This window comes from uncultured Pseudophaeobacter sp. (assembly GCA_905479575.1).
Taxonomy (GTDB): Bacteria; Pseudomonadota; Alphaproteobacteria; order Rhodobacterales; family Rhodobacteraceae; genus Pseudophaeobacter.
This window is the reverse complement of the sequence record CAJQNB010000059.1, coordinates 1-55,837: the sequence shown is the minus strand read 5'-3', so window position 1 is coordinate 55,837 and position 55,837 is coordinate 1. Positions and strand designations below refer to the sequence as shown.

Here is a 55,837-nt window from a genome sequence, read left to right as displayed (position 1 = left end):
AAACCGGGTGCAAACCCCCGGTGGATCGGTCGCCAATACCATCGCTGGCGCCGGGGCTCTGGGTCTGGACGCCGCCTTTATCGGGCGGGTGCATGACGATGCGTTGGGGCATTTTTATGCCAATGCCATGAACGAAGACGGCGTTGATTTTGTAAACCCACCCGTTGCGGGTGGCGAGTTGCCGACCTCGCGGTCGATGATCTTTGTATCGCCGGATGGCGAACGCTCGATGAACACCTATCTTGGTATCTCCTCCGAGCTGAGCAGCGCCGATGTGCCAAACGCCGTGGCCGGCAGCGCCCAAATCATGTTCCTGGAAGGCTATCTGTTTGACAAGGACAAGGGCAAGTCAGCCTTCATGGAAGCCGCGCGGGACTGCCGCAAGGGCGGTGGCAAATCTGGTATCGCCATCTCGGATCCCTTCTGTGTCGAACGGCACCGGGCAGATTTTCTGTCCTTGATCGAACATGATCTGGATTTTGTGATCGGCAACGAGGACGAGATCAAATCGCTGTTTGAGACCGATGACCTGGAAGTGGGCCTGGCCAACACCGCAGCGATTTGCCCGCTGGTGGTCTGCACCCGCTCTGGCGATGGCGTCACCGTGATCAGCGGTAACATCCGGCTGGACGTGCCCGTCACCAGGGTGGTGCCGGTAGATGCAACCGGGGCCGGCGATCAGTTTGCCGCCGGCTTCCTGTTTGGTCTTGCCACCGGCCGTGATCTGGAAACATGTGCCAAGATTGGCAACATCTGCGCGGCTGAGGTCATTAGCCATATCGGTCCACGCCCCGAGAGCAATATGCTGGAGCTGATCCGCGAGGCTGGCCTGCTGTAAGCACAGCGCCTGGTTTCAATCACAAAGCGGGCTCTCCCGCCCGTCGCCCCTCTCGCCTCCGGCGGGAGGGCTCCCGTTGGGCCCAGCGCGGGGAGGCTTTGCCACCCCGCGCTCCGGCGCTCTTTTCTACCAGTGTTCTGGCACATGTGGCTAAGCCAAGCGCCCCTAGCCTGATGATTTTTCAACCGCTGCCTGTGCCCGCGACAACAGGGTCTTGAGAGCAGTGCGCTCTTGCTTGGGCATCGGGGCAAGCAGGCGTTCCTGCGTTGCGACATGATCTTCCACCACCCGGTCAATCAAAGCCAGACCATCGGCGCTGAGTTCGATCAGAAAGCTGCGGCTGTCGTCAGGATTGATCAGACGCAGCACCAGGCCCTCTGCTTCGAGACGGGAAATCCGGTTGGTCATAGTGCCAGAGGCCACCATGGTTGCTTTGAGCAAGTCCCCCGGTGACAGCCGATAGGGCGCGCCAGAGCGGCGCAGAGTTGCCAGCACGTCGAATTTTGCAGCATTCAAACCGTAGCGGGAGAACGTGACCTGCATCGCTTCCTGATAAGCAAGATAAAGCCGGGCCACCCGGCCAATGACCCCCATGGCGCTGACATCCAGATCGGGCCGTTCACGCGCCCATTGGTCAGTGATAAAGTCTACATGATCCATGCACATAGCCTGTTCAAAATTTATCTTGATGTCAAGACAAACCTAATTATCTTGACATCAAGATAAAAGTCAGGAGACTCAAGATATGGCCCGTTTGGATCTATTTCTCACCGCGCTTGCCCCGACCATCTGGGGCAGCAGCTATATTGTTACTACCAGCCTGCTACCGGGGCAATCGCCGCTTCTGGTGGCGCTATTGCGCGCCCTGCCCGCTGGGCTGATCCTGCTGCTGATCGTCCGCCAATTGCCGCCGATTGCCTGGATTCCAAAGCTATTGGTGCTGGCGACGCTCAACTTTTCGCTGTTTTGGACCCTGCTTTTTGTCGCTGCATACCGGCTCCCTGGTGGCGTCGCGGCAACGCTGGGCGCGGCGCAGCCGCTGTTGGTGGTGTTTTTCTCAGCCTATGCGCTGCAAACGCCCATCCGCCCCACCGCGCTGCTGGCTGCGGCGCTTAGTATTCTTGGTGTGGCACTGCTGGTGCTGACCCCAGCGGCCGCCCTTGATTTCTGGGGTGTTATGGCTGGCTTGGGCGGCGCCGCTTCCATGGCCGCAGGCGTGGTTTTGACACGCAAATGGCAACCACCAGTCCCCCCACTCACCTTCACCGCCTGGCAATTGACCGCCGGTGGATTGCTGCTGATCCCCTTTGCGGCCCCAAGCCTGGCCGACATCCCCCTACTGACAGGCAACAACCTCATTGGCCTGGCCTACATGAGCCTGATCGGTGGCGCCCTGACCTATATTCTGTGGTTTCGCGGCTTGGCCCGGATCGAGCCTGCCAAAGTCTCGCTTTTGGGGGTTTTAAGCCCGCTCTCAGCCGTGTTTTTGGGATGGACCTTGCTGGGCGAGAGCCTGACCCCGATGCAAATTTCGGGCGCTGCCCTGGCCCTGTTCAGTCTCTGGTTGGGGCAATCTAACCTGGGCTTTCGCCACCCCAAAGCAAAGCTCCCCTCGTAGGTTACAAAACCCAGGGGCCGGGCCAGGCCCCAAGGGATCTCGGCATGGGCAGGAAAACTCAGTTCTCGCTCACTGAAACGCGGCTCGAAACAGCCTACCCAGGCCGCCCCTTCCCCCCGCATGCCCTGAACTCAGAAATGGGCAGAAAATTCAACCACCACGCGGGCGTAAACCTCACGCTTGAAGGGGACAATCTTTTCCACCAGCTGGTCCACCGGCTGCCAGCACCAGTCCGAAAACTCAGGATGGTCAGTTTCGATATTGATCTGATCATCGCGGCCAAGAAACCGCATCAGGTACCATTTCTGTTCCTGACCGCGATATTTTCCGCCCCAGAACTTTGGCACCACGTCATGCGGCAGGTCATAGGGCAGCCATCCGTCACTTTCGGCAATGACCTCTACCAGATCCTGGGTCACGCCGGTTTCTTCTTCCAGCTCACGTAGGGCTGCCAAACGGGCGTCCTCGCCGCGGTCGATCCCCCCCTGCGGCATTTGCCAGGCATCCTGAAACCGGTCCTTGCGCTGTGCCACAAAGACATGGTTGGCCCGGTTTACCAACATGATGCCCACATTGGGGCGATAGGGCAGCTTTGCAATTTCTTCGGGCGTCATTTTAGTCTCCTTGGGCCACTGGGGCAGATGCAGACAAAGGCCGCAGCGCGGCAATATCGGCGCTGTGGCTCTGCTGTTTCTCCTTAGACCCGGTGTCGTCAGGGCAGGCAAGGGGATGACGCCGCGTTGAGGCGTGACAAGCCCGTCTGCGCAGGGCATTTTTGTCGACAACGACAAGGGAGAGTGTCATGACTGCGTACCCAAATCTTCTGGCGCCGCTGGATCTCGGATTTACCACATTGAAAAACCGGGTGCTGATGGGCTCGATGCACACTGGTCTGGAAGAAACCAAAGACTGGAATCGGGTTGCGGAGTTCTATGCCGAACGGGCGCGCGGCAATGTTGGCCTGATGGTCACCGGCGGCATTGGCCCCAATCTCGAAGGCTCAGTACTGCCTGGGGCGTCGATGATGACCACGGATGAAGAGGTCGCCAGCCATTCCATTGTCACCAAGCGCGTGCATGAGGCCGGTGGCAAGATCGCCATGCAGATCCTACATGCGGGCCGCTATTCCTACGGCCCCAAATGCGTCGCCCCCAGCCCGGTAAAATCGCCGATTTCCCCCTTCCCGCCCAATGAGCTGGACGAAGAAGGCATCGAGAAGCAGATCGCGGATATCGTCAATGCTGCCGTATTGGCCCAGAAAGCGGGCTATGACGGGGTGGAGATCATGGGCTCTGAGGGCTATTTCCTCAACCAGTTCCTGGTCACCCATACAAACAAGCGCACCGACCGCTGGGGCGGATCCTATGAAAACCGCATGCGCCTGCCCATCGAAGTGGTCCGCCGCACCCGCGAAGCCGTGGGCCGTGATTTCATCATCATCTATCGCCTGTCGATGATCGATCTGGTGCCCAATGGCTCGACCCATGATGAGGTGGTGCAGTTGGCGCAAGAGGTCGAAAAGGCCGGCGCCACCATCATCAATACCGGCATCGGCTGGCACGAGGCCCGCATTCCCACAATCGCCACCTCGGTCCCGCGCGCGGCCTTTGCCTGGGTCACCAAGAAACTGATGGGCAAGGTCTCGATCCCGGTGATCACCTCAAACCGGATCAACACGCCGGAAGTGGGCGAAGAGGTGCTGGCCACGGGCTGTGCCGATATGGTGTCGATGGCGCGACCGATGTTGGCAGATGCGCATTTTGTCGCCAAGGCCGAAGCCGGTAAGGGTGCACAGATTGCCCCCTGCATCGGCTGCAATCAGGCCTGCCTGGATCACACCTTTGGCGGCAAGCTGACCTCTTGTCTGGTCAACCCCATGGCCTGCCATGAGACCGAGCTGGTCCTGGGCACGGCGGATGTGCTCAAATCCGTGGCGATTGTGGGTGCGGGTCCCGCAGGTCTATCGACCGCTCTGGCTGCGGCGCAGCGGGGCCATAAGGTCACCGTCTTTGACAGGTCGGATGAGATCGGTGGCCAGCTCAACATGGCGAAACAGGTGCCCGGCAAGGAAGAGTTCTGGGGCCTTGTCGATTGGTATCGCACCATGGTTGCCGAGGCCGGGATCACTCTGGAACTGGGGCGCGAGGCCTCTGCAGAGGATCTCACCACCTATGACGAGGTGATCATTGCCACCGGGGTCATGCCCCGCGATCCCGGCATTCCCGGTCAGGACCGCCCCGAGGTGCTGAGCTATATCGACGTGCTGCGCCACAAGAAACCCGTCGGCAAGACGGTTGCGGTTATCGGCGCCGGCGGCATTGGCTTTGATGTCAGCGAATACCTGCTGCACGAGGGCAAAAGCCCAACGGAAGACCTGCCTCTCTGGATGAAGGAATGGGGGGTCACCGACCCGGCCGAGCACCGCTCCGGTCTTGCCCCCGAGGGGCCACAACCCGAAGCTCCGGCCCGTGAAGTCACACTGTTGCAACGCAAAAAACAGGCCCATGGCAAAGGCCTAGGCAAGACCACTGGCTGGATCCACCGGGCCACGCTCAAGATGAAGGGCGTGAACTTTGTTGGCGGCGTGAACTATGAACGCATCGACGACGAGGGGCTGCATGTCAGCTTTGGCGAGGCGCGTGAGACCCCCACCGTTATCGCAGCGGATAGCTTTGTGCTTTGCGCCGGGCAGGTCTCGGACCGCAGTCTCGCGGAGGCGCTCGCGGCTAAAGGCGTGCCCTGCCATGTCATCGGGGGTGCCGATGTTGCCGCAGAACTGGATGCAAAGCGCGCGATCAACCAGGGAACCACGCTTGCTGCCACACTCTAGGCACTGAAGGTTACGGCCAAATCCTCCCGCGCCCACAGATGTCCTGGCAAAGCCAGGCCACCATCCCGTGCGACCTTGGGGTAGCGCCGCGCGCATTGCGCGCGGCGCTACCCCCAACGGGAGGCGGCTTTGGCAAAAGCCAACGACGGGCGGGAGCCCCCCCTGTCTGAGGCGTCAAATCGATTTGTTTGCTACCTGGCTATCCTCGGGGGCCTCTTGACGGTCCCGCATGCCATAGTCGCGCTGAACCTCTGCCACTTTCAGCCGATAGTCCGCAAAAATCCCATCCCGTCCTTTGCTTTGGGCTGTGCGATGCTGTGTCAACTGCCGCCACTGCTGCACCGCCTGTTCATCGCGAAAGAAGGAAAGAGACAGCAGCTTGTTCGGCTGGCTGAGGCTTTGGAACCGCTCCACCGAAATAAAGCCGTCAATCTGCTCCAGCAGTGGCTTCAGCTCTGCCGCCACCTCAAGATAGCTTGGCTTTTGCCCCTCGGCGATCTGCACTTCAAAAATCACGGCTATCACTTGCGCGCTCCTGTGGTGGGGACATCTGGTGTTGAGGCCAGCTTGAGGAAGCTGCGCTCCTCCCGCAAGATAAACCGCTCCCGCTGGGCAAAGGCATAGTTCTCCTGCCCCAGCGGATCAGCGGCCAGCCGGGCCCGATAGCGCTCATAGCTGGCAAGGTCGGCAATGTTATAGATCCCATAGGCCTGGGTCGCAGATCCTTCATGCGGGGCAAAATAACCAATCAAGTCGGCGCCATTGCGGGGAATGGCCTCCCCCCAATTGCGCGCGTACTGGCGGAAGGCCTCGGTTTTTGTTGGGTCGATCTGGTAGCGGATAATACATGTAAGCATGGCAGGTTTCCTGTTCTTGGGATCCCAAGCCTAGCCAATTCCACAGCATAAAGGCTTCGCTCTGGAGCGAAGCCTTTATGCTGTGGAATCCTGTCCCCTGGTGAAACCGGGTTATCAGGCCACGTCTTGCTGCGCATCACCAGAGCCGGCAAACCTTTGCAGCAGGTTTGACAACCGCGATGCTTCGTCTTTCATCTTCTGGCTGGCGCTGTTGGTTTCTTGCACCATGGCAGCATTCTCCTGGGTGACCTTGTCCAGCTGGGAGACACCAATGTTGATCTCGCGCAGGCCAGAGGCCTGTTCGGTCGCTGAAGCGGCAATCGAAGAGACACGTTCAGAAACGCTCGTTACGCTTTCAACAATCTGCGCCAAAGTCTCGCTGGTGGCCTGCACCAGGCGCTCGCCATCTTCGACCTGTTTTGAACTATTTGTCACCAGCCCCTTGATGTCATTGGCCGATTTGGCTGCCAGATGGGCAAGGCTACGCACCTCCGAAGCCACAACCGCAAATCCACGACCGGCCTCACCGGCGCGGGCTGCTTCTACCCCCGCATTCAGGGCCAAAAGACTGGTCTGAAAGGCGATGTCATCAATCACCGTAATGATTTTGCTGATGTTTTCAGAAGACTCCGCAATGGAGGTCATCGCCTGCATCGCCTCCTGCATAACACCGCCGCCCTGTTCCGCCCGTCTGCGGCCCTCGGCAGCTTGTTCATCCGCCGCCTGCGCTTGTTCCGCTGCGGATTGCACACTCGCTGACAATTGTTCCAATGCTGCGGCAGATTCTTCCAGTGTTGCAGCCTGGGTTTCCGCTCGACGGGACATTTCATCGGACATCGTGGACAGCCCCTGCGCATTCTGGCCCACCGCGCTCGAACTCACGCTGAGCTCTTGCACCAGTTCTCCCAAGGCGCCCGCGAGATCATTAAAGTCGATGCAGAGCATTTCATAGCTCTCGCCGAGGTCGGTCCAGTCCCCCGCAGGAATCCGCTGGTTCATATCGCCAGATTTCAGATCCGCCATGGAGGCGCTGAGAACATGGAACAATTCAACCCTGCGTTCATTTTCCTGCTGGTTTTTCAGCTCAATTGATTTGGCCTGGTCCAACCGTTGCCGCAGATCCGCAAGGTTGCGGGCAATGGCCCCGACCTCATCCCGGCGATGGGTATCTTCAATCTCGCTTTGGTAGTCGTCTTCCACCAATCTATTCACAGAACGCGCTGCAGCAACAATTGGCCGGCTCAGAAGCTGGCCAAACACCAACGCCATGACCAGTGCGCCCACCATTGCCGCAATGTTAGTGCCCAGCTGCACAATCTCGCTGCGCGCAATCAGACTGGTAATTTGATCCTCAACCGCCTGTTTTCGCGCGCCCATGATGTCCTGCATGGAATTAACCGAATCACGAAGATGGGCAATCGCGGGAACAACTTGATCATAGGCAAAAGCCCGGCGGTCTGCACCCGCTTCGGTCTTTTCAAGTGCAGCAAGCATAGCGGTGAAGCCATCGACAGTTGGCGTCAGAGCGATGACAGATTCATAAACATCGTTTTGAACAGCATTTGCAGAAGAGACCTTAACAAAGCGATCCTCGGCACCCGCAATTTCTGTGGCGACCTCGTCTATGTTGCCGCGCAGCCCCGTTATTCCTTCGTTGTCGCCACCAGTATAGGCCAATAGATCCGCCAAACCCTGTTCGATATCTTCTTTCATATCATCCAGGCTCTTCAGCTGTGCCACAACCAAGCGCGATTGATAGATGCTTTCTGTCAATCGATTGCTGACGAGCCAGGAGATTCCAGCGACCAGCGCCAGCATCGCAACAAAAGCGCCCCCTAAAATAAATACCTGCGTACGCAGTGAAAAACGATGCATGAGTTATCAGCCTTTACAAACATTATACGTTCTGGCTCCCAGTTATATTCAAAAGTAGTGTACATCCCGTTATCTTGGTCCAAGGAAGCCTATAGGCTGGGCAAAGGGGGCAAAATCTCATGGACCTCTTTGCACCCTCTTTCATAGAGTGCGCCTTGCGCAGCGCATGTTTTTGACCTTGGACTTTGGCGCACCTCTTCTTCTGGAGCTCAGCCTGCTTGCTCAACTGCCGCTGCTGCTGGCCCCATCCCTGCGGCTGCCGGTAGCTGGTCTGTTTTTCTGAACGAAACGGTCAAAATCGCCACATTGTGCGACCGTTTCCAGGGCCTGAACGGTTTTGGGAAAACCCTGCAATTATCCCACCATTGCCCCGTTCTTGCCCGAATTCGACACCAAACACAGGTTGAGCAAACGAAACAAAAGGACCCTGCGAATGGATCGACTGACCGAAATGGAGGCCTTTGCCAATGTCGTGGACCAGGGCGGGTTCACCGACGCGGCAAAGAAGATGGGGATTTCAAAATCCGCCGTATCTAAACATGTATCCAGCCTGGAGACCCGCCTCGGCGCTCGGCTGCTGAACCGCACAACGCGCCGCGTGTCGCCGACAGAAATCGGCCTCGCCTATTATGACCGCGCCAGACGCGTGCTGAACGATGCCGGCGAAGCTGACGCGCTTGTCTCCTCCATGCAATCCGCGCCTTCGGGGCTGCTCAGGATTTCGGTGGCGACGGATTTTGGCGTCAACCATCTGTCACCGGTGCTGTCGGATTTCCTACGTGATTTTCCCGATATCACTGTCAACATGGTTCTGAACAACCGCTATGTGGAGCTGATTTCAGAAGGTTTTGACATGGCTCTGCGCATTGGCGAACTGGAAGACAGCTCGCTCAAGGCCCGCAAGCTCACCGAGACCACCAAACGGATGATCGCCTCACCGGGCTATCTGGAACAATTTGGCCGACCGCAAAAAATCGACGATCTGAACACCCACAAGCTTTTGCACTATTCCAACCAGTCCAGCGGCAATGTCTGGAAGATCACCGCCCCCTCTGGTGAAAAGCGCCAGGTGCGCACCACGGGCTGGCTGTCGGTGAACGATGGGCAATCCCTGCTCAATGCTGCGATCTCGGGTCTGGGCATCGCCTATCTGCCCAGCTATCTCTACTCTGAAGCGATGGCAGAGGGGCTGGTCGAAGACGTCATGCCAAACCTGCCCGTAGAGACCCAGGGCATCTATGCGGTCTATCCTCCGGGCAAGTTCACCCAGCCCAAGGTCCGTGCCTTTATCGACTTTCTGGCCCATTCTTTTGCCGGCAAAGATAGCGAAGAGTGGCAACAGTCTGCCTGATTGGCGGCACAGCCCCATGACTCCTCTCTTTTCAAAGCTGCTCCTGCTCAGGCGGGGGCAGTTTTCTGCTGCGCCACCCGCAGAAAGGACAGCGCTTTCCTCGGTTTGGCGCCCGGAGTCCTGACCCTAGATTATCTGGAGAGCAGAACCACCTCCACCCGGCGATTTTTCTCGCGCCCAGCGGCCGTAAGATTACTGGCAATCGGCGCCATATAGCTGGCTCCGGCAACCTCGATACGCCCGTCAGAAACACCATAGGTCTGCACCAGTGTTTCCTTGACCACCGAGGCCCGCCGCAGTGAAAGGGACTTGTTGTCCTCAAGCCCGCCAACGCTGTCAGTGTGTCCAACAACCAGAATCTGAGCCTGGGGCTGCTCTTCCAAAAAGCCTGCGAGCTGCTCCAGACTGGCAATAGCGTCCTGGCTCAGTGCTTCCCCTCCGGTGCCAAACACCACTCCGGCAAGCACGACATGGCCCTGTTGTTCGAGCAGGCTTGCCAGCCCCAAAGCGGTTTGTGTTTGAGCTTGTAACGGAAGGGCGGAGGCGGGTGTTTCTGCTGGCACAAGAGCCAAAGGCGCCTGTTTTTCCGGTGAGACCTCGATCAGCTGAATGTAGGTTACTGTTCCGCTTCGTGACACCAATAACGAAACCACCTGCCTGGCCGCAGCAGGCTCAGCTGTTGCCTGCCCCGCCGTGGCCAGATCCGCCGTCGCCGCCACGGTCTGTTTCTGCGCCGCCAGAAAGTGGTAATCCGACAGGCTGACAACCATGTCGGGTGCGGGGACGACTTCGATGCCAAAGCGAAAATCAAAGCCACCGCATTGGCGGGTTTCGCATTGGAACAGGATTTCATAGCCCTGTTCTACCAGCTGGCTGCGCAGCACATCCAAAACCTGCAAAACAGTTGTATCGCCTTGCAGATGCCAGGTTCGCCGCAGGATATGGCCTTCTTGCAGGCGCAGGGGGATACCCGCCGCGCTAAAGGCGCCAACCGGTAGCGCATAGGTGCCCAACGCGGTTTCCCGCTCGGAGCGGGCTGTGGCGCCCGCAGGCAGCTGCAAGGCCGCCTCCCCCCCTGATTGAGCCGGAGCCGCAACAGCGGAGAAAGCCAGGGTCAGACAGCTGCCAAGAGCCAGAACAGCAGGGCTAAGCCTCATCTGGTCTGCCTCACCGGAACTGCGCGTGGTATTCGTCGTTTGGCACCATGCCAGTGGCCGAGGCAACACGGTTGGACATGTTGTAAAACGCGGTAACATTGGCAATGTCCCAGATATCGCGATCGCTAAAGCCAACCTGGCGCAGCATTTCGCGATCGGCCTCTTCGATCTCGGTGCTGGCCTTGGTGACCTTGACCGCAAAATCCAGCATGGCCCGTTGGCGCGCATCCAACGGGGCAACCCGGTAATTCATCACCAGCATCTCGCCCAGTTTTGGATCGCCCGAAAGCTGGCGAACCGCAGCGCCATGGGCCGCAAGACAATAAAAGCAGCCGTTGACCGCCGAAACCGCCACCGCGATCATCTCGCGTTCCAGTTTGCTCAGGCCGCTGTCGCCTAGCATCAGCTCATTGTAGAGCGCACTAAAGGTGTTAAGTTTATTCTCATCAAACGCATGGGCGCGCAGCACGTTAGGCACCATGCCCAGCTTGTCCTGGCAGATGCCGAAATACTTCTGCATGCCCGCAGGCAGCGGGTCCAAAGGCGGCAGATCCAGGGCGGTTGGCGCTGTTTGATCGGTCATGGTGAATTAAGCTCCTGAAGGTAAATGTCGGTAATGGTATTGTCCGCAATTGGTCATGCCCAATGAGGCATAAAGTCCGTTGGCTCCGGCGTTTTTCTTGGTGCAAAGCACTGCCAGCTCGCACGCGCCATTTTCAGCCGCCCACAAGGCGGCCTGACGCATCATCCAAACCCCCATGCCACGGCGGCGTTGGTGCGGCAGGATCTCCAGCGCATGCACCATGGCCACGCCATCATGCACCGCCACAAAACCTGCCCCAGCTGGTTTATCATCGTTGCGCGCCAACAGGGCCGCCTTGGGATCAGCAGCCCGGTCCATGATCGTCTGACGTTCCGGGCCAATGCCCCCAGCGATCCAGATTTCACGCTGGATTTCTAGCGGCGACCACAGGGCAAAGGTAGTGACACGGGGGATCTCTTGGTCTGTCAGCTGTTCAATCGGACAAAGCCACAGATTGACCGGGTCTTTCACCAGATAGCCGCGCGCGGCCAGCTGTGCATCCAGCTCGTCCTGGCCATCGCGAACCATAAAGAGGCAATCTTGCCCCATGGCGCGCATCGCCTGTTCGGCGGCCTCGATCTCAGCCTCCGAGGCGGGACCCTCAACGCTGGCGGCCGAAACGCGGCTGCCGCCGCCCTGTCCCTCGCGCAGAGTGACAGGCCCAAGTCTGCGTTTTCCAGCCGCAGGCCAGGTGGCCTCAACCACATCATAATACTTTGGATCTGTCAGCGTGGCGCCCATGCTCATAGCCCCATCTCCTGTGCCAACTCCCGCATTGCCGCGTCAACCCCGGGGCCATTGTGGCCACGGATCACCACATTGGCCCCGTAGGCGCCGTTGTGCTGAAACGGATAGCACCCGATCGACAAATCCCCGTGCCGCGCGGCCAGATCCGACAGGAAAGCCGCGATATCGCCTTCGCCGCGCATCACCCGCAGGCTTTGCGATAGCAAGGGCTCGCCGCCGGTCAGCCCCGGCAGAACGCTAGCCACCATGGCCTGAAAAACCGTTGGCACCCCAGCCATTACATGCACATTGCCTAAGCTGAATCCCGGCGCCGAAGACACCGGATTGTCGATCAAGGTCGCGCCGTCGGGGATTCGCGCCATGCGCAGGCGCGCCGCGTTCAGCTCTTGCCCCGAATTGGCATAATGCGCCGCCAGAATGGCCCGGGCATCGTCGCGCACATCAAGATGGGCGCCAAAGGCCTCTGCGATGCAATCTGCAGTGATATCATCATGGGTCGGGCCAATGCCGCCACTGGTAAAGACATGGTCAAACCTTTTGCTCAGCGCTTGCACGGCGGCAATAATAACCGGTGCATCATCGCTGATCACCCGCACTTCCTTCAGGTCGATGCCATGTTTGGTCAGCTCACCTGCCAGAAAATGCGTATTGGTGTCCTGGGTCCGTCCTGACAGGATTTCATCACCGATGACCAACATTGCGGCACTTGGGTTGGGCATCTTCTCTCTCCTATGATGACACTCTGCGCGATCTTTGCTGCAAGATAGCCACTCCTGCATCAAGGGCAAGCGGGCATCCCGTCTCAGGCAAGCTCTGACGCGCGGTTTCTGGCCAAGATTGGCACAAACACTTTCCTCACCATGGCTTTCTCAGACCTGCTGACGATTTCGCCCCCTGCGTGCGCCCCTTTTGCCCCATCCCAAACCTCTATGGGCACCGCCCAGCATCAAGGTATTGCGTGCAGGTCAGCCAATCCCACACTGCAATCGTTGTGCCAACCCATGGGGTGTTCTACTCAGAGGCTATGAAACTTCTCGCAATCTCTGGCAGTGGCCGCGCCACATCCACCAACACCGCTTTGCTCAAATCTGTGTCTGAAATCGCAGGTTCTGATCATCGCGTAACGGTTTTCGCAGGCGTCGCTGATTTGCCGGTCTTCTCTCCTGACGCAGAACAGGATCCCTTGCCGCTGCCGGTTCGGAGTTTCATTGACCTGATCCGCGAAAATGATGCACTGATCATCTCAAGCCCCGAATACATAAGGGCAATTCCCGGTGGCTTGAAAAACGCGATTGATTGGCTGGTGTCCCGAGACGAGATTATTGGCAAGCCTATAGCCTTACTGCACGCCTCACACCGAGGGGATGACATGCTTGCTCAGTTGCGGCTGGTTTTGGCCACAGTCAGCGATGGGTTCACCCCAGAAGCCTTCGCCAGGTTTGACCTAATGAAACTGTCACCAGAGCAAATTCATCAGACCATGTTGGAGCCGCAGAACCGATCACAGGTGGTTGATTTTCTTGCACAGCTTACCCGTCAGGTCGCGCAGATCCGAGCCTAGAACTGGCCATTTGGCAAAATGGCCAGTCACACCCCAACGACAGGTGCCGCCACAGTTATCTCATGCGGGCTGATCTGAGTGCTGTAAACAAGCCGCTCAACGCCACAGATTTGCGCATGATCAAAGGCCCGCGCATAGGCCGGGTCGATATCATCAGCGAGCTGAAAGCGGTCGCAATCTGTGCGTTGCACAAGATAGAGCATCACCGCCCGGTGCCCTTGCTCTACCATACGGGCCAGTTCTTCCAGGTGTTTTGTGCCCCGTTTAGTCACACTATCGGGAAACTCCGCCACGCCCGGTTGCCGCATCAGCGTGACGCTCTTGACCTCGACATAGCAGGCCGGAAAACCGGGCTGAGTCAGAAGAAAATCAATGCGGCTGTTTTCACCATATTTCACTTCGGGCTGTACGGTTTTGTAGTCAGCCAGCTCGGTGATTTTCTGAGCCTCAAGGGCGGAACGCAAAACCCGGTTGGGAACCGCAGTATCAATGCCTGAGAAATGTCCGTTCCCATGCTCAACCAATCGCCAGCCGTATTTCAGCTTTTTGCGCGGATCATTGTTGGGCTCCAGCCAGATCCGCATGCCCGGCTCTGCCAGCCCGGTCATCGAACCGGGGTTGGGGCAGTGGGCGGTGATTTCCTGGCCATCTGGCAGCAGACAATCGGCCAAAAATCGCTTGTAGCGCCGGATCAAGGTGGCCGGGATGAGAGGCGTAGAAAATTTCATTTTATCTTCCTATCGCAGCCGCAAAGGGTGTCAAAGCAACATTCTCGATCAATCAGGACAATCTGCATCCGCGCCCACAGACAGGGATACGCGGTCGTTTTAGACGGCGTACTATATTGCGGACGCGGGGGCTGATCTAACGCAGATGCAATTCTGTGCAAAAGATCGCCCTGGGCCAAGGCTGCCAGCAGCCTGACCTGCACCAGCCCCCAGCCCCGGTTTTACAACGGCGGCTCTGGTTCTTTTAACCAAATCCCCTTACATAGTCCCCAAGAGACACGCCTACGGAGCCCAGCTTGATGAGATCGAAAGACGGCCGCACCACCAAAGACGGCATTCGCATTTACCAGGAAGCCGATTTTTCCGGCATGCATGTGGCCGGGAAGCTGGCCGCGCAGATTCTGGATGACATCGCACAGCATGTTTTTCCAGGGCAGACCACCGGAGAGATCGACCGGCTCATCACCAATATGGTCGAGGAGGCCGGGGCAAAATCTGCCACCATCGGCTACAAGGGCTATCAGCACGCCAGCTGCATTTCAGTAAACCACGTGGTCTGCCACGGTATCCCCAGTGACAAAAAGCTGAAAGATGGCGACATCCTCAATATCGACGTGACCGTCATCGTGGATGGCTGGTTTGGCGATACCTCGCGGATGTTTGTTGCGGGTAAACTGTCGCGCAAGGCCGAGCGCCTGATTCAGGTGACCCATGACAGCCTGATGAAAGGGATCGAGGTGGTGAAGCCCGGCAATACCTTTGGCGACATCGGTCATGCCATCCAATCCTATGCTGAAAGCCAACGGATGAGCGTGGTGCGCGATTTCTGCGGCCATGGTTTGGGGCTGGTGTTTCATGCGCCGCCCAATGTGTTGCACTATGGCCGCCCCGGTACCGGCCCAAAGCTGGAAGAGGGCATGTTCTTTACCATCGAGCCGATGATCAATCTGGGCCGCCCCGAGACCAAGATCCTCGCCGATGAATGGACCGCTGTCACCCGCGACAAATCCCTGTCGGCGCAGTTTGAACATTCCATTGGCGTCACCGCAGACGGGTTTGACATTTTCACCCTCTCCCCCGGCGGCAAGTTCCACCCGACCTACGGCTAGGACCTCCGCCCCGGCGCCCTGATATCAAAAGCCCCGACCCTCGGTTGGGGCTTTTCATTTGGGGAAAGGAGTTTGCTCAAAGCCCGATCAAGGCCGGGACATCAGACATATGGGAAAAGACCTCAGCACCCGCCGTCGCCAGATCCGCGCCACCGCCCTCGGGCGCAAAGCCAAGACACCGCATACCAGCCCGCGCCGCCGCCGTAGCCCCGGTGGCGCTGTCTTCGATCACCAGACAGTCGCGCGCCTGTATGCCAAAATGGCTGGCCGCCGCCAAAAAAAGCCCCGGATCCGGTTTTGCCACGCCCAGGGAATGGGCTGAAAACATCGCACTGGGGTGAAACCGCTGCCACAGCCCGTTCTGCCCCAGGGTGATGCGCATCTTGTCTTCGCTGCCATTGGACGCCACACAGCAGGGGATTTGATGCTGATCCAGGACCGCCAAAAGCGCCGTAACACCCGACGTCAGATCCACACCGGCCTTGAGCGCCGCATAGGTTTCCCCATAGATTTCATCAACCCAGCCCTCATGCAGGTCCGCCCCAAGCGCGATGGCTTTCTGCATCACCCCAGTCATAGTGCCACCGACAAACAGCTGCATCGAGCGTTCAAGGCTCAGCGCCAGCCCATGCCTGGACAAATTGTCGACCAGCGCCTGATTTGACACCCGTTCACTATCGACCAGTACCCCGTCGCAATCAAAAATAACCAGCTGTGGCGTTGGAAAGGTCGTAGGCATGTCATGAATTCCTGAGGCAAAGCCCCGGTATTCTGCCCCGCGCTAAACCCTGATGCAAACCCTGTACCGGCACAAAACCGCCCGATCTACCCCGCGCCTGTTTCAGACTGACACACCCCGCAACAACAGGGTAATATGGCTGTCGCCATATTTGCGCGCGTCTCGCAGCTCATAGCCTTCGGGAGGGGACATCGCCGCGTTTTCTTCCCAGATGATCAGCGCATCCTCCGCTATCCAGCCGCCAGCCTCGGCGGCCTTCAGGGCCTTTTCCCCCAGGCCTTTGCCATAGGGGGGATCGAGAAACACCACATCAAAGGGCGCCTGCGGGTTCTCCCCCAGCTTCAGCGCATCGCGCCGGATCAGGCTGGCGCGATCGTCGGCGCGACAGATGTCGATATTGTTGGCGATCAGCCCCTGCGATACCCGGCCATCATCGACAAATGTCACGCTCTCGGCGCCGCGTGACAGGGCCTCGAGCCCCAACGCACCGGTGCCGGCAAAAAGATCCAGCACCCGCATCCCGTCAAAATCAACCTGATGCGCCAGCACATTGAACAGGCTCTCGCGCACCCGGTCAGTGGTGGGGCGCAGATGTGCCCCCGCATCGCCCTTGCCCAGCGCCGCCAAGGCGCGACCGCGAAAGTCCCCGGCGATGATCCTCATGCTTTCAGCAGGGGTTTCAGATCCGCCGCAGCGTCTGCCACCGCCGCCTTATCTGCCGTCTTGCCCATGTCGATCAGCCGTTTGCCGACCATATAGGCACGCGGATCATTCATTGCGTCCACCGCAACCAATTGATCGCCCTTATAGTACCAGAACGAGGTGCTCCGGCCGTCACCGGCGCGGGTGACAACATTGTCAAACCCGGTGTTCAAGCCGGCGATCTGTAGTTTGACATCATACTGATCCGACCAGAACCAGGGCGTTGCCACATAGTCCTTGCCCGCGCCCATCATGTTCTGCGCCACGACCTCGGCCTGATCAATGGCGTTTGGCACGCTTTCCAGCCTGATACGACCGCCTTTATACGGGAAAGAGGCACAATCCCCCGCGGACCAGATCGACGGGTCAGATGTGCGCCCCTGCGCATCGGTCTTGATGCCATTCTCCACCTCCACCCCGGCCAGCGCCGCCAGTTGGGTGCTGGGGGTGATACCAACGCCAACAACGACAAAATCAACCTCAACAGTGGAGCCGTCGCCCAGGACGGCGCGGGTCACATGGCCCGCCTCGCCTTCCAGATGGTCCAGCCCGGTGCCTTCCAGGATGGTCACACCGTGATCCCGGTGCAGAGCGCGGAAATAGTCAGAGGTCTCGGGCGCGGCGACCCGCTGCAGGATGCGATCGCCCATCTCCACCAGGGTGACATCAACCCCGCGTTTGGCGCAGACCGCTGCGGCCTCCAGCCCGATGTAACCACCGCCAACGATCAAGGCGCGCTTGCCCGCAACCACATAGGGCGCCATGGCATCCACATCGTCCAGGCTGCGCACCACAAAAACCCCGCCAAGATCACCGCCGATGGCGGCAGGCAGCTGCCGTGGATCCGATCCGGTGGTCAGGGCCAGCTGGTCATAAGCAATCACCTCATCGCCCAGGCTCAGGGTCTTGGCCCCAGCATCAATCGCCGTCACCACGGTGCCGAGACGTAGGGTAATGTTGTTGTCAGCGTAAAAACTCTCAGGCCGCAGAAACAGCCGCTCCAGTTCCATCTCTCCCAGCAGATAGGCCTTAGACAGCGGCGGGCGCTGATATGGCAGGGTGTTTTCGGCCCCAATCAAGGTGATTTCGCCCTCAAACCCATCCTTGCGCAGCTTCGCCACCAAGGACGATCCTGCCTGTCCTGCTCCGATCACAATGATGTGACTCATTTCACCTCTTGCCTCCCACGCTGGTTCTGGTCTCCTGTTGTGGTAACCCTATAGGGGCGAAGAACCTAAACGCAATCACCACAACAGAGGAAACGCGCAATGATTTCTGCTGGAGAGAAACTGCCCGATGCAACGCTCACCCAAATGGGCGCTGAAGGCCCCGAACAGGTGCAGATGGCCGATAAGGTAAAGGGGCGCAAAGTCGCAATTTTTGCGGTGCCCGGCGCCTTTACCCCAACCTGTCATTCCGCCCATGTGCCCAGTTTTATCCGCACCAAGGATCAGTTTGCTGCCAAAGGCGTCGACGAGATCATCTGCATCTCGGCCAATGATCCCTTTGTGATGCAGGCCTGGGGCGAAGCAACCGGCGCCACGGCTGCCGGAATTTCCATGCTGGCCGATGCCGAAAGCGCCTTTACCGATGCAATCGGCATGCGCTTTGACGCGCCGCCCGCCGGGCTGATTGGCCGCTCGCTGCGCTATGCAATGCTGGTTGAGGATGGCGTCGTGACCCAGCTCAACATGGAAGAAAATCCCGGCCAGTGCGAACTCTCTGCTGGCGAAGGCCTGCTGGCCTCGATTGGCTGATGCAAAACGGCTGCCCGAGCCTATCGCTTGGGCAGCCGCATTTTTGATCTCAGGCCAGAGTTTCAGGCCAAAATTTAAGGCCAAAATTTCAGACCAGGCTATCGAATTTCCGCGCCAGCTTGGCATCCAGTGCCGAGACCCCCTCCACGTCATGGGTGGTGAGCACGACCGTTACCTGATTGTAGATATTGCTCCATTCTGGATGGTGGTCCCATTTTTCAGCCCAGATCGCGGCACGGGTCATCCAGCCAAAGGCGTCGACAAAACTGTCAAACGTGAAGGTCTTGGTCAGGGCATCGCGCCCCTCGACCATCTGCCATCCGGTTGCAAACAGCGGATCCAGTAGCGGCCCGCGCGTGGCCTCTGATAGTTTCTCAGTCATTCCTGTTCCTCCACTTCTGCTTTGCGAAACGGCCCATAGCTGGTCAGCACCTCGACCTCTTCTGCCACCGCTGCCCGCTCGGCTTCCAGATACCGGCCAACGGCCTCGGCAAACCCTGCATCACCGATCCAATGCAGGCTGTGTGTCTCCACTGGCAGATAGCCACGCGCCAGTTTGTGTTCGCCCTGCGCGCCAGCCTCAACCCGTAACAGCTGATTGGCAATGGCAAAATCAATGGCCTGATAGTAGCATAATTCAAAGTGTAAACAGGGGTGATGTTCCAGGCAGCCCCAGTAGCGCCCATATAGGGTCTCACGCCCGATGAAATTCAACGCCCCCGCAACCGGATAACCATCGCGTTCCGCCAAAATGAGATGCAGATCATCCGCCATGGTTTCGTGAATGATCGAAAAGAACTCCCGCGTCAGATAGGGTGTGCCCCATTTGCGCGATCCGGTATCCTGATAAAAGGCCCAGAAGGCATCCCAGTGCTCCGGGCGGAGCTGCTCCCCGGTATAGCTGTGGATTGTGCCACCAAAGCTCTGAGCCTGGGCGCGTTCCTTGCGGATATTTTTACGCTTGCGCGACGACAGCTCCGCCAGAAAGCCGTCAAAATCCGCATAACCATCGTTGAGCCAGTGAAACTGTTGGCTGACCCGTGGCATCAGCCCCATCTCAGTGCCGATCTGCGCCTCTTGTGAGGTGCAAAAGGTCACATGCAGGGATGAGACCTGGTTGTCGCCCGCCAGCTGCACCGCCCCCTGCACCAGGGCCGACTGGCCAATGCCCTCATAGCCGGGCCGCACCAGCAACCGTCGCCCCGTAGCGGGGGTAAAGGGCACTGCGATCTGCAGCTTGGGATAATAGCGCCCGCCGGCCTGCTCATAGGCATGGCCCCAGTTGTGATCAAAGATATATTCGCCCTGGCTGTGCGATTTGGCATAGAGCGGCGCGCAGGCAATCAAGGCCCCGTCGAGAGAGGCGGTCAGATATTGCGGCTGCCATCCCGTGCCCGGCCCTACCGACCCGCTTTGCTCTAACGCGCTGAGAAACCGGTAGGTGGTAAAGGGATCCAAAGGACGCCCGCCATCAAAGGCTTCCGGGCAGGCACAGGCATCCCAATCCGCTGCCGCAATCTGCGACAGGCTGCCAAGCACGCGAATTTCAACTGGTTTGTGATCCATAAACTCTCCCTGCTCCTGACACTATTTGAGCAGCGTATCGCGTTGATCAAGCCGGCAGCGGCGAAAGATATTGTTCAAAAGTAACATTATCCACCCATTTGCGCGCCTCGTCCTCGGCTGCACGGCTTTTCACCGTCCAGCATAGAACCGGCACCCCAGCGGCGCGCAAACCCTGCACCCGCTGACGCGACAGATCCCCCACCTCGTGGCTGATAAAGCTGGACTGGCTGCTGTCAAAATCGGGGATGTCGCGCAGCCGCTCACAGGTGGCTTTGGGAACCGGGGTCCAGTCCGTCGGGTCATACGCGCTGGTCACCAAACCCCGCGCAATATGGGGCGCGTATTGCGCCAATGCAGCGGTCGAATGTGGATTGAACGACATCAGGGCGACTGTTCCCTCATAGCCCTGCAGGACCTTGGCTGTGGCTGCTTCCAGATCGCCCACATTGGGGCCCAGATTGCCATCCTGGTCCTTAATCTCAATCAGTAGCGGTACCTGACCGGCCACCAGATCCAGCACCTCGGCCAGGGTCGGTATACACTCGCCGTCGCCACCTTTTAGCGGGATCTGTTCCAGCTCTGCCCGGCTGCGGGCCGCGACCAAACCTGTGGCCTCGGTCAGGCGGTCCAGGTCTTCGTCATGAAACACCATGGGACAGCCATCGCTGGAGCGCTGCAAATCAATTTCGATCGCATAGCCCGCCGCAATCGCCGCGCGGATGGCCGCGCGGCTGTTCTCGGGCCGTCCATCCGTCACATCATGCAGCGCCCGATGGGCAACAGGCAGCGACAGCAGGTCAGCAGGGAGTTTTGGGATCATTTGATCTGGAACACCGCGTCGATTTCAACCGCCACCCCCAGTGGCAACGACGGCGAGCTAACGGCCGAGCGCGCGTGGCGGCCAGCGTCACCCAGTGCGGCAACCAGGAAATCTGACGCGCCATTTACCACCTGTGGCTGCTGGGTGAAATCCGCAGTGGAATTGACAAATGCGCCCAGCTTCACCACCCGCACCAGGCGTTCAAGATCGCCACCGCAGGCGGCTTTCAGCTGCGCCAGCAGGGAGATGGCACAGCGCTTGGCGGCGGCCTGACCGGCCTCCACATCCAGATCCGCGCCCAGGGTGCCGGTGATCAAGCCGTTTTCATCCGCAGAGATCTGCCCGGAGACATAGACCATGTCACCCACAACGACAAAAGGCACATAGTTGGCCGCCGGGGCCGGGGCCTCTGGCAGGGTGATGCCCAGGTCTTTTAGGTTTGCTTCGATGCTCATGGTCACGCTCCTTCAACGCCGATGTTTCGCGGCGACGCTAGCGCTGATGACCCCCGCCGGAAAGACCAAAAACGACAACAGCCACCAGCACCGGGGCATCAGTCTTCGCGGAAGGCTTTGACAAAATAGTCGGCCAGGGGTTTCACCAGATAGGTCAGCGGCGAACGATCCTGGGTGCGGATATAGCTTTCCACCGGCATGCCGGGAATAAGCACCGTACCTTTGGGCAGGCGCTGCGCCTCCTCTGCGTTCAGTTCTATTTCAGCCCGGTAAAAAGAGGCCCTGGTGTTCTGGTCCTCAAATGCATCCGCCGAGACCTGCATGACCTTACCATAGAGATCCGGGGTATTGCGCTGATCCAGAGACGAAAATTTCAGCGTCACATCCTGCCCGACATAGATCTGTTCGATATCCGTGGGCGACACCTGCGCCACGATCACCAGCGGGCGGTCCTGCGGCACCAGATAAAGCACCGGGTCTGCCGCCCGGATTACCGAACGGGGGGTGTGAACCTGCATGTCATAGACAATTCCCGAAACCGGTGCGGTGATATCCAGCCGGTCCAGGCGCTCCAGCAGGGTGCGGCGGTTTTCGCCCAGCTCCAATTCCTGAAACCGCAGATCGCGCAGCTGGGTGATCGCCTCTTCCCGCCGGGTCGAGCCCAGTTTCAGGATCACGATCTCAGTCTCGGTAATCCGCCCCAAGGCCTGGGCCTCGGTGGCGATCAGCTCTCCCAAACGGCCACTCAGATCGGCCTCGGTGCGGCGCAGGTTGAGCACAGTCCCCGCCTGCGCCAGCCCCCGGTCCAGCAGAATTGTCTGGTTCTTCAGCTCCTCGGCGATCAACTCCAGCTGCTGCTCCATCGAGGCCTGCTGTGCCTTGATCCCGGTGATCTGATCCCGCGTCTGCGAGCTGCGTTTGTCCAGCTGTTCAATTTCACGGGCAATGGATTCTTCGCGGGCCACAAACAGACGGCGCTGACCCTCTACCAGATCAAGCACCGCCGGACGGGTCTCGGTCAGAGCCAACAGCTCCGCATCAAAGGTAACCTCTTTGGCGCTGTCACGTTCCGCTTCCAGCCGTCCGCGCCGCGCCATCATTTCAAACAACTGGCCCTCGATAATGGCCAGTTGCGAGCGCAACTCCTTGGCGTCGAGACGTAGCAACATCTGGCCGAGAGCGACGCTGTCGCCCTCATCCACCAGGATCTCGGCGACAATACCGCCATCCAGATGCTGCACGACCTGCCGGTTGCGATCCACCTCGATACGGCCAGAGGCAACAACCGCCCCGGCAATAGACGACATCACCGCCCAGGTCCCAAAACCGCCCAACAGGATAAGCAGGCTCACGGCGCCAATCAGCAGGGGCTTGCGGGCAGACCATTCGCTGTCCTGGCTCATTGCACACCTCCCGTGCCAGCCGTCTTGCGAATGGACTGATGATTGGCCACCATTTCCTGCAACACCTTATCCTTGGGCCCAAAGGCGGTTTGCACGCCGTTGTCGATCACCAAGAGCATCTCACATTCCTGTATAGCTGCCGGGCGGTGCGCCATGATGAGCACGGACTGACCCGCAGCTTTGAGCGCCTTGATCGCCTGGTTCAGAGCCACAGAGCCTTCGTTATCAAGGTTCGAGTTGGGCTCATCCAGGATCACAATCACCGGCATGTCATAAAGCGCACGGGCCAGGGCCACGCGCTGCATCTGTCCTCCTGACAGGCGCCCGCCCCCCGCAGATACGCGGGTGTCGTAGCCATCTGGCAGGTTGACGATCATCTCATGGGCTGCTGCTTTCTTGGCTGCGGCCACGACTTTTTCTGCATCTGGCTCCTCAGCCAAGCGCGCGATATTCTGCGCGATGGTGCCGTCAAACAACTGCACGCGCTGCGGCAGATAGCCAAAATGCCGCCCCAACACATCCGGATCATATTGGTCCAGCGCTGCACCATCCAGGCGCACGGTGCCGGCAGCCGGTTTCCAGGCCCCCGTCAGCGCCTTGGCCAGCGTCGATTTGCCCGACCCCGAGGGACCAATCACCCCAATCGCCTGGCCTGGCTCGACCCGGAAACTGACGTTGCGCAGCTGTGCCCGGCTCTCCCCCGGTGGCACCACTGCCAGCGCCTGAACCTCCAGACGCGCCGCGGGCTGTGGCAGTGCCATGCGCTCCATTTCGGGCGGAACCTTGGTCAGCAGCTCCGCCAGGGAATGCCAGCCTTTGATGGCGCGCTGCACCAGAGCCCATTGCCCCAGCCCCAGCTCGATTGGTGCCAGGGCGCGCCCCATCAATATCGACCCCGCAATCATCGCCCCCGGCGAAACCTCCCCCTGCAGCGCCAGATAGGCCCCCAAGCCCAGCATTGCGGATTGTAGAAACAGTCGAAGTGTCTTGGTCAGAGTGGTGAAGCCGCCGCCGGTATCATTGGCGCTCAGCGTGTCTTTCAGGGCCGCTGTGCGAATTTTCTGCCAGCGCTGAAACGCAGCGCCGCGCATGCCCATGGATTGGATCATCTCTGCCTCGCCGCGAATTTCCTCAGAAGAGAGATTGGCGCGATGGGAGGAAACCGCCGCCTTTTGCAACGGCTCACGGCTGAACACCTGATTGAGCAACGCCACCGCAACCAAAACCGCGCCGCCCCCCAGGGCAAGCAATCCCAGCCAGGGGTGGAACAGGGCAATCCCAGCGAGAAAGAAAGGTGTCGAGGGTAGATCAAACGCAGCGCCCAAAACCGGTGAAGACATCAGTCTCTGAATTGCCTCCAGATCTGCAGTCCCAGTCTGGGCAACCGGGTCCTGGGCCACCGCGGAACGGCGGACCATGGCGTCAAACACCCGTTTGTCCAGCTGCGCCTGAAACCGGGCGCCAATCCGTGCCAGCACCCGACCACGCACGTAGTCCAGAAGCCCCATCATGCCATAAAGAAACAGGACCAGCAGCGACAGGGCCACCAGGGTCGCCTCCGACCCACTGCCTAGCACGCGATCATAGACCTGCATCATATAGAGCGGCCCCGTCAGCATCAGCAGGTTTACAAAGACACTAAAAATACCAACGGCCCAGTACAGGCCACGGCTTTGGCGGCGGCAGGCCGTAAGTTCATCATAACCAAGCTTAAATGTTTTATTTGCCATATTGACTATGCTCTAGCTGTTCAAACCGCCCGCGACATATTAAACCCTCCACCATCTACCAATCTGGGGAAACCTGTTCCGAATCTGCCACAAACGTGCAAACAAATTGCTGTTGAAAGTGGGAATCTTCGGGATTGTCCTTAAATAGGCCGCGCGTGTTAAATAGGCCGCGCGTGTTTCTCAAATAGCGAATTAACTGGATCACATACCGAATGCGACTTTTCACCAAACCTCGTTTTGTTTTTGCTGCGCTTGCTATGGTTCTGTCACTGGCAGGCTGCGCCACACAAAGCCCTGAGGCCAGGGCTGCTGGCGAGGTTTTTGACCCCTATGAAAACACAAACCGGTCTGTGCACAGCTTTAACCTAGCAGTTGATCGCTACGCCTTTCGGCCCGCCTCCAAGGGCTATGTGACCATCGTCCCCGAACCTATGGTTACCAGCTTTTCTTCCTTCGCCCGGAACCTGTCGATGCCGGGGCAGGCCGTCAATGCCCTGCTGCAAGGCAACCCCAAGCTGGCCGGGCAGGCTTTGGCCCGGTTCGCCATGAACACAACAATTGGCTTTCTGGGCCTTGCGGACCCCGCCACTGAATTCAACCTTCCCCAGGTAGATACCGATTTTGGCAAAACACTGGCTGTATGGGGCGTCGGGGAAGGCGCCTATGTTGAACTGCCGCTTTATGGCCCCTCCACCGCGCGGGATGCCACGGGTATTCTTGTCGATTTCTTCACCAACCCCATTGGCTACGCTCGGAACAATCCCGCCGATAACATCAGCATTTACGCTGAGATAGTGCGTCGCATGGGCGATCGTGGCAGATATTCAGATACCGTGGATTCGATTCTCTATGAAAGTGCCGACAGCTATGCCCAGGCCCGCCTGCTGTATCTGCAGAACCGGCGCTTCGAGCTGGGTGAAACGGCCGAGATCAGTGAGATCGACCCCTTTGACCTAGATACTGAAGGATTTTAAATGATGCATCGCCGCAGCTTTTTGACCGGTCTCACTGCCAGCGCAGCGCTTGTCCCCGCTGCTCCCCTTTGGGCTTTGAACGAAGCTGGCGCCAGCAGATTGATCAGCAGTCTTGTCACCGACATCAATAAGGTCATCGCATCGGGCAAGGCTGAAAATGCCATGTTCCGCGAGTTTGAACGAATCTTCAAACGCTACAGCGACACCTCCTATATTGCGGCCTATGCGCTTGGCGTTGATGCCCGCCGGGCCTCTGCTGCCCAAAAACGGAATTTCTCCAAGACCTTCCAGGGCTATATCTCCCGCAAATACGGCAAACGCTTCCGCGAATTCATCGGTGGCAGCTTGGAAGTGAAAAGCGTCAAGCGGGTCAAGAAGTGGTACGAAGTCAGCACCACCGCCTTTCTGCAGGGGCAAGCCCCCTTTGAGGTCACCTTTCTGGTTTCTGACCGCTCTGGCAAAGATCTCTTCTTTAATATGTATATCGAAGGGGTGAACCTGCTGCTGACCGAGCGCACCGAGATTGGCGCGATCCTGGACAGCAACAAAGGCGATATCGACGCAATGATTGCCGAGCTGAAGCGCCAAAGCTAAGGCCAGTCGCGCCAGACCTTATCATCACAGACGAAAGGCTCCCAACCGGGAGCCTTTTCTTTTTTGCTACGCAGCAGACAGGCGGGCTAGTTGCGGCCAAAGATGTCGCGCAAAAGCCCATCCACCGCCCGGCCGATCTCACGGCCCGGCTGGATCCGGTCGCGCCGCCGCTGCGGAGCCGGCTGCACAGGAGGCGCAATGGGTTCAGGCGCCAACATCGGCAGGGGTTCTGGTGTCAGACCCTCATGCACCCGTACCATGGCTTCGTGCCAGATCTCCGCTGGCAGACCACCGCCGGTGACACCGCTCAAAGGCGTGTTGTCATCATAGCCCATCCAGACACCGGCCACATAATCTGCGGTAAAGCCGATGAACCAGGCATCGCGCGCAGCCTGGGTGGTGCCGGATTTCCCGGCCGCCTGCCAACCGGGGATCTGCGCCCGACGTCCGGTGCCCTCAGCGATGACCTTCTCCATCATCCAAACCAGCTGTTGCGCTGCCTTGGTACGGATCACCCGCTCGCCCATGCCACCACTGCGCCCCATCAAGGGTTCTGTATCGGTGGCCAGGCGCAGCTCGCTGACGCCGTAGGGCGTCACCGATGAGCCACCATTGAGGATCCCGGCATAGGCGCCCGTCATTTCCAGCAACGTGCTTTCCGAGGCCCCCAGCGCCAGTGCCGGCCCTTCGGCCATTTCGTTATCAATGCCAAAATCGCTAGCAACCCGACGCACAAGATCCCGCCCCACGGCTTCGGAAAGTTTCACGGCGGGAATATTCAGCGAATCCCTTAGGGCACGGGCCAGCGTCACCTCACCATAGTATTTACGAGTATAGTTCTTGGGACACCATTCGCCAGATCCGGGCAGGTCCAGGCAATATTCCGTATCCAACAGGATATCGAGCGGCGAATAGCCCAGCTCCAGCGCGGTTGCATAGACAAAGGGTTTGAACGCCGAGCCGGTTTGCCGCTTTGCCTGGGTGGCGCGGTTGAACACGCCAGAAACCCGGGTCTTGCGTCCGCCAACCATGGCACGCACCGCGCCATCCGCGCTCATCACCACAATTGCGGCCTGCGCCTTGGACCCCTTGCGGACCTTGTTTTCAAAAACATAGGTCATCGCCTCTTCGACGGCGGATTGCAGCCGTTGGTCCATGGTGGTGCGGATAACCACATCTTCCGACGTTTGGGCGCCAAAATAGCTGGGCACACTGTCCATGATCCAGTCCGCGAAATAGCCACCTGCCCGCGCCTCTGCCGCCTGGCTGAGCCGCGCCGGATGATCCTGCCCCGCTTTGGCATCGGCCTGGCTAATGTAGCCCTGCTCCTGCATCAGGCGCAGCACGGTCGCTGCACGATCCTGCGACCGCTTGAGATTATTGGTCGGCGCCAGCGAGGACGGCGCGGTCAGCAATCCCGCCAGCATCGCCCCTTCAGCGGCGCTCAGCTGGTTGGCGGATTTGCCAAAATAGCGCTGCGCCGCAGCCTCCGCCCCGTAGGCGCCACCGCCCATGTAGGCGCGGTTCATATAGATCGAAAGGATCTCGTCCTTGCTATATTTGACCTCCATGGCCAGCGCATAGATAGCCTCGGTGCCCTTGCGCCACAGCGATCCCTGGCGACAGTCTTTCTCATAGTCGGCCTCATTCTCCCATTCTGTCGGATCATAGACCCGCCCGAGGCACAGCAACTTGGCCGTCTGTTGGGTAATGGTGGAGCCCCCATGCCCCGACAGCGGACCGCGCCCTTCGCTCAAATTGATCCGCACCGCTGAGGCCACACCACGGGGCGAAATCCCAAAGTGGCGGTAGAACCGTTTGTCCTCAGTCGCGACGATCGCGTTTTTCAGATAGGGTGAGACCGTCTGCGCGGTCACCACACCACCAAACTGATCTCCCCGCCAGGCAAAGACGTCGCCCTCATGGTCCAGCAAGGTGACAGAGCCGTGCGCGCGGCCATCCAATAGGGTTGAGACCTCTGGCAGGTTCAGCACCTGATAGCCCACTGCCATGCCCACCAGGGTGAGAACAATAAACCCAACCCGCCAGGAAAAGCTCCAGATCAGCCGCAATAGCCAGCGCACCGGCATCAACAAAGTCCCAATCACCCCACGTGGCTTACGGGGGCGCGTCGGCTTTTGCCGCGCCGAGGCTGGTCGCTGGGGGTTAGCCCGGGACTGAGATCGAGGTTTCGCTTTAGGCTTGGGCCGCGGTTTTGCCTTTGGCCTGCCAAACAGCAGCCCCCAAAGCCCACCACGTCGTTTGGCAGGCCGTTTGCCCCCTGCCTTTGCATAGCGTTTTTCCGCCACCAGTGGCTTTTGCCCTGAACCCTGCGCCATCTTCACAATCCTGCCCGGTTTGCCCGTTTTTACCACTCTACCCTCTCTGCTCTGCTTTGTAGAGAGGCGGTTTAAGGGGAAAATAGCTTCTCTTGCCGCCTAATTTTCGAGCATATTTACAATTTTGCGCTCCTTTTTTAACCGACGCCTCCGTGCTGCACCTGCAAAACCACCGCTCCGGTTCCCCCGACTCGGCGCCTTGGTTTTTCTGCAATTGCAAATACGCGGGTGCAACAGCCAGATCCCTTGGTGACAGGCACCTTTCCAAGACGAGGATGTCGAAATGAAAATGATCATCGCAGCCATCAAACCCTTCAAACTGGAGGACGTCCGCGAAGCACTGACAGGTATCGGCGTTTCCGGGTTGATGGTTTCCGAAGTCAAAGGCTTTGGCGCCCAGGCTGGCCATACCGAAATCTACCGCGGCGCCGAGTACGAAGTGAACTTTGTCCCCAAACTGAAGCTGGAAATCGTGGTCTCTGCCGGCCTCGCGGAGCAAGTGGTTGAAACCATCGCCAATACCGCCCGCACCGGCAAGATCGGTGATGGCAAGATCTTTGTAATCGACGTGGAGCATGCCCTGCGGGTGCGCACCGGCGAAACCAATCAAGACGCGCTTTAAGCGCCGCATTTGGAGGAAAACTGATGCGTAAATTCTCTCTCTCTTTGTCGGCCCTGGCGCTGACCACTCTGCCGGGCCTGGCCCTGGCGGATGAGGCCGCTGCCGCTGCCCCCGCTGATATCACCCCCTATATCTTTACCACGCTGCTGTTCCTGATTGGTGGCTTTATGGTGTTCTGGATGGCTGCTGGTTTTGCCATGCTCGAAGCCGGTCTGGTACGCTCCAAGAACGTCACCATGCAGCTAACCAAGAACATCGCGCTGTTCTCGATTGCCGCCATTATGTACTGGCTGGTTGGCTTTAACCTGATGTACCCCGGCGACGCCTGGTCGATTGGCGGCATCCTTGGTGCCTTCTCGCCCACCGCGTTGGAAGCTGTTGGTCTGGACGCAGCGGATGCCTCCCTGGACTATGCCTCGGTTGGCTCTGATTTCTTCTTCCAGCTGATGTTCTGCGCCACCACGGCCTCGATTGTTTCGGGCACCCTGGCGGAGCGTATCAAACTCTGGCCCTTCCTGATCTTTGTGGCTGTGCTGACCGGTATCATCTACCCCATCGGCGCATCCTGGCAGTGGGGCGGCGGCTTCCTCTCGGAAATGGGTTTCTCTGACTTTGCCGGCTCGACCGTGGTGCACGCAGCAGGTGGTTTTGCAGCCCTGGCAGGCGCTCTGATCCTCGGCCCACGTATCGGTAAATACAAAGGCGACAAAACCATCCCGATGCCTGGTTCCAACCTGGCGCTGGCAACCTTGGGTACCTTTATCCTGTGGCTCGGCTGGTTTGGTTTCAACGGTGGCTCGCAGCTGGCGATGGGCACCGTGGGCGATATCACTGACATCTCCCGCATCTTTGCCAACACCAATATGGCTGCTGCGTCTGGTGCCGTCACCGCGCTGATCCTGACCCAGGTCATGTTCAAAAAGCCCGACCTCACCATGACCCTGAACGGCGCCCTGGCTGGTCTGGTCTCCATCACTGCCGGCCCGCTTGACCCAACCCTGTTTGGCGCTCTGTGGATTGGTGCTGTTGGCGGTGTGATCGTGGTCTTTGTTGTACCGATGCTGGACAAGCTGAAAATCGATGACGTTGTTGGCGCCATCCCGGTTCACCTGGTTGCCGGTCTCTGGGGTACCTTTGCGGTTCCCTTTTACACCGCCGACACCTCCTTCGTGACCCAGATCACCGGCTTTGTTGCCATCGGTGCCTTCACCTTCATCGTCTCCGGCATTGTCTGGCTGATCCTGAAGTCCACCATGGGCATCCGCGTCAGCGAAGAAGACGAGATTAACGGGCTCGACATGGCAGAGCTGGGTATGGAAGCCTACCCTGAATTCAAAGCAGGCTAACGCCCAAAGACCTATGAGCAGAACACAGAAAACGCGGCCCCCTGGGGTCGCGTTTTTTTCGTTTGGCCCCTCCACGGACGCTTTTCGGGCGGGGCCTGCTTTGCAAACACAAAAACGCGCCCCAGAGGGCGCGCTTTGTACTTTCAAAACCTGGCTGACTGGGCTTCAGACGCCAGCGTCAATGATCGCTTTGGCCAGGACAGGAATAGTGGCCGTGTTCAGACCCGCGATGTTCATGCGGCTGTCGCTGACCATGTAGATACCATTATCGAGACGCATTTTCTCAACCAGTTCCGGAGAGGTTCCCAGCAGCGAGAACATGCCCCGGTGCTGCGCCAGAAAGCCAAAGCGGTCAGAGCCGGACAGGCGCTGCAGCTCATTCGCCAGATCCGTACGCAGTCCCAGCATGCCCAGACGCACCTCTTCCAACTCTGCCATCCAATCAGCGCGCAGCGCATCATCGTTGAGGATCATGGTCACCAGACGGGCGCCATGGTCCGGCGGGAAGGAATAGTTCTGCCGGTTGAGAAAGGCCAGGGTGCCCTGATTGACCACCTGCAGCCCCTTGTCCTGCGCCACCGCCATCAACAGGCCGGTGCGTTCGCGGTAGATGCCAAAGTTCTTGGAACAGCTGGCGGCAATCAGCACCTCTGGGCAGCCAGCAGCCACCAGACGCACACCCAGCGCGTCTTCTTCCAGACCGTCGCCAAAGCCCTGATAGGCAATGTCGATCATCGGGATCAGGCCGCGCTCATTCATCAGTGCGATGACGTCTTGCCACTGTGTCTCGTTGAGATTGGCGCCGGTGGGGTTGTGACAGCAGCCGTGCAGCAGCACCACATCGCCCTTTGCGGCCAGTTTCAGATCCTCGATCATGCCGTCAAAGTTCACGCCACGGGTTTCGCGGTCAAAATAGCGGTAGGTGACAGTTTCAATGCCAACATATTTCAAAATCGACACATGGTTCGGCCAGGTCGGATCAGAAACATGCACCTTGGCCGATGGATTGGCCATTTTGATCATCTCAAAGGCCTGACGCACCGCGCCAGTGCCGCCGGGAGTGGCGGCTGCGGCGATGTTTTCCCGCGCCACGGCATCGCCGAGGATCAGTTTGATCATCGCATCGCCATAGGCTGGGTCCCCTGCCAAGCCAACGTAGGATTTGCTGGTCTGCTCTTCCCAGAGCTTATGCTCGGCAGCTTTGATGGCACGCATCACCGGCGTCAGGCCTTCGGCGTTTTTGTACACGCCGACGCCCAGGTCGATTTTGTTGTCGCGCGGGTCTTCGCGGAACATTTGCATCAGAGCCAAGATTTTGTCAGCTGGCTGTGGCTTCAGAGTTTCGAACATCAGGTCTCTCCGGTTGCAACGGGAAGGGTCGGGAAGGCACCCCATTCCGACCAGGATCCGTCATATAGCGCATGATCGGTCTTGCCGATCCGCTCCAGGCCCAGGCTCAGCACCGCAGCGGTGACGCCCGACCCACAGGTGGTAATGGCGGGTTTGTTCAGATCGACGCCAGCGGTCTCAAAGACCGAACGCAGCTCTTCTGGCTCCTTGAGGGTGCCGTCAGCCTGGAGAAGATCTGTGTAGGGCGTGTTCTTTGAGCCCGGAATATGGCCGCTCCGCAGACCTTCACGGGGTTCAGGCACCTCGCCGCGAAAACGCGCAGCAGCGCGGGCGTCGATGATCTCATGGTCGCCCAGCTTGGCGGCGGAAGACACCTGCGTCACATCGCGTACCAAATGGTTCTGCACCCGCACGGTCATATGGCGATCACGAATCACCGGTGGCAGATCTTCAGTCTCGCGACCCTCGGCCAGCCATTTGGGCAGGCCGCCGTCCAGTACTGCGATATTGCTCTGCCCCATCAGGCGGAACAACCACCAGACCCGAGCGGCCGATTTCAGACCGGCGCCGTCGTAGACAACAACTTGGTGGCCGTCCCCCACGCCCATGCTGCGCAGGCGGGACATAAATTTCTCAACCGGAGGCACCATATGCGGCAGTTCTGAACGATGGTCAGAAATGTCATCAATATCAAAGAACCGTGCATTGGGGATGTGCCCGGCGTCATATTCCGCCTTTGCATCACGCTCTTCCTGCGGTAGGTACCAAGATCCGTCCAGCACCCGCAGGTCCGGATCTTTCAGGTGAGCGGCCAGCCACTCGGTGGATACAAGAGTTTTTGGATCGTCGCGCATCAAAGCCTCCCTGAAGATGTGTCAATGCCTACTATTGGCATCACACAGGTGCAAGGGAAGGCTGCAATTATGCGCAAGGCAGCTCAAAGTTGTCAGTAAGATGCCGGGATCAAGGGGGAGCCACTCGCCTCTCTGGCGAGCCAAGCGTTTCAAGGTCGTATTAGGGTAAGTGTCGCATCTAACCCGGCAACCGCGCCTCAGGCCGGATCAGCCGTGATCCTTCATCAGGCGGCTCTTTTGACGTGACCAGTCACGCTTGGCCTCGGCTTCGCGCTTGTCATGGGCCTTTTTACCCTTGGCGATGCCGATCTTCAGCTTGGCGCGGCCCTTGTGATTGAAATACATCACGATAGGCACCAGCGTCATCCCCTTGCGCTGGGTCGCGTTCCACATATCCGACAGCTGCTTGCGCGAGACCAGCAGCTTGCGGCGGCGACGTTCCACATGTTTGAACATCTTGGCCTGCGAATAGGGTGGAATGTAAGAATTCACCAGCCAGAGCTCGCCATCCTCCACCGCAGCATAGCTTTCGGCGATATTTGTGCCGCCTTCGCGCAGGGCCTTCACTTCGGAGCCTTCAAGCACAACACCGCATTCCACGTCATCCTCGATGGCGTAGTCAAACCGCGCACGGCGGTTTTCGGCGATCACTTTGTAGTTCGGGTCTGATTTCGTCTGAGCCATGACTGGCAGATGTAAGCGCCCAGGCGAGTGGGCGCAAGATGCCTCTATCGCCTGGAGCTGCGGATCAGGGTGAAGAAACCACTCGCGACGATCACTGCGCTGCCCAACAAGGTCCAGCTGTCTGGACGCTCGCCGAAGACCAGAATGCCCAGCGCCATGGCAAAGACCAGCCGGGTATAGCGAAACGGCGCCACAACCGAGATTTCCCCATGGCGCATCGCGCCGGTCAGGGCGTTATAGGCAATGACGCCGATGCCAGTGGTGAGCCCCAAATACAGCCAGGCCCGACCACTGGGCCATACGGCGCCGCCGCTCCAGGCCAGCGCCATGATCCCGGCAATGACCAGCATGGCAAAGCCAAACAACCCCAGTTGCAGGTTGGTCATGGATTTGGGGGCCGCGCGGGTAGCAAGGTCGCGCCCGGCAAAACCCAGTGTGCCGATCACCGCAAAGAGCGAATAGATCTCAAACCCGCTAGCGCCCGGGCGCAGAATCATCAGCACTCCCACAAAGCCAAGCGTAATGGCCAACCAGCGCCGCCAGCCAACCTTTTCGCCAAAAAACACCACCGCGCCCCCTGCCACCACCAGCGGGGTGGCCTGCAAAATCGCCGAAGCCGAGGACAGCGGCGTCAAGGCGATAGCCAGGGTAAAACAGAGCCGCCCGGTGACCTCTGCAAGCGATCGCACCACCAAAGGGCGCGTGCAAAACCCCGGATGCCACAGGCGCTGCCCCTGCGCACGCGCCACCGCAGCAAAAATCGCCATACCGCCAATCCCAAAGAGCACAAGGATCTGCCCAACCGGCAGTTCCTGTGCGACTTTTTTGATGAACATGTCTTCCAAAGCAAAGGCCGCCATAGCCAGAACCATCAGAAAACTGCCGCGCAGAGTCTCCATGCTCTTTTCCCTTCCAGCCATATACTTGCCCCCTATCAGACCACTGTCAGGCCTGGTCCGCATTTCCAACGTGACGGGGATAGTGATGCATGTTCAAAAACACCGCCCCCTCCGCGCCGCCACGATATCCATGGGGCTGATCCGCCCTGAATCGAACCCCCTCTGCGACGCCAAGCGGCTGCCAGACATCGTCGCGCAACACCTCCATGGTGCCCGCCAGCACAAAAACCTCTTCTATCACCCCATTCTCATGCGGCTGCGACACATGGGACTGGCCTGGTGTCAGACTGATTTGAAAGGTTTCGCCGCCAAGCACGGGGTCAAAGGGAAAAATGATTTTCACCGCAATGCTGCCCGGAAACTGCACGGTTTTATAGGCCACAGCTGGATCAGGTCGCCCCGCATCGGGTGTGCCAATCAGCGCCGACAGCGGCAGGTGAAACCCCTTGGCGATTTTCCAAAGGGTGGCAATTGTCGGGCTGGATTCGCCCCGCTCAATCTGCCCCAGCATGGCCTTGCTCACCCCCGTCATATCGGCCGCCTTGGACAGGCTGATCCCGGCCGTATTGCGGAGGTTTCGCAGATTCGCGCCGATAATATCCTCTGTCATGATCTGTGCTCCAAAGAGCCTAAAGCAGGCGATTAAAAAAAGGGGCTTGTGCGTTATAACGCACAAGGGCAACATGAGCGTTATAACGCACGCCACCCTAGCGCAGCCCCGCGAGAAGGAAAACCCAAATGCTCTCTCACTTAAAACTCTCGCATCTGGCGGCCGGAGCCATTGCCGTGCTGGTTGGCTACACCAGTTCGGTGGCCATCATTTTCCAGGCGATCGAGGCCGTGGGCGCGACCCAGGCACAGGCAAACAGCTGGCTGGTGGCCCTGGGGCTTGGCATGGGTCTGACCTCTTTGATGCTGTCCCTCTGGTTTCGCATGCCGGTGCTGACGGCCTGGTCGACACCCGGCGCCGCACTGCTGGCTGTGGGATTGAAAGACGTCGCACTTGACCAAGCCGTCGGCGCCTTTTTGTTCTGCGGTTTGCTGCTCACCTTAACCGGGCTGACCGGCTGGTTTGAGCGCCTGGCGCGGCTGATCCCCGACAGTCTGGCCAATGCTCTGTTGGCTGGGATCTTGTTCAATTTTGGCCTCTCCGCCTTTACCGCCCTCAATGAGGACACCGCGTTGCTGGCCGTAATGGGCGTGACCTTTCTGGCCGGACGGCTCTGGTTTGCCCGCTACACCATTTTGGCCGTTCTACTGGTCGGCGGGATTTGGGCAGGCGCCGCAGGCAGCTTTGGCGATTTCACCCAATTGAACACCAGCCTGACCCTGCCCCAAGCCGTCAGCCCCGCCTTTTCTCTGCCGGTATTGATCGGCGTTGGCCTGCCGCTGTATATTGTGACCATGTGCTCGCAAAACATGCCCGGCACCGTCACCCTGCGCGCCGCAGGCTACACACCGCCGGTCTCTGCCACCCTGACCGTGACCGGTATTGCCACCCTAATCCTGGCTCCCTTTGGTGGCTTTGCCTTCAACTTTGCCGCCATCACCGCTGCGATCTGCGCCGGCCCGGAAGCCGATGATGACCCCAAAACCCGCTATCTCGCCAGCGCTGCCGCCGGAGTGTTGTACTGCTTGGTTGGCCTGGGCGGCGCCACCGTCATCAGCCTGTTTCTCATCGCTCCGCCAGCGCTGGTTGCTGGTGTTGCCGGGCTAGCCCTGCTGGCAACCATCGGCAACAGCCTGTCACAGGCCTTGCACCAAGAGACCGGGCGTGAAGCGGCGCTGATCACCTTTATGACTGCCGTGTCCGGCGTCAGTTTTTTTGGCATCGGCGCCGCCTTCTGGGCCTTGGTCTTTGGATTGCTGGTGAATCACCTCTTTTCACGCAGCACGCCCAAGCCCAGCGCCGCAGCCAAAGCCCCCTGAGAACAGCGCCTTCACCCCCATGGAGCCCGTAAAACCCACCTCAAAGGCGGGCTCTTGAGATCAAAAGAACCAAAACCTGCCTCCGGATATTGCGTTTGTTGCGCAAATGATGTGTCTGAGGGCAAAGACAAGGGAAACAGCTCAGATGCCAATGTACCGATCCAGAACCTCCACCCACGGCCGCAATATGGCGGGCGCCCGCGGATTGTGGCGCGCCACCGGCATGCAGGACGATGATTTCGGCAAACCGATCATCGCCATCGTCAACTCTTTCACCCAGTTTGTGCCCGGCCACGTGCACCTCAAAGATCTGGGCCAAATGGTCGCCCGCGAGGTCGAAGCCGCTGGCGGCGTTGCCAAAGAGTTCAACACCATTGCGGTGGATGACGGCATCGCCATGGGGCATGACGGCATGCTCTATTCACTGCCCTCGCGCGAAGTGATCGCCGATAGCGTCGAATACATGGTCAACGCCCATTGCGCCGATGCCATGGTCTGTATCTCCAACTGCGACAAGATCACTCCAGGGATGATGATGGCCGCCATGCGCCTGAACATTCCGGTGATCTTTGTTTCTGGCGGCCCGATGGAGGCCGGCAAGATCGACATCGAATCGCTTGATGCAAAAAAGGTCGATCTGGTCGATGCCATGGTTGCCGCTGCCAGCGACACGCTGACCGATGCCGAAGTACAGCATATCGAAGAAAACGCCTGCCCCACCTGCGGGTCGTGTTCCGGCATGTTCACCGCCAACTCGATGAACTGCCTGGCCGAGGCCCTGGGCCTGGCGCTGCCCGGCAATGGCTCCACCCTGGCGACCCATGCGGACCGCAAACACCTGTTCCTGGAGGCCGGCCGCAAGATCGTCGAGATCACCAAACGCCACTACGAGGGCAACGAGGCAGGCCTGCTGCCCCGTGAGATCGCCACCTTTGAGGCCTTCGAGAATGCCATGAGCCTGGATATCGCCATGGGCGGGTCGACCAATACGGTTTTGCACTTGCTGGCAATCGCCAATGAGGGCGAGATCAAGTTCACCATGGATGACATTGACCGGCTCAGCCGTCAGGTGCCTTGCCTGTGCAAGGTCGCACCGAATATCGAAAACGTGCATATGGAAGACGTGCACCGCGCTGGTGGCATCTTCTCGATCCTGGGCGAGCTGTCACGCGCCGGCCTGTTGCATGATGACTGTTCCACCGTGCATTCGGCCTCAATGGGCGAAGCTATCGCCAAATGGGATATCAAGGTCGCCAACAACCCTGAGGCTGAGCAGCTGTTCAAGGCGGCTCCGGGCGGTGTGCGCACCACCCAGGCCTTTTCCACCGAAAACCGTTACAAAGAGGTCGACGTGGACCGTGAAGGCGGTGTGATCCGCTCCAAGGAACATGCCTTTAGCCAGGATGGCGGTCTTGCGGTCCTGTTTGGCAATATCGCCCTGGACGGCTGCATCGTCAAAACCGCCGGTGTGGATGCCTCGATCCTGCAATTCACCGGCTCCGCCTATGTCTGCGAAAGCCAGGATCAGGCCGTCAGCGACATTTTGACTGGCAAGGTCAAGGCCGGTGATGTGGTGGTGATCCGCTATGAGGGTCCACGGGGCGGTCCGGGGATGCAGGAGATGCTCTACCCGACCTCCTACCTGAAATCCAAAGGCCTGGGCAAAGACTGCGCCCTGCTGACCGATGGTCGTTTCTCCGGCGGCACCTCCGGGTTGTCAATTGGTCATGCCTCGCCTGAGGCCGCAGAAGGCGGCGCCATTGGTCTGGTTGAGATGGGTGACAAGATCGAGATCGACATCCCCAATCGCACCATCCATCTGGCAGTTTCGGATGAGGTTCTGGCAACACGTCGCGCAGCCCAGGACGCCGCAGGCTGGAAGCCCGCCAAACCGCGTAAACGTAAGGTCTCTAAAGCGCTGAAGGCCTATGCAATGCTGGCCACGTCTGCCGCCAAAGGCGCAGTGCGCGAGCTGCCGGAAGACTACGACGGCTGATAACCACCACTTTACCATGCCAATGACCCTCTGCATCCTTGATGCGGAGGGTTTTCTTTTGATCAACCACTATACAAGTCCAGCTGGTGCTCCCGCCCCCTCTGCAGGCCTTCTGCCTAACGGCAGAAAGCCTGCAGAGGGGGCGGGCATGGCGCCGGGCTCCGCCCGGCGCGGATCTAGCCGCCAAGTGGGTCTCGCCATCGAAACAGTTGGGGCAAGGAGAAAAAAATAGAAATCTGCTGAGAAGCGGTTCAGGGGCAGGTCTGCCCTGAACGCGCCCGGTCAATTTTTACAAGAATACCCCGCCTCAAGGGTAAACCGCGCAGATGCGCGGCGGCTTTGCCGCCCTTGACCCGGGACGCGAGGTCCACCGCGCGAAATCTCAAACACTGCCGCGCCGCGCGTAAGCGCGGCGCCCCCCCAACGGGGGAGGATCAATCTTTGATTGTTCCGAGACGGGCGGGAGCCCCCCCCTTTTATTGAAAGGGGCCTGCTGACCTATTCACCGAGTTTGGCGTGCACTTCGTCGAGATCAATTTCCCCAGTGGGCATCTTGTTGGAAGGGTCTTCAAAATCGTATTTGAATAGATCGAAATCGCGTTTGTAGATCTCGTAGATCAGGTGCATCGACAGATCGTCAAAATAATCCTCGACCGGATGCGCCCGTTTGGGACCATGGCCTTCGCTTTCGTTAAAGCGCGGGATATTGGCCAGATCGACAGTATGAGGCGTCTCGATGGCGTCTAGCACCTCCTGCATGCCGCCGTTGAAATCCTCGGTCCAGAAGATCTTATTGTAGCGGCCACCATTCCAGATGAAGGTCGAGACATGACCCGACATCGCAGACCAGTGGATATCGGGGTCCATCGGGCGGCGGAAGCGAATGCTGTCGCGCACAAACAGCAAAAACCGGCGAAAGCTCTGGATCTGGTCGAACTCCTGCTTGCCGTCCTCGCCGCCGACCTCGATGCCATATTCATTTATCAGTTTGGGTACCAGATTGCCGCGATAGCGCTTGCCATTGCGCTGGATGCCGCAGATCTTGTCAAAAAACGAGCTGAGTACCCGGGTATAGGGGTTACGCACGCAGGTAAAAGCATAGGTGCGTTGGCCACGTACATTGCGGGTGATCGGACCCTGGCTGTGCTCCAGCGCCCATTTGTGCAGCCCATCCTGTGCATCGTGGATATCGCCATCAAAGAATTTGCCATGATCCGAATAGTGCAGGATTTGGCCAATGGTCGAGCAGGCGCATTTGGGCACCACGCGATAAATCACGCTCTCGCTTTCGGTCATCCAAGTGCCCGGAAATCCCATGTAAGCCTTCCTCCAGTCGTGCCGCTTTGACGGTACAATCCACATCTAAGCATAAAATTCAAATAATCTGGTTTATTCAATGCGCTCGCGCCTTTATCAAGGGGACAATCAGGCTGAAGCAAGGTGTATCGTCTCCAAAATGGCAAAAATTGCGTATATCCTGCTCTGCCACAAGGATCCCGAAGCGATCATACAGCAGGCTGAACAGCTGACAGCGGTTGGCGACTACATGTCCATCCATTTTGACCGCCGCGCCAAACCAGAGGATTACGCCAGCATTCAAAAGGCATTGGCCAACAATCCAAACGTCTGTTTTGCCAAGACACGCATCAAATGTGGCTGGGGAGAGTGGTCCCTGGTGCAGGCCACCCTGCACGCGCTGCACAGCGCCATCGAAGAATTTCCGCGCGCCACACATTTTTACATGCTGTCTGGCGACTGTATGGCGATCAAGACTGCCGAATACGCCCATGACTTCCTGGACCGTCATGACTGCGATTTCATCGAAAGCTTTGATTTCTTCGGCAGCGACTGGATCAAGACCGGCATGAAAGAAGAACGGCTGACCTATCGCCACTTCTTCAATGAACGCAAAAACAAGGTGCTGTTCTATGCCAGTGTGAACCTGCAAAAAAAACTGGGGCTGAGGCGAGAGATTCCCGGTGATCTTCAGGTACAAATCGGCAGCCAATGGTGGTGCCTGCGCCGCCGCACAGTGGAATGTATCTTTGACCTGCTTGCCGAGCGCAAAGACATCATCCGCTTCTTCCAGACCACCTGGATTCCGGATGAGACCTTTTTTCAAACACTGGTGCGTCACCTGGTTCCGGGATCCGAGATCGACAGCCGCACCCTGACCTTTTTAATGTTCACCGATTACGGCATGCCGGTGAATTTCTACAATGATCACTATGACTTGCTGCTCAGCCAGGACTTTCTCTTTGCCCGTAAAATCAGCCCGGATGCCAAAGAGCTGAAACTGCGCCTGGGGCGCCTTTATGCAGCGCAAGGCGTGAGCTTTCAGATCTCCAACGAGGGCCGCAGCCTTTACAATTTCCTGGTGAAGCGCGGCCGCATTGGCCGACGGTTTGCCACCCGATTCTGGGAAAAGGAAAGCTCGCTTGGGCGCGAGCGCGAACTGATGATCGTGGTCTGCAAGAAATGGCACGTTGCCAAGCGCCTGATCGAACAGCTGCGCCAAAGCACAGATATCCCCGCAATTGATTATCTGTTCCACGAAGAAGGCACGCCGCTGCCGGACCTGGGCGGTATTCAGGCCTCCCTGAGCAAGCGTACCCGGCACCGGCGAGCGCTGATGCGGATGTTGTTTGAATATTTTGACACCAACCGCCTGATCATCTGCATGGACCCGTCCGCCTTGGAGTTGATGAATGACTTCAACTCTGATCGTTCGACCACCCGCACGTTGCAGATCGAATGCGACTTTTCAGATGACTATCTGATTGGCCATGCCCATCGGGTCGGGCTCGCCGGGGAGCGTACGCCGCAACAGTCGCTGGAACGGCTTCTGCCGACAATCCGCAATGACATTGTCTACGAATCCGACCGCATTCGCGATTCCGGCTATTCCAATTACACGATCATTCGCGAATCCGACAGCGCCGAGGAAAACGCCGACCGCTTGGCGCGATTCTTCAGCCTGCCCTTTGAAACCGCCAAGGACCTGGCCCAAACACCACATCTTTTTGCAGATTAGACCCGTTGCGCCCGGGCTTTCCTGTGGCCTTGCCGCCCCGCCAAAGTCAGGCAGGGGCGGCCTCAGTTTCATCCCTTGAGGCTGGAAAACCACCGCCGCAGCCGCCCGCGCCGTTCCGAAATGGCGTCTCCCGCCGCATAAAACCCGTCTTCGACATCCTCCAGCACTGGATCAATCCGATCGCGGCGAAACCGGCGCCAGCGCACATAGATAGCCCAAAACAGCGCCGCCAGCAGGGTCAGGAAGATGATATTGAACCAATTGAGCGGCTTGTCATCAGGACCGGACACCGGCGTGATTGAGATCGCATTGGGAAAGGTGGACAAGAACACACTGCGCCAGCCGTAGTGCAGAACCACAACCCATTCCGGGTCATCCTTGGTCGAGATCGCGTCATTGGCTTCGGTATAAAGATTGGCGGTATCAAACTTGAAATAGGGCGGCCAATGCCAGCCAGTGTCCTCGTTGCGGTAAACGATCGCATCACCATTGGCGCGGAAGGACTGAATGAATTGCACATCCCGCGTGATCGCCGCCTGTGTCGGATTGTCCGGGGTCGACCAGAAGATCCGCTTCCAATTGTCCAGCTCCTGGCGCTCCTCATAGGTGCTGACGATCCGCACCACATCGTATTGCGGCAGGGTATAATGCAGGAAGGCTGCAAAAGCAGACCAAACCGTGATCAAAAATCCCCATTTGATATAGGCCATGACAGATGCCCCTTAGCTAAAGTTTACCACATAGATGACCAGAGCGATTGCGCTCAGCGGCAGGATATAGACCAATAGGATCAGCCGCCGCCGTAATGAGTGGTCGTATTGTTTCAGCCCCCGCTGGATGAAGCTCTGCCGGTCTCCGGTCAACCCCTTGACTGCCCAATGCTGTTTCAGTTTGGCGCGTCGTCGCTCACGCGAATAGAGCGAGACGCCACCGTAGATCAGGGTCAGGATGATCAGAAGCAGCAAAACAAGACGAAGAAAGGCAAACATTTTTCCGCTCCTTTTCTGACGCCCGGCGTGCCGGATACAGCCCATTCCGGGTCAAATGACAGCAAAAGACCCCGGCAGAGATCCTCCACCGGGGTCTTGTCTGTCTTGCCTGTACTATGCCCCAGCCGGAACCGCATGACCAGCACTCTGCCCGGCGAAATCGGGGTGGAATGGCCAGGCTGAAATCAGCGGTTGGGAGCCGTCGCACCGCTTGCAGGCCTCATTGCAGCAAAAGCATCTGGCGACCTTAGCGTACCCGCCAGAGCTGCCTATCAGTAGGCGGCAGTAAAGACCTGGCGCGGGTGTTTTGGCACCTCGACCTCATCCATAAATGCCACGGCATAATCCTCTGCGCTGATCTGGCTATTGCCCTCATCATCCGTCAGGAACGCACGTTGCCCCAGCCGGAACACACCGGTGCGCTCACCGGGTTCAATCACCCCGGCCGGTGCCATAAAGGTGAAATCTGCTGTGCTCTTTGCCAGCATTTCATACATGGCACGCATCGCTTTGGCTTCATCTTGATACGGCTCTGGCACCACATCGGCGACCGGTGTGCCGTCTGGCAGATTCAGGGTCCCGGCGCCCCCAACGACCATCAGGCGCTTGCCAATCTGCGGGGCCGCCTCAATCAGCGCAGCGCCATAGCCCAGAGCATCGTCCATCGCGTTGCCGCTTGTACGCGGGCTCACCGCTGTGATCACCAGATCCACAGTCTGGGCGGCAGCGACCACGGCCTCTACATCGGTCACCTCCAGGGACAGCGGCTGGGCATTGCCTACCGTGCTCCCCTTGCGAGAGGCGGCCACAACGCTGTGGCCCCGCGATTCAGCTTCTGCAACCAAGCGGCTACCAATCATGCCCGTGGCCCCAATGATCAGGAGTTTCATATTAGTTCTCTTTTCGATATAAGTTACTACTAGTAACTAGATACGCACCGGCAGAGGCCAACGGAATACGCATCTTTTCGTCTTATAGTTACTTTGAGGGAACCGCCCCTTACGCGGCGAAAAAACCTGGTCTGAAACAGGGCCAGCCACATAGAAACAAGGCAGGAACCCAATGGGAGCAAAGGGCAAACTCGACTATGACTGTCCGATCCGTGACGTGCTGGACCGGGTTGGCGATGCATGGACCGTTCTGACCATTCTGGAGCTTTCCAAAGGTCCCTGCCGTTTTAATGCTTTGAAGCGGGTGATCGACGGCATTTCGCAACGCATGCTGGCAGTGACCCTGCGAAATCTGGAACGTGACGGACTGGTCAGCCGCAGGGTTCTGCCCTCTGCCCCGCCACATGTGGAATATAGCCTCACCGCGCGCGGGCTGTCTTTGCACCAGGCGATAGGGGCGCTGAATGAATGGGCCGTGGATCATCAACCTGGCATACGCGCCGACCGGCACCGCTATGACCAGCGCCCTGCCCTTGTTTAGACAACCTCTGCCAAACAGGGATCCGGTGACAGTCTACAAACGAAAGCAACAGCAGCGCACTGGCGGGGCGCTGGCAGGATGCTGGCCAGCCTTGGCGGTCAGGGTTATTCCGGCGAGGATCGTTTCAGCAATCCCCAGATCACCAGCACAACATAGCTGAGACAGAGAACAACCATTGTCGTCCAGGCGTAGGTCAATACAGCAGCGCCGGCAAAGGCGCAGGCAACCAGAAAATACTTCACGTTCTCGCGTGAGATGCGTACCAGCTTGGGCGACCAGGTAGGAATGCGGCTGATCATCAACAACCCAATGACCACCATATGCAGACAGATCAGCAGCTTGGGGAATCCGGTTCCCGCATCAAAGGCAAAAGAAATGAACATGGGCAGCATCGCCAGTAGCGCCCCGGCGGGCGAAGGGATGCCAACAAAATATCCACTGGCCACGTCGCTGACCTCTTCGGATTTGGTGGCGACATTGAACCTGGCCAGCCGCACCACGCAGCAGACAGAAAACACCAGGACCGAGATCCAGCCAGCGTTGCTCATGTCCTGAAGCGCCCAGAAATAGATCACCAGCGGCGCGGCAACACCAAAGTTGAGGAAATCCGCCAGCGAATCCAGCTCGGCGCCCATCTTGCTGTCGCTGCCCAGGGCCCGTGCAAGACGCCCGTCCAGCCCGTCCAGAAGCGCCGCCAGGAGTATCAGCTGTACCGCCAGCACATAGTTGCCCTGCACCCCAAAACGGATAGCCGAAAGCCCGGCGCAGATTGCGCCAACCGTCATGATATTGGGCAAGAGCTGGATCAGCGCAAACTCGGTCAGTCTTTTGTCGTGGGGTTCATCCATGGCGTGGCCTGGTCACCTATATGAGACAGAGATCAGTGTTGGAAACAACTCCCCACCCGCTGTCAAAACAGGCTCCACACTGACTTGCAGGGCCCCGTCCAACACCAAGGTGAGGTCGGTACTCATAAAAGGTTTGGCTTTGAAAGCAAGGGTCAGCCCCCCAGAAAGCACCCGCAGGCTCCCGCAAGGGTGCAAAATACTCTTTATGGCTTCAGTCATAAACCCTGCGTGACCAGACCACAGACTCAGGTCGTATCACGGGACAGCACCGCGCCAAAGGCGCGGTGCCATGCCCAACGGGCATGTGATCCCGGCAGGGATCAAATCCGGGCGGGAGCGCCACGCTGGTCTTTCACGACGTAGCGCCTGGGCGTTCAGCCAACAACGTTGAACCCAGGCCCATAGGGGTATTTGGTGATATTTTCATTGCCCTCCTCATGGATAATCAAAATATCATGCTCACGGTAGCCACCGGCGCCGGGCTGCCCTGCGGCCAGGGTCAGCATCGGTTCCATCGAAATTACCATGCCGGGCTCCAGCACCGTGTCGATGTCTTCACGCAGCTCCAGCCCGGCTTCACGCCCGTAGTAATGCGACAGCACCCCAAAGGAATGGCCATAGCCAAAGGTGCGATATTGCAGCAGGTCGCGCTCTTCAAAGAAGGCGTTGATCTGATGGGTGATTTCGGCACAGCTGGCCCCGGGTTTCAACAGTGAAATGCCATATTCATGGGCCGCCACATTGGCCTCCCAGATTTTCAGGCTCTCGGCATCCACGTCGCTCAAAAACAGGGTGCGTTCCAGCGCTGTGTAATAGCCGGAAATCATCGGAAAGGTATTCAGCGACAGGATATCACCGCGCTGCAATCTGCGCCCTGTCACCGGATTATGCGCGCCATCAGTATTGATCCCCGACTGGAACCAGACCCAGCTGTCGCGATATTCCGCATCGGGAAACCGCTTGGCAATCTCCAGCTCCATCGCGTCCCGCCCGGCCATGGCCACATCAATCTCGCGCGCGCCTTCCTTGATCGCATCCCGAATGGCAAAACCGCCCACATCTGCCACGGCAGCCCCCGCACGGATCATCTCCAGCTCTGCGTCGGATTTGCCCATCCGTTGCACCATGGTAGGTTCATAGAGATCCACCAACTTCGACGGGCTCAGGAAGCTTTCCAGCTTTCCCTTTTGCAGCAGGGTCAGGTGGTCGCTCTCAAACCCCACAACAGCGCCCTCACCGGACACAGTTTTGATGGCGCGCCAGAAATTGTCGCGCTGCCAGTCGGTATAGGTGATGTTGTCGCAGAACGACCGGCGCCAGGGCTGGCCCGCGTCAATACCCGCCGAGATGGTTACGGCCTCGGTCGCCGTCACAACCAGCCCATAGGGGCGGCCAAAGGCGCAGTAGGTAAAGCCGGAATAGTAAGAGATATTATGCATCGAGGTGAAGACAGCCGCGCTCACCCCCTTGTCGGTCATGATTTTACGCAGATCGGCGATGCGCGCCTCATACTCAGAGACCGCAAATTGCAGTGGGGCTTTTTCACCATTGTGAAAACGATACATGTCAGGACGTGCAGTCATGCTGGATCCTTCCTTTGCTCAAGAAAGGTCCTGGCGTACAGGACGAAAAAATTGAAAGTGACCCATGTGGCGCTGACCGACGAAACCAGTGGTTATCATCCCAAGTCAGCGCGTTCATGTGGCGACGCCATCGCCTAGTCAGGCTGGAAAATGCGCCCGAATCATCGCGGAGGCAAGCGATATTTCTTCGCTGCCTCCCGCACATCTTCGTCCCTGGGCCTAGCTTGTGAGCAAGCGAACCAGATCGCTCTCGGGATCTGCAAGGGGGTCCACGACATTAAAATGGTGTTTGCCAAAGGCAATCACGTGATCCGCGTGCCAGGCATCTGCCAGCCACTGCGCCTGATCCAGGAAGGCGGGGCGCTCTTCTGCACCAACCCAAACAGTCACCTCAGTCTGGTAGCGTTCCTGCATTTCCACCGGGCTTTCGGCCTTGGCCGCGTCGTTGTCCATCTGGAACTTGTCATTCATCGAGGTGCGCAGCAGCGGCAGCAGATCCGCCAGCGGCGAAATCGGTACAACAACTTTCAAACGCGCGCCAACCGCATTGGGGATCACCTTTGGATCCAGCATTCGCGCTACCAGATGCCCTCCAGCCGAATGGCCGGCAAGCGAGATCGGCACCTCCGGCACCTCTTCAGCAATGCGAACCACGGCCTTGGCCACCTGCTGTGTGATATCCGCAATTCGCACCTCTGGGCACAGATCATAAGAGGGCATCGCCACCGCCCAGCCCTGCGCCAATGCGCCCACTGCCAGATGCGACCAAGAGCTTTTGTCAAAGGCCAGCCAATAGCCGCCATGCACAAAAATCAGCACCCCCTTTGGCGCCGTTTCCGGCATGAAGAGATCAAAGCAATGCCGCGCGCCGTCACCATAGGGGAGATTCAGACGCGCCCGTTCGTGCAGGCTATTGCGGAAATCCTCGGCCGAAGCCGCCCAGCGCGGCGGAAAATCCTCCGCTCCCGCAATGTGCGCGCCATTTGCATAGGCATCATCCAGTTCCATCAGTGTGCTCCCCTATTTGTGCAACAAGTGACAATCTGGCTTTGCCATTGTCAAACACTCTTCTCCCCAATGCAATTAGATTAACAAGTAAATTAACTTATGATCAAATTCTGGACTTATGGATCTTTCTGGACATATCTATCGGGAACAGTTTTCCATGTCTGCACAAACACCCTCGGGAGGCCCCTATGCTACAAACAACCACCGCGCTGAAGACTCTGTTGAGCGACCCAACCCTGTTGGAAACCCGCGCCTATATCGGCGGGGCGTTCGTCGATGGTGAGGGCACGTTCGATGTGACCAACCCGGCGCGCGGCGATGTGATTGCCCAGGTTGCCGATGTTAGCCGCGCCCAGGTCGCCGGAGCCATCGCCCAGGCCGATGCTGCGCAAAAAGAATGGGCCAAATGGACCGGTAAAGAGCGCGCATCTGTGCTGCGTAAATGGTATGATCTGATGATGGCCAATCAGGAAGATCTGGCCGTAATCCTGACAGCCGAAATGGGCAAACCCCTGGCCGAAGCCCGCGGCGAGATCGCCTATGGTGCATCCTTCATTGAATTCTTTTCCGAAGAAGCCAAACGCATCTATGGCGAGACTATTCCTGGCCACCAGCGCGACAAGCGCATCACCGTTCTGAAACAACCTATTGGTGTTGCCGCCTCCATTACGCCCTGGAACTTTCCCAATGCAATGATCACCCGCAAGGCCGGCCCGGCACTGGCAGCAGGCTGCGCCTTTGTCGCCCGCCCGGCGGAACTCACCCCGCTCTCGGCCACTGCGCTGGGTGTCCTGGCGGACCGCGCTGGCATTCCTGCCGGCGTGTTCAACGTTGTGCCCTCCTCCAATGCCTCCGAAATCGGCAAGGAGTTCTGTGAAAACAACACGGTGCGCAAACTCACCTTCACCGGCTCCACCGAAGTGGGTCGCATCCTGATGCGCCAGGCTGCTGACACAGTGACAAAGTGCTCGATGGAGCTGGGTGGTAACGCCCCGTTCATCGTCTTTGACGACGCCGATCTGGATGCCGCCGTAGAAGGCGCGATCATGTGCAAGTTCCGCAACAATGGTCAGACCTGTGTCTGCGCCAACCGGATCTATGTGCAGGCCGGGGTCTATGATCAATTTGCCGCCAAGCTGAAGGAAGCCGTTGCCAAAATGAAGGTCGGCGATGGCATGGAAAATGGCACCGTGTTTGGCCCGCTGATCAACGCCAAGGCAGTGACCAAAGTGCAGGACCATATTGCAGATGCGACCGCCAAAGGGGCCGAGGTCATTCTAGGTGGCACCCCATCCAATCTGGGCGGAACCTTCTTTCAACCGACCATTGTCACCGGGGCAACCCGCAAGATGGCCTTTGCAACCGATGAAACCTTTGGGCCATTGGCACCTTTGTTCAAGTTTGAGAGCGAAGACGACGTCATTGAGATGGCCAATGACACCATCTTTGGCCTTGCGTCGTATTTCTATGCCAAAGATCTGAGCCGCGTTTACAAGGTCGCTGAGGCCCTGGAATATGGCATCGTTGGCGTCAACACGGGTCTTATTTCCACCGAAGTGGCCCCCTTTGGCGGCGTCAAACAATCCGGCCTGGGCCGCGAAGGTAGCCACCACGGCATCGAAGACTATCTGGAAATGAAATACATCTGCATGTCAGTGTGACATCACTAAAAGACCGTTCTGGGCCCTGATGTCTATTGGGGCCCACAGTGTGGCAGGAGCGCACCCCGTCGCCTGCCTCTTGTACTCAGTCAGGACCCAAACATCGGTTCAGGGTTGGCGCCCAGCATCGGGTTCGAGTTCGGGTTCTGCATGAAGTAGATCCATTACCCCGGCAATGGCTTGCTCCCAAACACTGACCTGTTCCCGCGTAAGATCATTGCCCAGGACATCCTCCAACGCCGCCATCACAGCTTTACCAGCCAAAGCCGTTTCCTGGCGACCAAGGTTGTAGCGCCCGTGTGTCAACGACAGGCTGTCGCGCGCATGGGTCATGCTCTGGTTGTTGGCCACTCCTTTGAGGCAATAGGTCAACATGGCAGAAAACATTTCCTTCTGTTTGGCAAAGTCACCGCCGAACAGGGGTTCCACTTCAGGCAAAAGCTCAAAAAGGTGGACGTAAAACCGCTCCGCCAGTTCTGCCTTTCTCGCGTAGATCAAGGAAAAACTGGACTGCATCTCTTTGACGTCATTCCCCTCCATTTCGGCCCCCCCTATTTACACAAACATTACTTTTTCCTGCACGTTTATAGAACCTGTTGAGCAAGAGACAAAACTAAAATCAATTCAACGTTGCATGACTGCATGGGGGTCGACAAATAAGCAGCACAATTGCCCCTGGCAGGTCTGTCGCGTCGCACCGACCTGTTTAGCCCCTATCTATCATCGCCTTACCACGCTTCGAACCAGATCGCGCGTATGGGCGGGGGCAAGGCCTGCGCCTTGGTCCACTGGATCCTTACCAAAACGATATGACAGGTTGCACCGCGCCGCAGGCAAAAGGCAGACAACCCCCAATAGCTCCATGGCAATCGACAATGCCGCAGCAAAGCCAGCGTCCCGCCAGCGCTCTGTGGCCTGGATCAAAGCAGCCAGCGGCTCCAAGAAATCCTGCACCGGCGGGCGCAGGTCATCCGCAACTGCGGCCTGGCCCGGTCCATCAATCAAAACCCCTATCAGCAAAGCCGGGGCTGAGCGCTGCTTCAGGAAGAACCCTGACAGGGCCACAAAGACCCTCTCAATCTGCAGTTCAGCCTGTTCTGTCTCTTCCATCGCGGCAAAAAGCAGCTGCACCAGCTCTTGGTTCAACTGATCCAGAACCGCGCGATAGAGCTGATCCTTGGTTTCGAAATGATGCAGCAAGGCCTGTTTGGAAACCCCCGACTCCGAGGAGATCCGGGCCAGGCTGGCGCCTTGATACCCCCGTTCAGCAAAGTGGCGTCTGGCGGCGTGCAACAGCTCGCTTTGTGTGTGCTGTGCAGATGACATGGGCAGGCCTCTGGTTAGGTGGCTCTAGCCTAGCACAGCCTCGCAAAACTTACCATTCGGTAAGCAGGAATACCTACCGAATGGTAAGTAATTTGGAGTCTTTACTAACGCGACCAAATAACGCCCATAGCCCCAAGCCACATCTGCGGCCCGGGGCTATGGTCATTCCATCCAGGCTCCCTGGAGAAAGCCTTGAACAGAAAGAAGTTAGGGGGCTGACCTTAGTTGATCGGCTGCGCGTCAGACTCAATCGCGGTCCGCTGCGGCCCGGTCGAGCTGATCTCAATCCGGCGTGGCTTTAGCGCTTCGGGCACCTCGCGGTGCAGATCGATATGCAGCATGCCATCAGCGTGGCTGGCGCCAGTGACCCGGACGTGATCCGCGAGGGTAAACTGGCGCTCAAAGGCACGGGTGGCGATGCCCCGGTGCAAAAAGCTGCGGCCCTCGGCCTCATCCGCCTTTCCGGCAGAAACCACCAGGGCGTTTTCCTTGACCTCAACGGTCAGGTCTTCTCCGCTGAACCCTGCGACCGCGATGGAAATCCGATAGCTGTCAGCAGCGGTTTTTTCGATATTGTAAGGGGGGTAGCTAGGCTGACCGACGTCATTGCTCAGGGCGCGGTCCATCAGATCAGCGATCTGGTCAAAACCAATAGTTGCACGGTTGAGTGGTGCAAAGTCAAATCTACGCATGTTTTATCCTCGAATATGAGCGACATTCTTGTGCCCTCCCGGATGGGACAGGCGGTGGACATCTGGGCCCCGGTAACCGGCGACCCCGACAAAACATGAAATATGCACGCGCTATCTGATTTCAAGCCCCGCCAGCACAGCCTCACTGCACGGCGCGCGCGACAATGGGTTTAGCCGCCGGGACGCACAAATTTGGCTCCACCTGACGAACGGGCACCGCCAACCTGGACCCTGCCCACGCCTTCGGGCATGCGGCTGCCAATGCGCGTACTGGTGAGCTGCGCCCGCAGGATCTGCAGCTCTTTGGCGAGATCCGCCCCCAGGGACACCCGCTTGCCGTCAACTTCGGCCTTGGCCGAAACCACAGAAACAATACGCGGCTTGCCCCCGGAAAATGAAAACACCGGCGCCCCGGACGAGCCAAAATCAACGTCACAGGACATAATCAGAACCCCCTCCTGACGCGCCATCACCGAACACAGCTCTTGGATTGACGGCGCTTCTGAGCGGTCATGGGCATAAGACACAACCCCCACATCCGCACCTTTGCGCGGGCGGTTGTCGGTCTGAAACGGAATAACGGTGGTATTGCGGATCGGCCGTTGCAATTGCAACAAGGCAATATCCCTGCGCACCCGGTCGGTCGAGACCTCTCCGTCAAAGATATAGTCGGGATGTACCACAGCCCGGGTGACAGTCCGGTAGGCCGAGGCACGGCCATTGCGCCAGCCCGCCAGGAATTCAATCGTTTTTGGCTGGATACGGACGCCGCTGCGGGCATCATACAGACAATGCGCTGCCGTCAGCACCAGATCCGGTGCGATCAGCGCCCCGGTGCAGAAGCCTTCGCCATCGACATCCAACCGCCCCACGGCCTCCCAGCCGCGCCCGGCATCAGAGGTCTCCATACGCTGCAGGCGGCTGTCAGCCGCCTGTGCCATCACCGGAAAAAGCCCTATAAGGCCGAACAGCCCGGCGAAGCCCTGTCCAATGAAACGCAAACCCAGCACATCAGTCTCCTCACCCGGTTGCTGGCATGTTTACCTGCAAGCTTCGGCAAAAATACGGCAACGCCACAGGAAAGACAGCCCCAAAGGGAAAAAACTGCACGCCGCTATCAGGGCTGTAGCATCAACTAAGGCTCAGCGCAGGATCGGCACCTCATTTGCGCGCTGAGATCCCCCCGCCATGGCAGGGGGTATTGGCCCACCCGTAGCCCAGTCCAGCAGCTCAACCGTATGCAGGATAGGCACTTCGGTCGCGGATCCTATCTGCATCATGCAGCCGATATTGCCTGCAGCAATCAGATCCGGGGATTTGGCCTCTAGGGTTTTGACCTTGCGCGCCTTCAACTGCCCCGAGATTTCCGGCTGCATCAGGTTATAGGTCCCTGCCGAGCCGCAGCACAGATGGCTGTCGGCGGGCTCCACCACCTTGAACCCGGCGCGTTTCAACAGGGTCTTGGGGTGGCTTTTGATCTGTTGACCATGCTGCAAGGAACAGGCCGCATGATAGGCAACCGTCAGCTCTTTGTCAGCCCCGACGGGGAGATCCAACTGCATCAACAGCTCCGAGATATCCAGACAGCGTTCAGAAACACGCGCCGCATCCGCAGCCAGGGGATCATTGCGGAACATATGGCCATAGTCCTTGACCGTGGTGCCGCAACCCGAAGTGTTGATGACAATGGCATCCAGCCCTTTGCCATCAATCTCGGCGCTCCAGGCACGGATATTCTTGGCAGCGGTGGCGTGGCTTTCGGTCTCGCGCCCCATGTGATGGGTCAACGCACCACAGCAGCCCGCGCCTTCCGCCACCACAACCTCGCAACCCAATCGGGTCAGCAGCCGGATGGTGGCATCATTGATATCGGTGTTCAGCGCCTTTTGCGCACAGCCGGTCATCAGCGCCACCCGTTTCTTCTGTGGCGCCTCCGCCGCAAAGCTCTGCGGGTCATCATTGCGACTGACCGGCGGGATTTGCTTTGGCGCCATCTCCAACATCGCCCTGAGCCGCGCATCCGGCACCAGGCCTTTGAACGGGCGCGCCATCTTCGCTCCCAACAGGGCCAGACGGAACCGCCCCGGATAGGGCAGAATCCGCGCCAGAACAGCCCGCAACAGGCGGTCCATCACGGGGCGTTGGTAATTTTTGTCGATATAGGCGCGGGCGTGATCCACCAGATGCATGTAATGCACGCCCGACGGGCAGGTGGTCATACAGGCCAGACAGCTGAGACACCGGTCGATATGTTTGACCGTCTTGGCATCCGGCACCCGGTTGTTCTCCAGCATGTCCTTGATCAGATAGATCCGGCCGCGCGGGCTGTCGAGCTCATCGCCCAGCACCTGATAAGTCGGACAGGTCGCGGTACAAAAGCCGCAGTGCACGCAGGCGCGCAGGATTTCATTGGCACGTTGCGTCCCCGCGTCCTGCAGTTGTTCTTTGGTGAAATTTGTCTGCATATCAGACCTCCTGCGGCAGTTCTTCAGGGCGCGGTGAGCGCACAGTAGCGAGCAAATTGAGCAAGAAAGCTCCCCAGCGCTTTGCCTGTCGACGCTTATCCGACAAAATCATCCCATCACCCCCGGATTAAGCAGGCCTTTGGGGTCAAACCTCTGCCGCAGACCTTTTGCGATCGCTTCCAGCGGGGCAACCTGCGGCTGGAAGCGGCCCAACCGGGTCATTGTTTCGGCACTGCCGCGCACCAGGGTTGCATGGCCTGCGACCCCTGCCTGCGCTATTCTGGCCCGCAGGTCGGCACCCGCGTCACAGAGGGCCCAAATCAACCCACCACCCCAGTCAAACTGCAGCGCCTCCGCCTCCAACATCGGCGCCAGCAGGGGCGCATCCGACGGTCGGACCGAGATCCGCCAAACATCTCCCACCCGGCCGTGGAACCCGGCAACATCGCGGATCCCCTGCCACAGCACCTCAGAGCCCGGGTCGGTCGCAACCGTACCAAAACCAGCCAGTTCCGTGGCCAGTTTCTCCTGGCGATACGTGACCGAGCGGGCAAAGCCTTCCAGCCGCACATGGACAAGTCCGGTATCAGGGTCATAGGCCGCACCGCTCACATCATAGGGAGAACCCAAAGCCGCCGACATCGCCCGCACCGCCACTGTCAGGTCAGCCACGGCGACACTGACAGACACAACAGCCTCTGGAATAGGCAACACTTTCAGCGACAGCTCGCTCAACACACCAAGAGTGCCATGCGCCCCCGCCATCAGCTTCACCAGATCATAGCCGGTGACATTTTTCATCACCCGGCCACCGTTCTTGATCACTTGACCGCTGCCATCGACAAACCGCACCCCCAATAGATAATCGCGCGCTGCCCCACCCTGAATGCGGCGCGGACCCGAGCTGTTGGTGGCAAAGACTCCCCCAATCGTCGCCACGCCACTGGCACCCAACACCCCGCGCATATCCATTGGCTCAAAGGCCATACGCTGCCCTTCTGCGGCCAAAATCTGTTCGATTTCCGCCACAGGCGTTCCCGCCTTGGCCACCAAGGTAAGGGATCCGGGCTCATAGAGTTCAATGCCTGTCAGTCCAGACGTGCTCAGCACCTCCCCCGCCCCGCCAAAACCACGCGTACCGCCGCCTTCAATACACAAAGGGGCACGCGCCTCGGCAATCACTTCAGCCAGTTCAGCCTCATCCTGCGGATTATACATTTTCATCTTTCCAAAAATACCTTGGGGGTTTGGGGGCAAAGCCCCCATCACACAGCTTCCCTCACGCAACGTCCGTCACTCAGCCGCAAGAACCGGCACCCGACGACCCTCGGTCACCGACAGCGGAAAAACCTTTGCCGGGTTCAGCAACCACTTGGGGTCAAAGACATCCTTGACCAAAAGCTGCGCCTCCAGATCCACTGGCGCATATTGATACAACATCAAATCACGTTTCTCGATGCCAACACCATGTTCCCCAGTGAGGCAGCCGCCGACATCCACACAGAGTTTCAGCACCTCAGCGCCAAACTGTTCACACAGCTCCAGATCCCCTGGTTTGTTGGCATCAAACAGGATCAACGGGTGCATATTGCCGTCACCAGCGTGGAACACATTGGCCACGTCCAGCCCGTATTCCTGTGACAGCTCACCAATCCGGCGCAGCACCTGCGGCAAGGAGCCGACAGGGATGGTCCCATCCAGGCACATGTAGTCATTGATCTGTCCCATGGCGCCAAAGGCCGATTTGCGCCCCAACCAGATACGGGCCGCCTGATCCGCGTCCCCTGCCTCGCGCAGTTCTACCGGGTTATGGGTCCGGGCGATTTCGATAATCAGCTCCAACTGATGGGCGATTTCCGCGTCACTGCCCTCAACCTCGATAATCAGCAAGGCCTCGCACATCGGATAGCCAGCCTTGGCGAATGCCTCGCAGGCCTCGATGCAGGGGCGGTCCATAAATTCGATCGCAACCGGCAAAACCCCTGCCTTGATGATATCGCTGACACAGGCGCCCGCGACTTCGTTGCTGTCATAGCCGATCAACACAGGACGAGCGCCTTCAGGTTTGCGCAGAATGCGCAGGGTCGCCTCGGTCACAACACCAAGCTGCCCTTCGCTGCCGCAGATCACCCCCAGAAGGTCCAGCCCGCCGGCATCCAGGTGGGCGCCGCCGATCTCCACCACGGTGCCATCCATCATCACCAGGGTTACGCCCAGCAGGTTATTGGTGGTCACACCATATTTCAGACAATGCGCCCCGCCCGAGTTCATGGCGATATTGCCGGCAATGGCGCAGGCCAGCTGGCTCGACGGATCCGGGGCATAGAAAAACTCTTCTTCCTCCACCGCCCCGGACACGCTGAGGTTGGTGCGCCCGGATTGCACCCGGATCACCCGGTTATCGTAATCCGTGTCCAGCACCTCGTTCATCCGCGCCACGCCAAGGATCACTGAATCCGCCGTCGGCAAGGCCCCTCCCGCCAGCGAGGTTCCAGCGCCACGTGGCACCACAGGTACCCGCTCTTCATGGCAAATTTTGAGAACGTCAGACACTTCTTGCGTAGTGGATGGCAGCACCGCAACCAGCGGCGGGCAACGATAGGCCGTCAAGGCATCACACTCATAAGCGCGCGTCTCAACCTCATCCTCGATCACGGCCTCATGCGGCAACACCGATCGCAATCGCGCGACAATGCGCGCTTTACGGGCAATGATCGACTGATCCGGCACAGGCATTTCCATAGCGCGACTCCACTTGGTGCAATTGGTGCAATTGGTGCAATTGGT

Annotated in this window: 55 protein-coding genes (1 of these 55 cut by a window edge); 16 read left to right on the top strand and 39 right to left on the bottom strand. The window is 58.7% G+C overall.

What is annotated here, in order from left to right; translation table 11 throughout:
• Positions 1–838, top strand: the 3' portion of a protein-coding gene (locus QZ268_RS14980) for an adenosine kinase (protein ID WP_295454276.1). 152 nt of this gene lie to the left of the window's left edge; 838 of the gene's 990 nt are visible here — the last part of the coding sequence; its start codon lies off the left edge, out of view; it ends in the stop codon at positions 836–838.
• 165 nt (positions 839–1,003) lie between these two features.
• Here the strand turns inward: QZ268_RS14980 and QZ268_RS14975 are convergent, their stop codons facing one another.
• Positions 1,004–1,498 carry a MarR family transcriptional regulator gene (locus QZ268_RS14975; RefSeq protein WP_295454275.1) on the bottom strand — a complete coding sequence of 165 codons (495 nt, stop codon included), beginning with the start codon at positions 1,496–1,498 and terminating at the stop codon, positions 1,004–1,006.
• An 85-nt stretch (positions 1,499–1,583) separates the two neighbouring features.
• Here QZ268_RS14975 and QZ268_RS14970 point away from each other — a divergent pair, with 85 nt between their 5' ends.
• Complete coding sequence (locus QZ268_RS14970) at positions 1,584–2,456, top strand: EamA family transporter (protein WP_295454273.1); 873 nt, start codon at positions 1,584–1,586, stop codon at positions 2,454–2,456.
• Between the two features lie 131 nt (positions 2,457–2,587).
• Here QZ268_RS14970 and QZ268_RS14965 read toward each other — a convergent pair whose 3' ends face one another.
• Entirely contained in the window at positions 2,588–3,070 is a 483-nt protein-coding gene (locus tag QZ268_RS14965) for an RNA pyrophosphohydrolase (protein ID WP_295454271.1), read from the bottom strand.
• A 188-nt stretch (positions 3,071–3,258) separates the two neighbouring features.
• Between QZ268_RS14965 and QZ268_RS14960 the strand changes: the two genes are divergently transcribed.
• Positions 3,259–5,286, top strand: a complete 2,028-nt coding sequence (locus tag QZ268_RS14960; protein WP_295454269.1) for an NADPH-dependent 2,4-dienoyl-CoA reductase — start codon at positions 3,259–3,261, stop codon at positions 5,284–5,286.
• 174 nt (positions 5,287–5,460) lie between these two features.
• On the opposite strand, the gene QZ268_RS14955 is transcribed toward QZ268_RS14960, so the two are convergent.
• The 3 genes from QZ268_RS14955 to QZ268_RS14945 form a co-directional block, all read right to left on the bottom strand.
• Complete coding sequence (locus QZ268_RS14955; RefSeq protein WP_295454268.1) at positions 5,461–5,811, bottom strand: antibiotic biosynthesis monooxygenase; 351 nt, start codon at positions 5,809–5,811, stop codon at positions 5,461–5,463.
• Positions 5,808–6,143 (bottom strand): NIPSNAP family protein, encoded by a 336-nt coding sequence (locus QZ268_RS14950; protein WP_295454266.1) that lies wholly within the window; start codon positions 6,141–6,143, stop codon positions 5,808–5,810. The genes QZ268_RS14955 and QZ268_RS14950 overlap by 4 nt, the downstream gene beginning before the upstream one ends.
• Positions 6,144–6,257: 114 nt before the next feature.
• Positions 6,258–8,018, bottom strand: coding sequence for a methyl-accepting chemotaxis protein (locus tag QZ268_RS14945; RefSeq protein ID WP_295454264.1), 1,761 nt, complete (start codon positions 8,016–8,018; stop codon positions 6,258–6,260).
• A 433-nt stretch (positions 8,019–8,451) separates the two neighbouring features.
• On the opposite strand from QZ268_RS14945, the gene QZ268_RS14940 reads away from it, so the two are divergent.
• Complete coding sequence (locus QZ268_RS14940) at positions 8,452–9,369, top strand: LysR family transcriptional regulator (RefSeq protein ID WP_295454262.1); 918 nt, start codon at positions 8,452–8,454, stop codon at positions 9,367–9,369.
• Positions 9,370–9,500: 131 nt separating this feature from the next.
• Here the strand turns inward: QZ268_RS14940 and QZ268_RS14935 are convergent, their stop codons facing one another.
• From QZ268_RS14935 to QZ268_RS14920, 4 genes are read right to left on the bottom strand one after another with little or no spacing between them, the layout of a single operon-like run.
• Complete coding sequence (locus QZ268_RS14935; protein WP_295454260.1) at positions 9,501–10,526, bottom strand: OmpA family protein; 1,026 nt, start codon at positions 10,524–10,526, stop codon at positions 9,501–9,503.
• Positions 10,527–10,536: 10 nt separating this feature from the next.
• Positions 10,537–11,109 (bottom strand): peroxidase-related enzyme, encoded by a 573-nt coding sequence (locus QZ268_RS14930; protein WP_295454258.1) that lies wholly within the window; start codon positions 11,107–11,109, stop codon positions 10,537–10,539.
• A gap of 6 nt (positions 11,110–11,115) precedes the next feature.
• On the bottom strand, positions 11,116–11,856 hold the full coding sequence (locus tag QZ268_RS14925; protein ID WP_295454256.1) for a GNAT family N-acetyltransferase: 741 nt from the start codon (positions 11,854–11,856) through the stop codon (positions 11,116–11,118).
• Positions 11,853–12,575 (bottom strand): molybdopterin-binding protein, encoded by a 723-nt coding sequence (locus QZ268_RS14920; RefSeq protein WP_295454255.1) that lies wholly within the window; start codon positions 12,573–12,575, stop codon positions 11,853–11,855. Before QZ268_RS14920 ends, QZ268_RS14925 begins: the two co-directional genes overlap by 4 nt.
• Positions 12,576–12,880: 305 nt before the next feature.
• Here QZ268_RS14920 and QZ268_RS14915 point away from each other — a divergent pair, with 305 nt between their 5' ends.
• Entirely contained in the window at positions 12,881–13,417 is a 537-nt protein-coding gene (locus QZ268_RS14915; protein ID WP_295454254.1) for an NADPH-dependent FMN reductase, read from the top strand.
• A gap of 26 nt (positions 13,418–13,443) precedes the next feature.
• Here the strand turns inward: QZ268_RS14915 and sfsA are convergent, their stop codons facing one another.
• Positions 13,444–14,145, bottom strand: a complete 702-nt coding sequence (sfsA, locus tag QZ268_RS14910) for a DNA/RNA nuclease SfsA (RefSeq protein ID WP_295454252.1) — start codon at positions 14,143–14,145, stop codon at positions 13,444–13,446.
• Between the two features lie 299 nt (positions 14,146–14,444).
• On the opposite strand from sfsA, the gene map reads away from it, so the two are divergent.
• Complete coding sequence (map, locus tag QZ268_RS14905; RefSeq protein ID WP_295454250.1) at positions 14,445–15,254, top strand: type I methionyl aminopeptidase; 810 nt, start codon at positions 14,445–14,447, stop codon at positions 15,252–15,254.
• A 76-nt stretch (positions 15,255–15,330) separates the two neighbouring features.
• On the opposite strand, the gene QZ268_RS14900 is transcribed toward map, so the two are convergent.
• The 3 genes from QZ268_RS14900 to QZ268_RS14890 form a co-directional block, all read right to left on the bottom strand.
• Entirely contained in the window at positions 15,331–15,993 is a 663-nt protein-coding gene (locus tag QZ268_RS14900; protein WP_295454247.1) for an HAD family phosphatase, read from the bottom strand.
• Between the two features lie 102 nt (positions 15,994–16,095).
• Positions 16,096–16,656, bottom strand: coding sequence for a 16S rRNA (guanine(966)-N(2))-methyltransferase RsmD (rsmD, locus tag QZ268_RS14895; protein WP_295454244.1), 561 nt, complete (start codon positions 16,654–16,656; stop codon positions 16,096–16,098).
• Positions 16,653–17,864, bottom strand: coding sequence for an FAD-dependent oxidoreductase (locus QZ268_RS14890; RefSeq protein WP_295454241.1), 1,212 nt, complete (start codon positions 17,862–17,864; stop codon positions 16,653–16,655). The genes rsmD and QZ268_RS14890 overlap by 4 nt, the downstream gene beginning before the upstream one ends.
• A gap of 99 nt (positions 17,865–17,963) precedes the next feature.
• Between QZ268_RS14890 and QZ268_RS14885 the strand changes: the two genes are divergently transcribed.
• Positions 17,964–18,452: a peroxiredoxin gene (locus QZ268_RS14885; RefSeq protein WP_295454238.1), complete on the top strand. Its 489-nt coding sequence runs from the start codon at positions 17,964–17,966 to the stop codon at positions 18,450–18,452.
• Between the two features lie 88 nt (positions 18,453–18,540).
• Here the strand turns inward: QZ268_RS14885 and QZ268_RS14880 are convergent, their stop codons facing one another.
• The 6 genes from QZ268_RS14880 to QZ268_RS14855 all read right to left on the bottom strand — a co-directional run bounded on the left by QZ268_RS14880 (position 18,541) and on the right by QZ268_RS14855 (position 24,426).
• Positions 18,541–18,834: a 4a-hydroxytetrahydrobiopterin dehydratase gene (locus QZ268_RS14880; RefSeq protein WP_295454235.1), complete on the bottom strand. Its 294-nt coding sequence runs from the start codon at positions 18,832–18,834 to the stop codon at positions 18,541–18,543.
• On the bottom strand, positions 18,831–20,018 hold the full coding sequence (locus tag QZ268_RS14875; protein ID WP_295454232.1) for a GNAT family N-acetyltransferase: 1,188 nt from the start codon (positions 20,016–20,018) through the stop codon (positions 18,831–18,833). The genes QZ268_RS14880 and QZ268_RS14875 overlap by 4 nt, the downstream gene beginning before the upstream one ends.
• Positions 20,019–20,064: 46 nt before the next feature.
• Entirely contained in the window at positions 20,065–20,838 is a 774-nt protein-coding gene (locus QZ268_RS14870) for a glycerophosphodiester phosphodiesterase family protein (protein ID WP_295454231.1), read from the bottom strand.
• On the bottom strand, positions 20,835–21,293 hold the full coding sequence (locus tag QZ268_RS14865; RefSeq protein WP_295454228.1) for a RidA family protein: 459 nt from the start codon (positions 21,291–21,293) through the stop codon (positions 20,835–20,837). Before QZ268_RS14865 ends, QZ268_RS14870 begins: the two co-directional genes overlap by 4 nt.
• Before the next feature lie 98 nt (positions 21,294–21,391).
• On the bottom strand, positions 21,392–22,696 hold the full coding sequence (locus tag QZ268_RS14860; protein ID WP_295454226.1) for an HlyD family type I secretion periplasmic adaptor subunit: 1,305 nt from the start codon (positions 22,694–22,696) through the stop codon (positions 21,392–21,394).
• Positions 22,693–24,426: a type I secretion system permease/ATPase gene (locus tag QZ268_RS14855; protein WP_295454223.1), complete on the bottom strand. Its 1,734-nt coding sequence runs from the start codon at positions 24,424–24,426 to the stop codon at positions 22,693–22,695. The genes QZ268_RS14860 and QZ268_RS14855 overlap by 4 nt, the downstream gene beginning before the upstream one ends.
• A gap of 212 nt (positions 24,427–24,638) precedes the next feature.
• On the opposite strand from QZ268_RS14855, the gene QZ268_RS14850 reads away from it, so the two are divergent.
• Positions 24,639–25,400 carry a VacJ family lipoprotein gene (locus QZ268_RS14850; protein ID WP_295454222.1) on the top strand — a complete coding sequence of 254 codons (762 nt, stop codon included), beginning with the start codon at positions 24,639–24,641 and terminating at the stop codon, positions 25,398–25,400.
• 3 nt (positions 25,401–25,403) lie between these two features.
• On the top strand, positions 25,404–25,994 hold the full coding sequence (locus QZ268_RS14845; protein WP_295454298.1) for an ABC transporter substrate-binding protein: 591 nt from the start codon (positions 25,404–25,406) through the stop codon (positions 25,992–25,994).
• 86 nt (positions 25,995–26,080) lie between these two features.
• Here the strand turns inward: QZ268_RS14845 and QZ268_RS14840 are convergent, their stop codons facing one another.
• On the bottom strand, positions 26,081–28,333 hold the full coding sequence (locus tag QZ268_RS14840; protein WP_295454219.1) for a PBP1A family penicillin-binding protein: 2,253 nt from the start codon (positions 28,331–28,333) through the stop codon (positions 26,081–26,083).
• A gap of 283 nt (positions 28,334–28,616) precedes the next feature.
• Here QZ268_RS14840 and QZ268_RS14835 point away from each other — a divergent pair, with 283 nt between their 5' ends.
• Together QZ268_RS14835 and QZ268_RS14830 are read left to right on the top strand one after the other, a co-directional pair.
• Positions 28,617–28,955 carry a P-II family nitrogen regulator gene (locus QZ268_RS14835; protein WP_295454216.1) on the top strand — a complete coding sequence of 113 codons (339 nt, stop codon included), beginning with the start codon at positions 28,617–28,619 and terminating at the stop codon, positions 28,953–28,955.
• 23 nt (positions 28,956–28,978) lie between these two features.
• A complete protein-coding gene (locus QZ268_RS14830) occupies positions 28,979–30,301 on the top strand; it encodes an ammonium transporter (RefSeq protein ID WP_295454214.1) in 1,323 nt (440 codons plus the stop codon).
• A gap of 165 nt (positions 30,302–30,466) precedes the next feature.
• Here QZ268_RS14830 and QZ268_RS14825 read toward each other — a convergent pair whose 3' ends face one another.
• From QZ268_RS14825 to QZ268_RS14805, 5 genes are all read right to left on the bottom strand, one after another.
• Positions 30,467–31,651 carry an amino acid aminotransferase gene (locus QZ268_RS14825; protein ID WP_295454211.1) on the bottom strand — a complete coding sequence of 395 codons (1,185 nt, stop codon included), beginning with the start codon at positions 31,649–31,651 and terminating at the stop codon, positions 30,467–30,469.
• Positions 31,651–32,505, bottom strand: a complete 855-nt coding sequence (gene sseA / locus QZ268_RS14820) for a 3-mercaptopyruvate sulfurtransferase (protein WP_295454208.1) — start codon at positions 32,503–32,505, stop codon at positions 31,651–31,653. Before sseA ends, QZ268_RS14825 begins: the two co-directional genes overlap by 1 nt.
• 207 nt (positions 32,506–32,712) lie before the next feature.
• Positions 32,713–33,189 (bottom strand): SsrA-binding protein SmpB, encoded by a 477-nt coding sequence (smpB, locus tag QZ268_RS14815; protein ID WP_295454206.1) that lies wholly within the window; start codon positions 33,187–33,189, stop codon positions 32,713–32,715.
• A gap of 44 nt (positions 33,190–33,233) precedes the next feature.
• Complete coding sequence (locus QZ268_RS14810) at positions 33,234–34,088, bottom strand: DMT family transporter (protein WP_295454203.1); 855 nt, start codon at positions 34,086–34,088, stop codon at positions 33,234–33,236.
• Positions 34,089–34,134: 46 nt separating this feature from the next.
• Entirely contained in the window at positions 34,135–34,698 is a 564-nt protein-coding gene (locus QZ268_RS14805) for a helix-turn-helix domain-containing protein (RefSeq protein ID WP_295454200.1), read from the bottom strand.
• A gap of 128 nt (positions 34,699–34,826) precedes the next feature.
• Between QZ268_RS14805 and QZ268_RS14800 the strand changes: the two genes are divergently transcribed.
• Positions 34,827–36,017 (top strand): benzoate/H(+) symporter BenE family transporter, encoded by a 1,191-nt coding sequence (locus tag QZ268_RS14800; RefSeq protein WP_295454198.1) that lies wholly within the window; start codon positions 34,827–34,829, stop codon positions 36,015–36,017.
• A gap of 145 nt (positions 36,018–36,162) precedes the next feature.
• Positions 36,163–38,013, top strand: coding sequence for a dihydroxy-acid dehydratase (gene ilvD, locus QZ268_RS14795; protein WP_295454195.1), 1,851 nt, complete (start codon positions 36,163–36,165; stop codon positions 38,011–38,013).
• A gap of 498 nt (positions 38,014–38,511) precedes the next feature.
• Here ilvD and QZ268_RS14790 read toward each other — a convergent pair whose 3' ends face one another.
• Complete coding sequence (locus tag QZ268_RS14790; protein ID WP_295454193.1) at positions 38,512–39,330, bottom strand: sulfotransferase family protein; 819 nt, start codon at positions 39,328–39,330, stop codon at positions 38,512–38,514.
• A 139-nt stretch (positions 39,331–39,469) separates the two neighbouring features.
• Here QZ268_RS14790 and QZ268_RS14785 point away from each other — a divergent pair, with 139 nt between their 5' ends.
• Positions 39,470–41,047: a DUF5928 domain-containing protein gene (locus QZ268_RS14785; RefSeq protein ID WP_295454190.1), complete on the top strand. Its 1,578-nt coding sequence runs from the start codon at positions 39,470–39,472 to the stop codon at positions 41,045–41,047.
• Positions 41,048–41,115: 68 nt separating this feature from the next.
• Here QZ268_RS14785 and QZ268_RS14780 read toward each other — a convergent pair whose 3' ends face one another.
• The 3 genes from QZ268_RS14780 to QZ268_RS14770 form a co-directional block, all read right to left on the bottom strand.
• Positions 41,116–41,757 carry a DUF1523 family protein gene (locus QZ268_RS14780; protein ID WP_295454187.1) on the bottom strand — a complete coding sequence of 214 codons (642 nt, stop codon included), beginning with the start codon at positions 41,755–41,757 and terminating at the stop codon, positions 41,116–41,118.
• 12 nt (positions 41,758–41,769) lie between these two features.
• A complete protein-coding gene (locus tag QZ268_RS14775; protein WP_295454185.1) occupies positions 41,770–42,036 on the bottom strand; it encodes a hypothetical protein in 267 nt (88 codons plus the stop codon).
• Positions 42,037–42,308: 272 nt separating this feature from the next.
• Positions 42,309–42,926, bottom strand: a complete 618-nt coding sequence (locus QZ268_RS14770; RefSeq protein WP_295454183.1) for an NAD(P)H-binding protein — start codon at positions 42,924–42,926, stop codon at positions 42,309–42,311.
• Between the two features lie 172 nt (positions 42,927–43,098).
• Here QZ268_RS14770 and QZ268_RS14765 point away from each other — a divergent pair, with 172 nt between their 5' ends.
• On the top strand, positions 43,099–43,467 hold the full coding sequence (locus QZ268_RS14765) for a helix-turn-helix domain-containing protein (RefSeq protein ID WP_295454180.1): 369 nt from the start codon (positions 43,099–43,101) through the stop codon (positions 43,465–43,467).
• A 104-nt stretch (positions 43,468–43,571) separates the two neighbouring features.
• On the opposite strand, the gene pssA is transcribed toward QZ268_RS14765, so the two are convergent.
• The 3 genes from pssA to QZ268_RS14750 all read right to left on the bottom strand — a co-directional run bounded on the left by pssA (position 43,572) and on the right by QZ268_RS14750 (position 46,906).
• Positions 43,572–44,315, bottom strand: coding sequence for a CDP-diacylglycerol--serine O-phosphatidyltransferase (pssA, locus tag QZ268_RS14760; protein ID WP_295454177.1), 744 nt, complete (start codon positions 44,313–44,315; stop codon positions 43,572–43,574).
• A 374-nt stretch (positions 44,316–44,689) separates the two neighbouring features.
• Positions 44,690–45,898, bottom strand: a complete 1,209-nt coding sequence (locus QZ268_RS14755; protein WP_295454174.1) for an aminopeptidase P family protein — start codon at positions 45,896–45,898, stop codon at positions 44,690–44,692.
• A 219-nt stretch (positions 45,899–46,117) separates the two neighbouring features.
• The gene (locus tag QZ268_RS14750; RefSeq protein WP_295454171.1) at positions 46,118–46,906 is read right to left on the bottom strand and encodes an alpha/beta hydrolase; all 789 of its coding nucleotides are present in this window, start codon (positions 46,904–46,906) and stop codon (positions 46,118–46,120) included.
• 188 nt (positions 46,907–47,094) lie between these two features.
• Between QZ268_RS14750 and QZ268_RS14745 the strand changes: the two genes are divergently transcribed.
• Positions 47,095–48,567 carry an NAD-dependent succinate-semialdehyde dehydrogenase gene (locus QZ268_RS14745; protein WP_295454169.1) on the top strand — a complete coding sequence of 491 codons (1,473 nt, stop codon included), beginning with the start codon at positions 47,095–47,097 and terminating at the stop codon, positions 48,565–48,567.
• 108 nt (positions 48,568–48,675) lie between these two features.
• Here the strand turns inward: QZ268_RS14745 and QZ268_RS14740 are convergent, their stop codons facing one another.
• The 7 genes from QZ268_RS14740 to QZ268_RS14710 all read right to left on the bottom strand — a co-directional run bounded on the left by QZ268_RS14740 (position 48,676) and on the right by QZ268_RS14710 (position 55,792).
• A complete protein-coding gene (locus QZ268_RS14740) occupies positions 48,676–49,107 on the bottom strand; it encodes a globin domain-containing protein (RefSeq protein WP_295454166.1) in 432 nt (143 codons plus the stop codon).
• A gap of 180 nt (positions 49,108–49,287) precedes the next feature.
• Entirely contained in the window at positions 49,288–49,893 is a 606-nt protein-coding gene (locus QZ268_RS14735) for a TetR/AcrR family transcriptional regulator (protein WP_295454163.1), read from the bottom strand.
• 221 nt (positions 49,894–50,114) lie between these two features.
• Complete coding sequence (locus tag QZ268_RS14730; RefSeq protein ID WP_295454161.1) at positions 50,115–50,585, bottom strand: Hsp20 family protein; 471 nt, start codon at positions 50,583–50,585, stop codon at positions 50,115–50,117.
• Between the two features lie 170 nt (positions 50,586–50,755).
• On the bottom strand, positions 50,756–51,526 hold the full coding sequence (locus QZ268_RS14725) for a trypsin-like serine protease (RefSeq protein WP_295454297.1): 771 nt from the start codon (positions 51,524–51,526) through the stop codon (positions 50,756–50,758).
• Positions 51,527–51,727: 201 nt separating this feature from the next.
• Entirely contained in the window at positions 51,728–53,050 is a 1,323-nt protein-coding gene (glcF, locus tag QZ268_RS14720) for a glycolate oxidase subunit GlcF (RefSeq protein ID WP_295454158.1), read from the bottom strand.
• A 108-nt stretch (positions 53,051–53,158) separates the two neighbouring features.
• Positions 53,159–54,268, bottom strand: coding sequence for an FAD-binding protein (locus tag QZ268_RS14715; RefSeq protein WP_295454156.1), 1,110 nt, complete (start codon positions 54,266–54,268; stop codon positions 53,159–53,161).
• Positions 54,269–54,343: 75 nt separating this feature from the next.
• On the bottom strand, positions 54,344–55,792 hold the full coding sequence (locus QZ268_RS14710; protein ID WP_295454295.1) for an FAD-linked oxidase C-terminal domain-containing protein: 1,449 nt from the start codon (positions 55,790–55,792) through the stop codon (positions 54,344–54,346).
• Positions 55,793–55,837: the final 45 nt, after the last annotated feature.

Excerpts from the sequence above, each read along its gene's own strand:
- QZ268_RS14965 (WP_295454271.1), bottom strand. The coding sequence starts at position 3,070 with ATGACGCCCGAAGAAATTGCAAAGCTGCCCTATCGCCCCAATGTGGGC.
- QZ268_RS14750 (WP_295454171.1), bottom strand. The coding sequence starts at position 46,906 with ATGGAACTGGATGATGCCTATGCAAATGGCGCGCACATTGCGGGAGCG.
- QZ268_RS14920 (WP_295454255.1), bottom strand. The coding sequence starts at position 12,575 with ATGCCCAACCCAAGTGCCGCAATGTTGGTCATCGGTGATGAAATCCTG.
- QZ268_RS14865 (WP_295454228.1), bottom strand. The coding sequence starts at position 21,293 with ATGAGCATCGAAGCAAACCTAAAAGACCTGGGCATCACCCTGCCAGAG.
- QZ268_RS14790 (WP_295454193.1), bottom strand. The coding sequence starts at position 39,330 with ATGGGATTTCCGGGCACTTGGATGACCGAAAGCGAGAGCGTGATTTAT.
- QZ268_RS14935 (WP_295454260.1), bottom strand. The coding sequence starts at position 10,526 with ATGAGGCTTAGCCCTGCTGTTCTGGCTCTTGGCAGCTGTCTGACCCTG.
- QZ268_RS14870 (WP_295454231.1), bottom strand. The coding sequence starts at position 20,838 with ATGATCCCAAAACTCCCTGCTGACCTGCTGTCGCTGCCTGTTGCCCAT.
- glcF (WP_295454158.1), bottom strand. The coding sequence starts at position 53,050 with ATGCAGACAAATTTCACCAAAGAACAACTGCAGGACGCGGGGACGCAA.
- rsmD (WP_295454244.1), bottom strand. The coding sequence starts at position 16,656 with ATGAGGATCATCGCCGGGGACTTTCGCGGTCGCGCCTTGGCGGCGCTG.
- QZ268_RS14800 (WP_295454198.1), top strand. The coding sequence starts at position 34,827 with ATGCTCTCTCACTTAAAACTCTCGCATCTGGCGGCCGGAGCCATTGCC.
- QZ268_RS14810 (WP_295454203.1), bottom strand. The coding sequence starts at position 34,088 with ATGGAGACTCTGCGCGGCAGTTTTCTGATGGTTCTGGCTATGGCGGCC.
- QZ268_RS14915 (WP_295454254.1), top strand. The coding sequence starts at position 12,881 with ATGAAACTTCTCGCAATCTCTGGCAGTGGCCGCGCCACATCCACCAAC.
- map (WP_295454250.1), top strand. The coding sequence starts at position 14,445 with ATGAGATCGAAAGACGGCCGCACCACCAAAGACGGCATTCGCATTTAC.
- QZ268_RS14925 (WP_295454256.1), bottom strand. The coding sequence starts at position 11,856 with ATGAGCATGGGCGCCACGCTGACAGATCCAAAGTATTATGATGTGGTT.
- QZ268_RS14970 (WP_295454273.1), top strand. The coding sequence starts at position 1,584 with ATGGCCCGTTTGGATCTATTTCTCACCGCGCTTGCCCCGACCATCTGG.
- QZ268_RS14850 (WP_295454222.1), top strand. The coding sequence starts at position 24,639 with ATGCGACTTTTCACCAAACCTCGTTTTGTTTTTGCTGCGCTTGCTATG.
- QZ268_RS14890 (WP_295454241.1), bottom strand. The coding sequence starts at position 17,864 with ATGAGTCACATCATTGTGATCGGAGCAGGACAGGCAGGATCGTCCTTG.
- ilvD (WP_295454195.1), top strand. The coding sequence starts at position 36,163 with ATGCCAATGTACCGATCCAGAACCTCCACCCACGGCCGCAATATGGCG.
- pssA (WP_295454177.1), bottom strand. The coding sequence starts at position 44,315 with ATGGATGAACCCCACGACAAAAGACTGACCGAGTTTGCGCTGATCCAG.
- QZ268_RS14740 (WP_295454166.1), bottom strand. The coding sequence starts at position 49,107 with ATGGAGGGGAATGACGTCAAAGAGATGCAGTCCAGTTTTTCCTTGATC.
- QZ268_RS14780 (WP_295454187.1), bottom strand. The coding sequence starts at position 41,757 with ATGGCCTATATCAAATGGGGATTTTTGATCACGGTTTGGTCTGCTTTT.
- QZ268_RS14730 (WP_295454161.1), bottom strand. The coding sequence starts at position 50,585 with ATGCGTAGATTTGACTTTGCACCACTCAACCGTGCAACTATTGGTTTT.
- QZ268_RS14830 (WP_295454214.1), top strand. The coding sequence starts at position 28,979 with ATGCGTAAATTCTCTCTCTCTTTGTCGGCCCTGGCGCTGACCACTCTG.
- QZ268_RS14950 (WP_295454266.1), bottom strand. The coding sequence starts at position 6,143 with ATGCTTACATGTATTATCCGCTACCAGATCGACCCAACAAAAACCGAG.
- QZ268_RS14855 (WP_295454223.1), bottom strand. The coding sequence starts at position 24,426 with ATGGCAAATAAAACATTTAAGCTTGGTTATGATGAACTTACGGCCTGC.
- sfsA (WP_295454252.1), bottom strand. The coding sequence starts at position 14,145 with ATGAAATTTTCTACGCCTCTCATCCCGGCCACCTTGATCCGGCGCTAC.
- QZ268_RS14725 (WP_295454297.1), bottom strand. The coding sequence starts at position 51,526 with ATGGCACAGGCGGCTGACAGCCGCCTGCAGCGTATGGAGACCTCTGAT.
- QZ268_RS14765 (WP_295454180.1), top strand. The coding sequence starts at position 43,099 with ATGGGAGCAAAGGGCAAACTCGACTATGACTGTCCGATCCGTGACGTG.
- QZ268_RS14805 (WP_295454200.1), bottom strand. The coding sequence starts at position 34,698 with ATGACAGAGGATATTATCGGCGCGAATCTGCGAAACCTCCGCAATACG.
- QZ268_RS14875 (WP_295454232.1), bottom strand. The coding sequence starts at position 20,018 with ATGGATCACAAACCAGTTGAAATTCGCGTGCTTGGCAGCCTGTCGCAG.
- QZ268_RS14975 (WP_295454275.1), bottom strand. The coding sequence starts at position 1,498 with ATGGATCATGTAGACTTTATCACTGACCAATGGGCGCGTGAACGGCCC.
- QZ268_RS14860 (WP_295454226.1), bottom strand. The coding sequence starts at position 22,696 with ATGAGCCAGGACAGCGAATGGTCTGCCCGCAAGCCCCTGCTGATTGGC.
- QZ268_RS14745 (WP_295454169.1), top strand. The coding sequence starts at position 47,095 with ATGCTACAAACAACCACCGCGCTGAAGACTCTGTTGAGCGACCCAACC.
- QZ268_RS14835 (WP_295454216.1), top strand. The coding sequence starts at position 28,617 with ATGAAAATGATCATCGCAGCCATCAAACCCTTCAAACTGGAGGACGTC.
- smpB (WP_295454206.1), bottom strand. The coding sequence starts at position 33,189 with ATGGCTCAGACGAAATCAGACCCGAACTACAAAGTGATCGCCGAAAAC.
- QZ268_RS14940 (WP_295454262.1), top strand. The coding sequence starts at position 8,452 with ATGGATCGACTGACCGAAATGGAGGCCTTTGCCAATGTCGTGGACCAG.
- QZ268_RS14785 (WP_295454190.1), top strand. The coding sequence starts at position 39,470 with ATGGCAAAAATTGCGTATATCCTGCTCTGCCACAAGGATCCCGAAGCG.
- QZ268_RS14755 (WP_295454174.1), bottom strand. The coding sequence starts at position 45,898 with ATGACTGCACGTCCTGACATGTATCGTTTTCACAATGGTGAAAAAGCC.
- QZ268_RS14930 (WP_295454258.1), bottom strand. The coding sequence starts at position 11,109 with ATGACCGATCAAACAGCGCCAACCGCCCTGGATCTGCCGCCTTTGGAC.
- QZ268_RS14735 (WP_295454163.1), bottom strand. The coding sequence starts at position 49,893 with ATGTCATCTGCACAGCACACACAAAGCGAGCTGTTGCACGCCGCCAGA.
- QZ268_RS14900 (WP_295454247.1), bottom strand. The coding sequence starts at position 15,993 with ATGCCTACGACCTTTCCAACGCCACAGCTGGTTATTTTTGATTGCGAC.
- QZ268_RS14770 (WP_295454183.1), bottom strand. The coding sequence starts at position 42,926 with ATGAAACTCCTGATCATTGGGGCCACGGGCATGATTGGTAGCCGCTTG.
- QZ268_RS14945 (WP_295454264.1), bottom strand. The coding sequence starts at position 8,018 with ATGCATCGTTTTTCACTGCGTACGCAGGTATTTATTTTAGGGGGCGCT.
- QZ268_RS14715 (WP_295454156.1), bottom strand. The coding sequence starts at position 54,268 with ATGTATAATCCGCAGGATGAGGCTGAACTGGCTGAAGTGATTGCCGAG.
- QZ268_RS14840 (WP_295454219.1), bottom strand. The coding sequence starts at position 28,333 with ATGGCGCAGGGTTCAGGGCAAAAGCCACTGGTGGCGGAAAAACGCTAT.
- QZ268_RS14845 (WP_295454298.1), top strand. The coding sequence starts at position 25,404 with ATGCATCGCCGCAGCTTTTTGACCGGTCTCACTGCCAGCGCAGCGCTT.
- QZ268_RS14880 (WP_295454235.1), bottom strand. The coding sequence starts at position 18,834 with ATGACTGAGAAACTATCAGAGGCCACGCGCGGGCCGCTACTGGATCCG.
- QZ268_RS14885 (WP_295454238.1), top strand. The coding sequence starts at position 17,964 with ATGATTTCTGCTGGAGAGAAACTGCCCGATGCAACGCTCACCCAAATG.
- QZ268_RS14825 (WP_295454211.1), bottom strand. The coding sequence starts at position 31,651 with ATGTTCGAAACTCTGAAGCCACAGCCAGCTGACAAAATCTTGGCTCTG.
- QZ268_RS14960 (WP_295454269.1), top strand. The coding sequence starts at position 3,259 with ATGACTGCGTACCCAAATCTTCTGGCGCCGCTGGATCTCGGATTTACC.
- QZ268_RS14775 (WP_295454185.1), bottom strand. The coding sequence starts at position 42,036 with ATGTTTGCCTTTCTTCGTCTTGTTTTGCTGCTTCTGATCATCCTGACC.
- QZ268_RS14710 (WP_295454295.1), bottom strand. The coding sequence starts at position 55,792 with ATGGAAATGCCTGTGCCGGATCAGTCGATCATTGCCCGTAAAGCGCGC.
- sseA (WP_295454208.1), bottom strand. The coding sequence starts at position 32,505 with ATGCGCGACGATCCAAAAACTCTTGTATCCACCGAGTGGCTGGCCGCT.